We start from the raw sequence: 55,771 nt of genomic DNA on the forward strand, positions 1-55,771 counted from the left end.
CTCGTGATCGTGGTGGTGCATATAGGGCACCGTGATGGTACGGCCGGCCTGCCCGGCCATCCAGGCGGCGATGTAGTCGCGGTTCCTGAAGCGCACGCCGTGGCTGGTCAGCTTCCGCGGGCGGCCGTCGTCCTCGAGGGTGAGGGTCCACAGGTCGGCGGCGGGGATGTCCGTGACGGGGGTCGGATCGGACTGCCATGCCTCAAGCGGTGTACGGCCGGCCAGGGCCTGCGGACGGTGCTCGGTGTTCCACCAGTATGTCCACGCCAGCACCTCGGCGGTGAAGTCCTTAAACGACATGGCCGCGGACGTCTGCGGCCTGCGGCCCGCGTCTTTGCTGCGTCGGCCGGAGCGGGGCTTGGTGGAGGTGAGGGTGTAGCCCGGCAGAGCCGCGAACAGCATCCGGTCGACGGACCGGTTGAGGTTTTCCACCGTGCCCTTGAGGTGCGGGCTGTAGGCGGGCAGGTCCTTCACCGTCACGCCCATCGTGCCGAACGCGGTGATGACGGCGGTGGACAGGAAGTCCTTGCCCCTGTCCACCCTCACCTGCTCCGGTGTCCCTCCCGCGGGGCCATAGGGGTCATCACGTAGAACAGCTGAGCGCAGCGCGGCCAGCACGGAGGCACGTGAAGGGTAGGCAGGGGTGACGGCAGTGCCGGTGATGACTTTGGTGGCGGTGTCGATGAACCAGGTCACCCACGGGCGCACCAGGTCGCCGTCGGCATCGACCAGCAGCGGTGCCTGGACGTGATCGGCCTCCCACACGTGATTGCGCCAGGACGCCGCGCGTTTGCCGAAGACGTCATGCGCGCGTGCTGCTTCCGGCCCCGCGGCAAGACCGGCCCGCTCCCCCGCTGTGAGATCACGACGCACCGCGCGCAGGAACGTCGACAGCGAAGGCACCGGCTGAAGCAGAGGCACCGCGGCCGGCGGCGCGCCTGCGGGACCAGCCGCAGACTCAGGCACCGCCGCCGGCTGACCGCAACGGACGTCCCGGCCGGTCTCGGCCCGGGCCACCAACTGGCGGTGGACCGCGGAAGCGTTGCCGTGCCAATACGCCAACAGCACCCGGATCTCCCCCGTGATCTCGAACCGATCACTGCGGCGTCCTCCAGGCCGGATCGCTGTCTGACTGGACAGGGAGGCGTCAGCCAGCCACCGCCACACCGTCCGCTCCGACACGCCCAGGCACTCCCCGGCCAGGCGTACATGCTCCCGCGACAGCCGCCGCTCAGCACGCAGCGCCAGCAGACGACGGACCGCCGGCGCTCGCAACGCCGTCAAGGAGTCCTCCCCCAAAACATTGGCCGGATCGTCCGGCGGCGCCAGCGGCTGTCCGTCCACGTCGTCCCCTTCGTCTCTATTTCAGTCCGCCTTCATCACCTCACCGGAACAGGTGAAGGCCCACGTACACGGGCTCTCAAAAGGAGCCCGACCAGTCACGGGTACGGGCCAAGTCGCGCACAGGCTTGCTCGATCAAGTCCCGGTCCACGCGCCTGTCGGGACAGCGCTCTCGGGCCGCGTAGACGTGCGACGTGATCTTCGCCCACGTCCGGAAATTGCCGTGTGCCATCTGCTCGTCCGCCCGCGCAAGGTCGGCCGGGTCCGCCTCCGCCCACACCGGGTGGAACAGACTCAGCGTCTGCGGCACCCCAGCCGCATCCAGCCGACCGACCTGATGCCACGTCAGAACTCGCGAACGCAGCGCCGCCGCACGGGCAAGGGCCCGTTCGCTTCCCGCCCCGCACAGCACCAGCGCCGCCGCACAGCCCGGCGCGTCCCACAACTGCCGCAGATAGTCCAGCAACGGTGGCGTCAGACGCTGGGCGTCATCCAGAAACAGCACACCCGGCTCAGCCAGTGCCCGTATCAAAGCCTCGTTGGCCGGTCCCGCCCGGTGCGTCAGCGCCCCCGACGGCAGCCCAAGCGCCTCGCACAGCGCGGCCCGCAACTGCGGCAGACCAGGCCCCACCCCGACCACCGCCCGCCACACCGGCACCCGGCCGGGAAGAAGATGCAAAGCCTGCTCGACGGCGACCGTCTTCCCCAGGCCCGTATCCCCGTACACACAGCACATCCCCCGGGCCGCAACGGTATGCCCCACCGCCTCCACCACACTCGCCACCTGCCGCGTGGACACCAGCCGGGCCCCCGGCACGTACAACCGCACCCCGCCCCACACCCCCGTATCCGCGGCGCCCTGACCTCCCTCCGCTACAAACGCATCCGTGACTGGCCCGTCGACGACAGACGGCCCGCCCGCCCCGTCCGTGAAACCCAAATCCGCCAGCGCCCGGTCATACCCGCTCGGTTCCAACCCGGCCCCGGCCGGGCGGACCACCTCAAGCACCCGGCCCGCCCGCAGATCACGCTTGATCACCCGGTGCAGCGTCGCCAACGACGGCACACACTCCACACCCCACCGCGCAAGCACACCGGCTCCCCGCGCCTGAAGCATCCTGCGGCGCAGCTCCGCGACATTCCCGCCCGTCTCCGCAAGGACCTCCCACAAGGCGTCACTCAGCGAAAACCCGTCCTGCCGCGGCCGCGCCTCGACATGGCCCCGACGCCCATCGGCCAGCCACCGCCACACCGTCCGCTCCGACACCCCCGCCAACTCAGCCGCGATCCGCACATGCAACCGCGACAGCGTCCCCTCCTTGTCCACCGCAAGAAGCCGCCGCACCGCCACACCCCGCGCCAACGACGGACTCCCGGCCGGCACAACAGCAGCCGACCCCGCCTCAGCCTCACCCGCCGAAACCCCCTGAACCGTCATACAGCCCAGCCCACCCGACCCCGCCAACCCCTCACACAGGAACAGCGAAAGCCATGACAGCCGACAACGAACCTGCTAGCCACACCACAACAGCCATCTGATCACCCCATGACAGCAACCAAAACCCCGCCCCACACCCACAACCAGGACATACATGCCGCGATCCCGCTGACGCCCACCCGCTGCCACCACGCCACCCACTCACACCCCGAACGAGATGTGGGGCGCGCTGCTGGGCGCGTCCGGGTACGTGCCGCTGCCGCTGACCGGCGCCGACTACCTGGAACTGCTGCCCGTGCGCTTCCACCCCAGTAACCGGCCGCGGCATCCGCATCAACCACCGCACCTACGACCACGCCTGCCTCAATGAACACCGCGGCCGGCCCTCCCTCAGCGGCCCCGGCGGCAAGTGGGAGGTCCACCTCAACCCGCACGACGTGCGGCAGGTCTACTCTCGGCCCTGCTCGCCGGAGACCGGGAGCTCGGCGTCCCGGGCGCGGCGGACCGGCTGACCGACGGACAACTGCACGAAGTCCCGTGGATCCACCGCGACCACGTCCACGCCCCTATGGGCGAGACCGCCTGGCGTCACATCCGCGCCGCCCTCAACCGGCGTGGCCACCGCGAGGCACACGAGGCCGCCCTCGCCGACACCGCCGACCAGGTCCTGCGCCGCAGCCGCCCTCCTGCCCCACAGCCCGCAGCGGCTGCCACCCCGTCCCAGACGGCGGGCTCCCTGGAGGGGACATTGCCGGCTCAGCATCCCGCCCAGGACGCCGAGGGCAGTCTCGACGCCGTCGAAGCCAGCGCCCATGACGATGACGACAGCCAAGCCGGTGATGAAGACTCCCCGCCGCCGGCCGGATTCGCGCTGTACGACGCCCTCGAGGAAGCCGAACACTGGTGACCAGCCCCGACACCACGCCCCCCACTGAGGAGACGTCCGCAGGGGCAGTCACCACCTTCGACGCCTTCGCCCGGTTCGCCACCACCGCACCGCCCACGCCGCCGCAGCCGGGCCAGGCACCCCGCTCGCCGGAGAAACGCCTGGCCTACCACTCACAGTTCGTCACCGTGCGCACCCCGGCCATCGAAACCCTCTCGCGCAATGTGCGCACCCTGATGATCCTCGGCCGCCACCAGAGCGTCACCGCACGGCCGTCCCTGATCGTCACCGGCCCAGCCACGACGGGCAAGACGACCGCACTGCTCGAAGTGGGCCGCACCTGCCACCTGGCCCACACCCGCCGCGCCGCCCCGGGCGACGACAGCGTGCCCGTCGCCTACGTGCTGGTGCCGCCCGGCGCCACCGCCAAGACACTGGCCGGGGAGTTCGCCCGCTACCTCGGCATCCCTGTCACCACGCGCATGACCACCACGCAGATCACGACCGCCGTCTGCCACACCTACACCGCGGCCGGGGTCAAGCTCGTGCTGATCGACGAGATCCACCGGCTCAACCCGCGCACCTCCAGCGGCGCCGAGGCGGCCGACTGGCTCAAAGACCTCACCGAACGCGTGCCCGCGACGTTCGTCTACGCGGGCATCGACGTCACCGACAGCGCCGTATTCACCGGGGTGCGCGGCGCGCAGCTGGCCGGGCGTGCCTCCCTGATCGACTGCGGGGCTCTGCCCGCACGCGCCGGGTCGCGCGAACCGTTCCGGGAACTGATCGCCGCCCTCGAACAGGCCCTCGACCTGCACGCCCACCGGGCAGGCAGCCTGCCGAAGCTGGCCCCCTACCTGCACGAGCGGACCGCCGGACGGATCGGCAGCCTCTCCCGCCTCATCCGCCAAGCCGCCATCGAAGCCATCCTCGACAACAGCGAACGCATCACCAAGACACTGCTGGACAGCATCGCGCTCGACCACCTCGCCGAAGAGCACTACCGGCCCCGCAACCCCACCCGCCGCCGCACCCGCCCCAGCAGCCGGTGACCTTTCAGGCCGCAACCAGGCCATCACCCCCGGACCGGGCCGCCACCATGTGGCCATCCGTGCCCGGCCCGCTGCACGTACGGCCGCTGCCCGGCGAGGCCACCGCCTCCTACCTCACCTGCCTCGCCGCCGCCTACCGCCTCACCCCGGCCCAGCTCCTCGACGGTCTCGGAACCACCGTCACCGGCACCGAGCACGCCCCGCCCGCCGCCGAGATCCGCCTCAGCGCCGAAGCCGCCCGCCGCCTGGCCGGCTTCACACGCGTCCCCATCGCGCACCTCACCCGGGCCCTGCCCCACCTGCGCCCGCCCGCGCCCTCGTTGGCCAACACCGGTGCGCACGGCACGGCCACCGCCCGCTGGCACGCGGTCGAGACCGCCCTGCAGCCGTTGCCGGCGTGCACCGCCTGCACCATCCGCCGCAGCCCGCACGCAACAGCCCCCGCGTGGATCCACCCCTCGCCGGGCCTGCCCCGGATCATGATCTGCACCCGCCACCAGCAGGCCTCAAGCGACCCCCGGCATCCCGCGCCCCTCGACATCCGCCCCCTCCCCGAGCTCACCCGAACCCGCCCCGGCACCCGCCGCCCCCCGACACCGGTCTCCCTGAGCTGGGCATCGACGATCACGACACGCTGGTACGACCACCAACAGCACGCACACGAACGCTGGCACACACGCCTGCACCGGCTCACCGCCGCCAACCCCCGCATGTCGCCAGGCCCGGCCTCTCCCGCCCTGACCTGCCGCGAGCTGATCACCTACCCCGAAACCCTCACCCTCGCCGCGGCCCTGGACCGCCTGCCCCCGCACCCCCTGACACGCGCACAGCAGACCGCCTTCCTCCACCAACTCGCCGGCCGCCTCCAACTGCCCCGCCTCGCACCCGCCAACCACGACCTGCTCTGGCAACGCCTGCACGCCCACTGAACCAACCCACACCCCGACCCCGCCGAAATCAGCCGACAACTCCCCCTACCTATAGGCGCGCCAACCACCCTGCGCAAAAACACCACCACACTCAGCATCACTGCGCAGAACAAACAGCGAGGTCAACCCACACACCACCCCCGCCACGCCGCTCAATCCCACGTACACCTCCCCCACCGAGACGAACACACCGCTCAGTACAACTGAGCAACCACAGGTCACAACCAAGATCAATACGCAAGAGCACCAGCTACGCCACACCACCGGGCACTGCTGTTCACCCCGGCTGCGCCCGGCGGGCGCGTGCTATTGCAGACCCGCCGCATGGGAGGAACTTCTTACGGTCTGATTGTAACTTTCAGCGGGCGAATAACGTGGCGGGGAAGTGGTAGTTCGAAGCCGCTAATGCTAAGGTTGGCGGTGAAATTGCCAATGGGGGCGTCGCCAAATACTTCCAGATTTATTTCGGCATCAGCGCTTCCCCCGGCGGGTACGTCTACGGTCTGGCGCGCCCGGAATCCTGTTCCGGATATTTCGAGCACAATTTTTACTGCCGGACTTCCTGGGGGCACCGTCACGCTCACTGGAACCCCTACCGTCCGCCCTCGGCGAGCCACAAGCGGTCCGTGAAAGTCGACTTGAATTTCTCCGATCACAAACAGAAGCGGAATTTCAACGCGCTGCAAGCTGGCGCTTTTGACGACGTCAACGACGAGCGTAGCGGTTACCGCGTCGGCGGGGATAGTCGGTGGTGCGCTAAATTCCACCCTGCCCTCGACAAGGAGATTCCCGTGAATGGTCAAGGGGGTGTTAGGGCCAACCCTGCCAACCTCTTCAAATACGAGACCGCCGTCTTCATCGGGTCGGGACTTGAAGGCGATGATATCGACAAGGCGTATGAGCTGCCCACCGCCTGCAATGGAAGCCGATACTGTCCCAGCGAATGGCTTGACGACGAATCCTTGCTGCACGCTTTGGCCAGGTTGAGCTACGCGGTGCATCCTCAGGGGCTCTACATCCGACATCAGTCACCCATTTCACTGGAAGTCTGATCAAGGTAAAGAACACCTTGCGAGCCAGGGCCGACTGCCAGACTTGTGTGTCTAGACGCAGCCCAGCCTACGAATGGCGACGAACTTGCTCAAGGTCGCGGCTTCGTGTCTCCTTAATTCCAGTAGGACACGTTCGATTTGGTCATGCAACCGGAGTAGCTGCAGTGGCGCCGACACTGCCGGCGGTCAGCGAACCTGCACAATCGTCACTGGCCTGACCACCTTTTTTCGTCTTGCGGGCCGCAACCTACACCGACGCCGCACCGTGGACCAACGCCGACCAGGTCGGCGCCAAAACGATGACCACGAGGGACGAGCCGGCCGTGGCCTCCCACGCCGGCAAGCTGTACGTCATGTAGCGCCGCTGATCGCTGTGGCGGAGCGGTGGAGCGTCCAGCCGTCCAGGTCCTCGAAGCCCGTGCGAAGTCCGTGGGTGAGGTGAGGGGGTTGGCAGCAGGCGGGTGTTCCCTCCTCGGCGCGGCGGTAGGAGAGCCGGGCCACACCTCGTAAGGGGGCCCCTTTCCTCAGTAGTCAACCTGAGGAAAGGGGCCCCTTTGATGTCCAACGGCCGTCGGGCCACCGCGGCGAAGTCGGAGTCCTAGATCCAGCCCAGCACCGCGCTGGTGTTCTCATTGCCGTTCTGCAGAGCCCTTGGTACGCCTCCGTGTGGGAGGAGTCACGACGGTGTGCCGACGCATGGGCTGACGTCCGCACTGTGCGGTCACCCTCGGGGCCATCTCGTCCTCCGCGGCGCCGCTGTCTGCGTTCACTTGGCGCAGGTGTCGCGGGCAGGACGCGACCCTGGAGCGCCTCCGCGTCGACCGGCAACTCGAAGAGGCCCTCACCCACGGGCCCGATCCGCTCCACCTCGCCCAGGTGTTCGGGCTGGATGAGAAGACCGCAATGCGTTACGCAGACTCCGCGCGGGCCCTGCTGGAGCAAGCTGCCGAGCAGAAGCACCAGTGAAACCTGTTCGACCGGGACCCGAGATTGAAGCGAACATGGGCGGATGCCGTCGACCGAAGCAGCAGCCAGCGAACTACAGGACCGCGCCACTCTCTGGAGCGTGGGCGAGATCCCCGCAAGCGATGTCGTCAGCGCGGCCTGTGACGCGCTCGTCGTCGGCCTAGACAGCCCCGGACTTCGGGTGTAGCAGCCTGCACACGCGCCGAGGCGGACTACGACGTGCACGACTTGCTCCCCGAAGCGCTCGATGAGCTCGGCCTCATTCTTTATCCGGCCGCCAGCGAGGCCGGCCAAGAAGCCGCCGTGCGAGCGCTCGCACGACGCCTGCTGGCCGGCGAGCTGAAGCCTTGGGAGCTCACTTTCCGGATCAACCAGCGTTACGGGCATGAGCTGCCCCTAACAGCACGGCTCGCCGAACTCGATGACGAGTACACCTTCCTCGGATACGGCGGAGACAAAGCAGTAGCTCAGATCGATGCTGAGGTCACGGCCGAAGCCCGCCGCCTCGCCGCAGTCCACCCCCGCGTTCCCGCCGAACCCACGGACGTCCCCACCTGATGCACACGGACCGACCCCCGAGTTCCCACTGAACAAGCTTCGGTTTCCCTGAACCCACGGGGCTCGCCGGGTGTGAGTAGTTGAGGTACAGAAAGTGCCGCTGAGATTGATCTTGGTCGGGTTGGTCTACTTCGCGGGTGCGTCGAGCTGGCGGGGTACAGCGCCAGCGCGCAGTTCGCGCAGGTCCGGGATGTGGTTGTAGAGGGTGCCCGGGGAGACGTGCGTCACATGGCGTTGTCCAGACCGACGAGCACCTTCGCAATGAGCCACTCGCTTTGGGCGCGCTGCAGTGTGATGGCGTAGAAGCCGGTCGCGATCACGGTCGCGCTCCCGCCCGCGTTCGATGTCAGCGTCAGGTAGGCCCACACCTCTGCTGTGCCGGCGTCTGCACTGCGGATGACCATGTTGGTCAGGTTGTGTTTTCGCTGATCTGTTTGCGCTTGCGTTGCCTTTCGCACCAGGTCGAGAACCGCCGCGCGTCCGGTGAACGGGCCCTGCTCGACGTCACCGGCGATCGTGACCGTCATGGTGGAGTCCTCGGTCAGGAGGCTCTTCAATGCCACCAGATCTCCGTGATCCAGGGCGAAGGCGTAGCGTGCCAGCGTCTGCTGGACGGCGAGCTGCTCTGCGAGGGCGAGATCCATCGTCGGCATTGTGCCGAGGTAGCTGGTTCCCCAGCCGAAAGCCGCAGTTGTCGTCATGTCAAACCTCGCTCGTGCTCGGTTGCCGGGTGAAAGACGGGGCGCGGTCAGCGAAAGCAGCCGCATCTGAGCGGCAAGCGCGACCCGCGACCGACCGCCACACTGCGTCGACGACGGTGTGGTGCCTCCCGGTGCTGTATGCGGCGCCGTCGGGCACCAGATATGTGATCGTCTCGGCGATCTCCTGCGGCGAACCGAGCCGACCGAATGGGTCCGCTCGGTTCGCCGCAGCGAGCATCGCGGCGACCTGGTCGCGACGGGTCCCATGGTCTCGGGGGCGGCGTCCCGACGGCCGTTCAATGGCTTGAGGACGACCGCCGGACGCATCGGTGAGACGGCTCGTTGCTAAGCGACCGTGAGCACGATCTTGCCCCGGATGTGCCCCCGGCCGGCGCGCTCGTGCGCCGCTTGGGCATCCGCGAGCGCAAAGGTGCTGTCGATCGCGACGCGCAGCGTGCCCGCGGCGAGCAGGCGTAGCAGTTCGGTGAGCTGCGCGCCGCTCGAGCGGACCTGCGCGCTCGAGACCGTGACGCCCAGCTTTGCGGTCTCTTCTTCGTCGAAACCGCCAGGAAACACCGGGAACAGCGCGCCGCCGTGCTTGAGGGTAGGCAGGAAGCGCCTGGTGTCGGGACCCCCGACGGTGTCCAGGACGAGATCGACGTCACGGGCGGCTTCCTCGGGCCGGTCCTTGGTGTAGTCGATGAACTCGTCGGCGCCGAGCTCGCGCAGGAACGTCTCGTGAGCGCCGGAGGCCACGGCGATGACGCGGGCTCCCTTCCACTTGGCCAGCTGGAGTGCGAGGTGCCCCACGCCACCTGCAGCGCCGTTGATGAGCACCGTGGTCTTGCTGTCGAGTGCCGTCGGGCGGTGCTGGGCCTCTTGGAACGGTGAGGGGTGGTCGTGCCCGAGCTCGATCAGGAACTGCCATGCCGTCAACCCCGACATGGCCAGGCCGGCGGCCTGCACGTGGTCGATGGAGGCCGGCTTGAGTGCGAGGTCCGATGCCGGCGCGGTGACGTACTCGGCGTACGCGCCGGCTTGGAGAACGGTGGGGAAGCGCAGAAGGCCGACCACCTCGTCTCCGGCCGCGAAGCCGTTGACATCGGCTGCGACGTCTGCCACGACGCCTGAGACGTCGGTCCCTGGAATCAGAGGGAGATCGAACGTGGGCTTGACATCGGGAGGTACGTCAGGCATTCCCTCACGCGCGTACCAGTCAGGAGGATTGAGGCCGACCGCGTGCACGCGGACGAGCACCTCGCCCGGCCCCGGCTCGGGAACCGGCGCCTCCTCATGACGCAGCACCTCCGGGCCGCCGAAGCCGTGCAGCCGGATCGCCCTCATTGTGTGGGTGGGCATCTATCTCTCCTGTCCGCGCCGCGGGATAGACTTATCCGGATCAGCGATCCATATATCCGGACCACTGATCCGAATATATGGACCACTGATCCGGATAGTCAAGAGGGACATGATGAGGGCCGACGCCAGGAAGAACCACGACCACCTGCTCGTCGTTGCGGGCGCTGCCATCACCGAGCAGGGCGTCGACGTGTCCCTGCGCGACATCGCGCGCAGGGCCGATGTCGGACTCGCGACGCTGCTACGGCACTTCCCGACACGCGAGGCACTGCTCGATGCCCTGCTCCGCACGAGCTTCGACGAACTGACGGCAAAGGCAGGCGAACTCGAGACGTCGAGCTCGCCCGAAGACGCTCTCGTTTCATGGCTGCGCGACTGCGTCGCGTGGACAACCGAGTACCAAGGCGTCACCGAGCTGATGGCAGCGGCGATCGAGGACACCGAATCCGCACTCCACGCTTCGTGCGTCACCCTGCGCGCAGCCGGCACGCGACTCCTCACCCGCGCCCAGGCCGCGGGCAAGGCCCGAAGCGACATTGACGGCACCGATCTGTTCGCACTGGTAGCAGCACTGGCATGGCTCGGCGATCAACCCGCGCTCGCGCCACGCGCCGATCGTCTCTTCGAGGTCGTCGCGAGCGCGATTCTGACGAGTGTGGGGGGCAGCGATGCCGAGGGCGAACATCGCCCTCATACTCAGACCCGTGGCTGACATGGCCCCACGGTGTCGTTCGCGCTCTCCGCACTGCTCGTACGGTCGCTGCCTTCCGCACCTCGGCCCGTACCGCAGCCCGTGAGTCGCTACTGCGGCAGGCGCGGGCCGGCGCCTCCCCGCACGCACTCGCCGACGGGGACGGCTGGCTCGAAGTCCTGGCCCCCACCCGCACCCGGCCCCTGCACGCCCTGCTGTTCACCCCCGGGCCCACACCCCGGGCCGAGCGGTAGAGCCGCCGCGCATGGCCTTCTACGACATGAACCACCGAGAGCGCATCGTCTTCATCCGCGCCCTGGACGCCATCGTCGCGCTGATGAACCAGCCGCTGACCGACGCCTCCCGACGGGCCATCATCCGGCTACTGGCCGCCCTGTTCGACGCCGGCCCCGCGGGCACCGGCGACACCGCCAGCGAAACTCGAATGGGCCGCCGAAGCAGCCCGCGACCTCCGCCTCCCGGACCATGCCGCACCCGACCAGGCCCGGCAGTGGATCCACGCCGCACACGGGACCACGTGCGCACCACCGAAATGCTCGCCGAATGGCCCGCGAAACACCCGTGCTGGAAGCTCCACACCCTGGGCGTCCTGCCGCGCCGCCTGGTGCTGCTCACCAACGCCCAAGGCCTGAAAGTCAGTGCCCTGGCGACTCGGGCAGGCCTTCCGGCTCCCCGGGTGCGGAGCTGGCTCAGCGGCGCAGGCAGACCCGACGCCGACGCCCGCCACACCCTTGCCAAGGCCCTGGGCATCCATACCGGCTGGCTAGCACCCGAACGGGACGAGCACGTCGATCCTGTCTACCGCTTCCGTCACGGCGGCCCCTGCGACGCGGCCACCTCGTTCACCCTCGACTGGCTCGACCCGGACCCAATGGGAGCCGCGAGCACCGACCGGGGATGGTGGTGCGACGGATGCGGCCAGCCCTACCTCGCCGACACCACCGGCCGGCTCTACCCCGCCCCCCTGTTCGTCCGGGACGAACGCCACCCCTACCCGGCAGTCGACCCCACGACCGACCTCAGCCACCCCTGGCCCCACGCCCTCTGGGTCGCCGAACCCGACCCCCAGCGCACCGGAGGCTCCTACCGGCTTCCCCTCTCCTATGAGCACATCCCGTCCTAGTGACATCACAATCGAGGTTCACCTGGTACAAGCCGCCGTATCCGCCGACGCCCTCCGGGCAGCTGCGGCGCAGCAGCGGAATAAGGGCCTCGGCCATCGCCATGCAGCGCGGGTCTGTCCCGTACGAAGGCATAGAGGCCCGGCCGGTCACCTGGTCGCTGGTCGCCGGCTTGCCGTGCCATTCGGTGACAGCGCAATCGCCTGGCACATCTCTGGGGTTGCGGGGGGTCGGCACGTTTGCCGGGTCTCTTCGCCGCCGCTTCCTTCGCCTTCCTGACCGTGGACTTTCTCCCGCCTGCTTCCTTCGGCTGCCCGCCCCTGGCCTGCTGGGTTTTCCGGACGCTCTCTTCGAGGGCGGCCATGAGGTCGACGACCGGCCTGGCCGCAGCCTCCGGCTCCGGTGGCGGCTCCAGTTCGCGGCATTCCAGCTTCGCCGCGGCGATCTGCTCCAGCGCCTGCGGGTAGTGGTCCGTCATCTCCTGCTCCGGCACCTCGTCCATGCTGTCCATGAGGGCTTTGGCCCCCTGCAGCTCCTGGTCAGTGATCTGTACGTCAGCACTGGGGGCGAGTCCGGCGTGGGGGCGGATCTCGTATCGGGCCAGAGCATCGTGCGCATGGTCAGGGCGCCCTGGTGGATCCGGATCATCGCCAGGACTTCCTTGCCGCGCAAGGCCACCTTGATGAGCTCCAGTTGCTACCGAGGCCAGTTGGACAGAAAGCACAAGGCTCACGCGGACGCGGAGAAGAAGGTTGGCGACTTCTCGTGGACGGTGGCGCGCTCGTGGTCGCGTTGTCGGCCTGAGCCACCGGATTGGTCGGAATGCCGAGCATCGCTTCGGCCTCGGCGACGTTAAGCACGTCGTGCCGGACACCTTGCGTAACACCCCCGCCCCCACGCCGGAGACGGCTCCACCCCGTTCAGAGATCGGGTGGTGCCGGTGAACGCCCCCGACATGGGATCGGCGACCAGGACTGTGCGGATTGTCCTGGTCGCGGATCCCGGGCTGACCGCGGAGATCGCCAGGGAGCTGGCTTCCGATCTTCCCAACCGGCTCAGACTGCAGCTCGGTTCACAGACCGAGGGGCAGGTGCGCACGATCACCGCTCCCTTGGTCGCGGATGAAAAGGTCGAAGTGTCCGACATGGCGGAAGTCGTCAGCGCGCTGCTGCCTGACGAAGACTGGGACATCGCCGTCTGCATCAGCGACCTCCCTCGCCGCGCCCGCCTGCATCCGGTCAGTGTCGAGATCAACCCCGACCGCCGTGTCGCCCTGGTCTCGCTGCCCGCCCTCGGCACGCTGGGCCTTCGCCGGCGGGTGGCCCGTGCCATGGTCGGCGTCATCGGCAGCCTCGCCCCGGATGTCGAAGGCCCTGCTCAGCCCCCGGTGCTCGGCCGCCGTGCCACCGAAACCGAGAGAACGACGAAAGACTCCGGGCCCGGGGATCCGAACCGCTACGTCGTGCCCGGTCTGCGCGGCCACCTCCGCCTGGTGTCGGGCATGGTGCGGGCCAACCGCCCCTGGCGGCTGTTCACCACCCTCTCCAAGTCCCTGGCCGGCGTGTTCGCGACCGCAGCCTTCGGCATGATCAACGGTGTCTCGTGGGTGATCGCCGTCGGCCTGAGTTCCTGGCGCCAGGTATTGATCGGGGTCCTGTCGGTCTTCGCTCTGACCGCGTGGATCATCATCGATCACCAACTGTGGGAGCGCACCGGCGGGGGCCTGCCCAGCGCTCACGCCCCGCGCCACCCCTACAACCTCGTCACGGCCATCACCATCTCCCTGGGCGTGCTGTTCCTGTACGCGATGCTCTTCGTGACGCTGACCGCCGTCGCCGCCCTGCTGCTGGTCCCCTCCGTCCTCGGCGGGTTCCTGCAAGAGCCCGCTCAGGCACACGACTATGTGGCGCTGAGCTGGTTCATCACCTCCATCGCCATGGTCGGCGGCGCCTTCGGCTCCGGCCTGGAGGAGCAAGAGGCAGTGCGCAACGCCGCCTACGGGCGGCGCCACCGCGACCGCTGGAGACAGCTGAGGGAACAAGGCATCGCGGTGGAGAGGGACCACTAGAACGACGGACCCGGGCGAGCCTGGTTCCCTCGTGACCGTGGCCGGCAGGCGTTGCCGGTGTGGCGAAGGAGCGCCCCTGCCCTGATCCCCCGGTGCCGGTGACCATCAGGGCAGGGGCGCGCCGCCCGTGGCATTGAGGATCTCGGCCGTCTGGATGCCCTCACCGGGACGGCCCCACTACTGCTGGTGCATTACGCCTCTGGGGCGATGCGGATGTGATGCTGCTCGGCCGGGATCCGCGCGTCAGCGGCCTGGCGGCCCGGCCGCATCGCGGTGGCGTGAGCCGGACGGGGTGCAGTGCGCACGCTCCCCAGGTGATGCTGCGGCTCGCCGATGGTCAGGGGGTACTGGCGGACTGCACCGTGAGACCGGGGCTTTCGCAGCGTCAGCGGTCTCTGGCGGCGGTGGTCGGGGAGATCTGTGCGGCGCTGGGCTGGCGGTACTGGGTGCTCGGGCCGGTCGATCCGGTGTACCGGCGCAATGTGGCCTGGCTGGCCGGGTACCGGCATCCGCGGCACCACGGTGGACAGCAGCTGGCGGCAGCACTCCAGGAGACATTCGCCGAGCACACGCCGCTGTGGGAGGGCGTGCGGAAGATCGGGGATCCGTTGGTGGTGCGCTGTTCCATGCCTTGTGGGCGGGGCAGTTGTCGGCGGATCTGGGCACGCCGAAGGCTCAGCCCGCGCTACGAACGCCATCCCCGAAACTACCTGGCCCTTCTCGGTCTTGCGGCGGCCCTGTGCTGCTACAAGCGACTTCTCCGCCCCACCACATAGGACACCGTCTAAGACGCCGGAAACCATCACCAACACCACACACCGCCGTCATCAACGAACCCCGAACAACCTCCACGCCCACCACCACCGCCCTCAGCACCCAGAACGCACCCGCCACCTGCTCAAAGAATCTTCAACACCCCAGCCCAAGCCACTACCACCACACCAACGGCCAGCGCCCCTCCCTCAATGGGCCCCTGCTGCTCAGCAGGCCAGCGGGTGCCGGCGCCCCTGGGCGGGCGGGTCCGCGGACCCCCGGCCACCGGGTCTCCGCCCCCCGCCCCTGATCAGGCGGTCGGTGCGCCCCGGACAGGGAGGAAGTCCTCGGGACGTGTCGAGCGCCGCCAGACGTAGACGGCCAACGCCATCACGAGGATCAGCCCCATCAGCACGAGCAATTCGATCCCCTGGCCGCTCCACCGGAAGGACTTGTCCGCCTCGGCCGTCACGATGAGCACCTTGCGGATGCCGGCGATCAGCCCGACGACCAGGAACGGTTCGGCGTCCAGCGTTCGGTTCCTGATGGTGAGACGGACGGTGTGCAGCAGCTCGGCCACGATGAACAGCACCAGGCTGTTGTCCAGCGCGGACAGCACGACCGTCTCCTCGCGGTACGGCCCCTCGATCGCGTCCACGACATCGTCGACGACCCCGGCGGTCAGCAGTCCGGCGAGCACGACCAGGAGCACCGCGACGACGAGATGGATGCCGTCCTCAACCGTCTGCAGAAGGCTCTGCACACGGCGTCCCTCGAATCTGCGGGGAAGGGGCGGCACATACAGCAATCTAGGGCCGCACCGCCGGGAGGGGGCCGCCATGATCCGCCGGTCGGGTGGCCGCCGTGCCGCTCGGCGGGCTTTTCAGGCCGCCGTAGCGCCGCTCAGGACCCTCCACACCCGCGTCGCCACATGCAGGTTGAGCCTGCTGTCCACGTCCGAGAGGTCCAAGCCGCCGATCTTGCGGATCCGCTGGAGCCGGTAGCGCAGTGTGCTGCGGTGGATGGCGAGCACCGAGGCGGTCGTGTCGTAGTTCCCGCCGCACTCGAAGTACTGGGACAGGGTTTCGACCAGGTCGGTGTGGTGCTGTGCGTCGTAGTCCAGGAGCGGCCCGAGCCATTCGCGGGCGAAGGCCTCGACCTCCTCGGAGTCGTTGCGCGGCCCGAGCAGCCGGTACAGGCCCAGGTCGTCGAAGAAGGTCATGCCGGACGACCTGCGGGACTGCCGCCGTATCTCCAGGGCCCTCAGCGCCTCCTGGTAGGAGCGGGGGACGCGGGCGGGCGAGTCGCACCGTCCGCCCACGCCGATTGCTCCGGCCGTCGTCCCGGTCTCCCGCGCCAGCACGTCGTAGAGCGCGGTGCCCCGGGGTTTGCCCTGGCTGATCAGCACCACCGCGTCCGAGCGGCGGACCAGCAGTGAGCGCATCCCCACCGCGAAGGCGGAGCGGTCGACGGTCTGGACGAAGGAATCATCCGTCTTCCTGCCGGGCCACTGCACCGCGAGCACGTACTGGGGGCCGTGGAGGTCGTGGCCGACCGCCTCAGAGCGGACGTAGGCGCTCACCTCGTCCGTACCGGCCAGGAGGTCGTCGACGAGATCGCGCCGCAGGCGCAGCTCCACCTCGGCGAGGCTCCGCAGATGCACCAGCTCCAGGGCGAGTGAGGCCGCGGCGTGCTGCAGGGCGAACACGGTGCGCTCGTCGGCGCGGCCGTCCGGGTCGACGAGGGCCAGCACGCCCAGCACCTCACCGCCGGGCTTGACCAGCGTGATCAGTCGGCGCCGGACCCGCACGGGCATGGGGCGGCGGGCCGCGTTCTGCAGCATCTCCTCGCGGCGCACGGCATCGGATTTGGGATACGGGTCGGGACGCCCAGGCCCCGCCCAGGCCCTGAGGTTCCCGAAGCGGTCCTCGATGACCGCGGGGAGGCCGGTGACCTCGTGCAGGACCCGGACGATTCCCGCCTGCCCACCCTGGTCGGCAGCCACCCGGTCGAGGGACTCGTGCACGTTTTGCTGGTATTCCAGTTCGGACAGTGACGAGTCCAGCCTCAGGTGTGTGGCCTCCAGTTCGTCGCGCCGGCGCTCCAGTTCGACGGCGGCCTCGTCCTCCCGGCGGTGCGCGGCCGCGCTTGACAGCGCCGCGGCGGTCTGCTGCACGAGCACCGCCAGCAGATCCTGCGCGTCCCGACTCGGCCTGGTGGCGCAGCGCACCACGAGGTAGCCGAAGAAGCCGCTCAGGCAGCGCAGCGCGTACGCCCGGCTCCACACCCGCGGCGAGAGGGCCACGGGCCCGTCGCGGCCCCCCAGCTCCCGCACCTGACGGTCGAGGTCGGTTTCGGACCCGCTCGAGTCGTCCTCCGCCGGGACGCGGGTCAGCCGGCCGTCCACCACGAGATACCCGGCCTCGCCGGTGCACGCGTCGAATCCGTTCACCCCGGCCAGGGCCAGGTGCAGGATCGCGGCTTCCTCCGTAGCGGCGAACATGGCTCGGGAGAGCGCGTACAGGTCCTGTGGGTCCGAGGCGTCCCCCTCCTGGGGGACCCGCCGGGCCCCGCCCCTCCGTGTCTCCGGTGTCCGGGGCCCGTCCTCCCCGGACACCGGCGCGGCGTCTGCCGGGCGCCGGCCGGCGCGGTCGTCGCCTTCCCGGGGGCCGGGGTGGTCGCCCTCCCCGCGGTGGTGGGAGGGCGAGTTCCGGGCCATGTGTGTTGGAGTCACTCCGCCTCCTCGGTCTGAGGGGATGACCGGCTGCGCCGCGAGTACCTCCGTGCGGCGGGTCAACCCGGTCCGCGCCCTGACCGGCCCCGTGCCCCCGGGTGGACCCCCGCTCCAAAATTTTGATCCGGCAGGGGCAGGCGGGCGGTGTCCGGTCTCGTCAGTCTGGTGTTGTGAGGCCGGGTTGCCGGATTTACGCCCCACCTGCCCATGCACCTGATGCGCAGGCCCGAAGGCCCCGCCGTCCCGGCACTGCCTGCCACCCCCGCGGTCCGGCAGAGAAGGAGGGCTACGGCGATGAACGACCAGGCCACCAGGCCCGTCGCCTCGTACACAACGTACGCCGAGGCCGAACGCGCTGTCGACTACCTCTCCGACCTGGGATTTCCCGTTCACAAAGTGGCGATCGTCGGCCATGACGTACGTCTGGTCGAGCAGGTCGTCGGCCGCATGGACTACGGCCGGGCCGCGCTCCACGGGGCAGCGGCCGGAGCGGTCCCGGGCGCTCTCATCGGCTGGATCTTCGGACTCCTGGACTGGCTGGACCCCGTCGTCGCCGGCCTGCTGCTCGCGCTCTACGGACTGATCTTCGGAGCCCTGATCGGCGCCCTGCTCGGTCTCTTGATGTACGCGCTGCAGGGAGGCCGCCGGGACTTCGCCTCGGTCAGCGCCATGCAGCCCAGCCGGTACGAGGTCGTGGCGGAGGAGGACGTCGCCGACGAGGCGGCACGGCTGATCGCCGGCCTGCGGGGCGCGAGAGGTCACGAGGCCACCACATGACACATCTCCGGCACCGGCCGGACACCGGCCGGTGCCGTGCCGGATCGAGAAGGAGTCCCTCATGGGCAAGGCAGTCGGTATCGACCTGGGCACCACCAACTCGGTGATCGCCGTGTGGGAAGGCGGGGAACCCTCGGTCCTCCCCAATGCCGAAGGCTCCCGCACCACGCCGTCCGTCGTCGCGTTCACCGACACGGGCGAGCGCCTCGTGGGACAGCTGGCCCGCCGCCAGGCGATCCTCAACCCCAAGGGCACCATCTACTCGGCCAAGCGGTTCATCGGCCGCCACTACGACGAGATCTCCGACGAGGCGAAGGCGGTCGGGTTCGACGTGGTACCCGACGAGCACGGGAACGCGCGCTTCAAGGTGCGGGACAAGCTGTACGCCCCCGAGGAGATCAGCGCACTGGTGCTGCGCAAGCTCGCCGACGACGCGGGAAAGCAGCTGGGCGAGCGGGTCACGGAGGCGGTCATCACCGTGCCGGCCTACTTCAACGACGCCCAGCGCACAGCCACCAAGGACGCCGGGCGGATCGCGGGGCTCGAGGTCCTGCGGATCATCAACGAGCCGACGGCGGCCGCCCTCGCGTACGGCATGGACAAGAAGGCGCACGAGACGGTACTCGTCTTCGACCTCGGGGGAGGCACCTTCGACGTGAGCATCCTCGACGTGGGCGACGGGGTCGTCGAGGTGCGCTCCACCGCGGGTGACAGCCACCTCGGGGGCGACGACTTCGACCGCCGCCTCGTGGACCACCTCGCGGACGCCTTCCAGAAGGACAACAGCATCGACCTGCGGCAGGATTCGCAGGCGCTGCAACGGCTCTTCGAGGCTGCGGAGAAGGCGAAGACCGAGCTGAGCTCGGTGACCCAGACGCAGGTGAACCTGCCGTTCATCACCGCGGATGCCTCCGGTCCCAAACACCTCACCATGTCGGTCATGCGGTCCACGTTCGAGCAGATGACCTCGGATCTGGTGGAGCGCTGCCTCGGGCCGGTGCAGCAGGCCATGGGCGACGCGAAGATCAGCGAGAGCGATGTCGACGAGGTCATCCTGGTCGGCGGATCCACCCGGATCCCGGCCGTCCAGGCCCTGGTCCGCCGGCTGACCGGCGGCAAGGAGCCCAACATGAGCGTTAACCCCGATGAGGTCGTGGCGACGGGCGCCGCGATCCAGGCCGGGGTGCTCAAGGGCGAGGTCAAGGACGTGCTGCTGCTCGATGTCATTCCGCTCTCGCTGGGTGTCGAGACCCGCGGCGGCGTGATGACGAAGATCATCGAGCGGAACACGACGATCCCGGTACGCCGTACTGAGACCTTCTCCACGGCCGAGGACAACCAGCCGGCCGTCGATGTGGTCGTCCTCCAGGGCGAACGCGAGCGGGCCGCCGACAACCGGGTGCTGGGCCGCTTCCAGCTCACCGACATCCGCCCGGCCCCCCGGGGCGAACCGCAGATCGAGGTCATCTTCGACATCGACGCCAACGGCATCCTGAACGTCACCGCGCGGGACAAGGACACCGGCAAGGAGCAGGGCATCACGATCAGCGAGAGCTCCAACCTCGACCGCAGCGAGGTGGAGCGGATGGTCGAGGAGGCCGAACGCAACCGGGGCGAGGACCAGGCGCTCCGCGAGGCGGTCGACGCACGCAACGAGCTCGACGCCACCGCCTACCAGGTCGAGAAGCGGCTGGCCGAACTCGGCGACGCCGCTCCGGCCCACGAGAAGGCGCGTGCGGAGATGCTCGTGGGCGAGGCCCGCCAGGCCGTCAAGGACGAGGCCGGGGTGGACAAGGCCAGGCCCCTGGTCTCGGAACTGCAGCAGGTCATGGCGGGGCTCATGGCACACCGGGCGGGCGGTCCCGCGGGCGGGGAGCCCGGAGCCGAGGACACCGGTCCCGGCGGAGCCGCCGAGGGCGGGGACGACGTCATCGACGCCGAGTTCGACAAGGGCTGAGGGCCGCCATGTCCACCCATCCGCAGGAACCCGACCCGGTGCCGGAGGGCGCCGCCCGGCCTCCTCAGGAGGACCTGCCTCCTCAGCAGGAGCGGTCTCCCCGGGAGGATCTGCCACGGCCCGGTCCGGGCGGCCCGGGGACTGCCTCGGATGAGGCCCCGGACGCGGCGACCGGCACCGGCGCGGCTACGGACGAGCATGCCGCGGCCCTGGACGAGCTCCGGGACCGCTGGCGCCGCGCCCTGGCCGAGCTCGACAACCTGCGCAAGCGCCACGCCAAGGAACTGGAGCGCGAACGGGCCGCCGAACGTGCCCGTACGGCCGCGGCGCTGCTGCCGGTCATCGACAATCTCGAACTGGCGCTGGCCCATGCCCAGGCCGACCCGGGCGCGATCCTGGAGGGCGTCAAGGCGGTGCGCGACCAGGCCGTGGACGCCCTGGAACGGCTCGGCTTCCCCCGGTACACCGAGACCGGCGTGCCGTTCGACCCGACGCGGCACGAGGTGGTCGGCGTGGTCGAGGACACCGACGCGGAGCCGGGCACGGTGGTGCAGGTCCTGCGCCCCGGTTACGGCGACGCCGACCGCCAGATCAGGCCCGCCGCCGTCACCGTCGCCAAGCGGGAGTGACCGCCATGGCACGGGACTTCTACGAGGTGCTCGGGGTGTCGCGGGGGGCGAGCTCCGACGATATCCAGCAGGCGTACCGCAAACTGGCCCGCCGGTACCACCCCGACGTGAACAAGAGCCCCGAGGCCGAGGAACGCTTCAAGGAGCTCAACGAGGCCTACAGCGTGCTGTCCGACCCCAAGTCCCGGTCCCGCTACGACCGCTTCGGCGAGGACTTCCGCAAGATCCCGGAGGACTACGAGGAGCGGGTCGCCGCGGGCGCGGGCGCAGGAGGCTTCCGGGGCCGGACCACCGCCGGCGAAGGCGGCCCCCGGGTCCGCTACGTGCGCGGCTTCGGCGAGGACGTGGAAGGCGGCATCGACTTCGAGGACCTGTTCGGGTCGGTCTTCGGCGCCGGCGGTGCCCGGGGCCCCGTACCGGGCGCCGACCAGGAGGCCGAGCTGCCGCTCACGGTCGAGGAGGCCTACCGCGGAGGACGCCGCAGGGTCACCCTCGGCGGCCCCTCCTGGCAGCGCAGCTACGAAGTGAACGTCCCGCCCGGGGTGACCGACGGCCAGCGCATCCGGCTGGCCGGTCAGGGCGGCGGCGGCAGCGGCGCCGCCCCGGCGGGCGACCTGTATCTGCGGGTGAGGATCCAGCCGCATCCGCAGTTCCGGCTGGAGGGCCGGAACGTCCACGTCCAGCTTCCCGTCACCCCATGGGAGGCCGCGCTGGGGGCGACCGTCCCCGTGCCCACCCCCAGCGGCACGGCCAAGGTCACCGTCCCCGAAGGGTCCTCCAGCGGCCGGCGCCTGCGGCTGCGCGGCGAGGGCATGCCGAACCCGCGCGGCACGAACGGCGACCTCTACGCCGAACTGCGCATCGTGGTGCCGCCCAAGCTCAGCGACCGGGAACGCGAGCTGTTCGAGCAGCTCGCGGCCACCTCCTCGTTCGACCCCCGGAGGACATGATGAGCGACCGTGGCGTGAGAACGGCCGTGGACGCCCCCGGCCCGGCAGTCGCCCAGTACGCGCTGGTCCCCGTGCCCAGGCTGTCCCTGGAGTCCGTGGCCCGCCGCTCCCAACTGCATCCCGATCTGATCCGCCGGTTCGTGGCTCTCGGACTGCTCGACGCCGAGCGGGACGCCACCGGAGAGCTGATGTTCGCCCGTACCGCGCCGGCGACCCTCGCCCGCATCCAGCGGCTGCGCGCCGGACTCTGCCTCAACTACACATCCATCGGCCTGGTGCTGGACCTGCTCGACCGCATCAGCCGGCTCGAAGCCGCACTGCGGCGCAGCGGCACGAGGAGTGATCAACCACCATGGACATGAACCGCCTGACCCAGAAGTCCCAGGAAGCTCTTCAGGACGCCCAGACCAAGGCCGTGCGACTGGGACAGAGCGAAGTCGACGGCGAACACCTGCTGCTGGCCCTGCTCGACCAGGAGGGCGGCCTGGTACCGCGGCTGATCAACCAGGTGGGCACGGACCCCGCGGCCCTGCGCAGCATGCTGGAGGCCGAGGTCGGCCGCAAGCCGAAGGTCACCGGGCCCGGCGCCGCTCCCGGCCAGGTCTTCGTCACACAGCGCCTCGCCCGGCTGCTGGACACGGCCGAGCAGGAGGCCAAGCGGCTCAAGGACGAGTACGTTTCGGTGGAGCACCTCCTCCTCGCGCTCGCCGAGGAGGGTTCCGCCACCGCCGCGGGGCGCGCGCTGAAGGAGCACGGGGTCACCAAGGAGGCGTTCCTCTCCGCCCTCACCCAGGTGCGCGGCAATCAGCGCGTCACCTCCGCCAATCCGGAGGTGGCCTACGAGGCCCTGGAGAAGTACGGCCGTGACCTGGTCGCCGAGGCCAGGGACGGCAAGCTGGACCCGGTCATCGGGCGGGACGCCGAGATCCGCCGCGTCACCCAGATCCTCAGCCGTAAGTCGAAGAACAACCCGGTGCTCATCGGCGACCCCGGCGTCGGCAAGACCGCCATCGTCGAGGGACTGGCGCAGCGCATCGTGCGGGGGGATGTTCCCGAGGGGCTCCGCGACAAGACCGTCTTCGCCCTGGACATGGGCTCCCTGGTCGCGGGCGCCAAGTACCGCGGCGAGTTCGAGGAACGCCTCAAGGCCGTGCTCAGCGAGGTCAAGGCCGCCTCCGGGCGCATCCTGCTGTTCGTCGACGAGTTGCACACCGTGGTGGGCGCGGGCGCCGCCGAGGGCGCCATGGACGCCGGCAACATGCTCAAGCCGATGCTCGCCCGCGGTGAACTGCACATGATCGGCGCCACCACCCTCGACGAGTACCGCAAGCACATCGAGAAGGATGCCGCGCTCGAGCGCCGCTTCCAGATGGTGCTGGTGGATGAGCCGAGCGTGGAGGACAGCATCTCCATCCTCCGCGGCCTGCGCGAACGCCTCGAAGTCTTCCACGGCGTCAAGATCCAGGACACCGCCCTGGTCGCCGCGGCCACCCTGAGCCACCGTTACATCACCGACCGGTTCCTGCCGGACAAGGCCATCGACCTCGTCGACGAGGCCTGCGCCCGGCTCCGTACCGAGATCGACTCCATGCCCGCGGAGCTGGACGAGATCACCCGCAGGGTCACCCGGCTGGAGATCGAGGAAGCGGCGCTGGCCAAGGAGACCGACCCCGCCAGCCAGGCCCGGCTCGAGGAGCTGCGGAAGGAACTGGCCGACCTCCGTGCCGAGGCCGACGCCCAGCATGCCCAGTGGGAGGCCGAACGGCAGGCCATCCGCCGCGTGCAGGAGCTGCGCCAGGCGCTGGAGCAGGTCCGCCGCGATGCGGAAAGCGCGGAGCGCGCCTACGACCTCAATCGGGCCGCGGAGCTCCGCTACGGCAAGCTGCAGGAGCTGGAGCGCCGGCTCGCCGCCGAGGAGGAGAAGCTGGCCGACAAGCAGGGTGAGCACCGGCTGCTGCACGAGGTCGTCACCGAGGAGGAGATCGCCGAGATCGTCGCCGCCTGGACGGGCATCCCCGTCGCCCGCCTCCAGGAGGGCGAGCGGGAGAAGCTGCTGCGACTCGACGAGATCCTGCGCGAGCGCGTCATCGGCCAGGACGAGGCCGTGAAGCTCGTCGCCGACGCCATCATCCGGGCCCGCTCCGGGATCCGCGACCCCCGCCGTCCCATCGGGTCGTTCATCTTCCTGGGCCCCACCGGCGTCGGCAAGACCGAGCTGGCCAAGACGCTGGCCGCCGCCCTCTTCGACTCCGAAGAGAGCATCGTGCGCCTGGACATGAGCGAGTACCAGGAGCGGCACACCGTCAGCCGGCTCGTCGGCGCGCCCCCGGGATACGTCGGCTACGAAGAGGGCGGCCAGCTGACCGAGGCGGTGCGGCGCAAGCCGTACTCGGTTGTGCTGCTCGACGAGATCGAGAAGGCGCACCCCGACGTCTTCAACACGCTGCTCCAGGTGCTCGACGACGGGCGGATCACCGATGCCCAGGGACGCACGGTCGACTTCCGCAACACCGTGATCATCATGACGTCCAACATCGGTTCCGAGCACCTCCTCGAAGGGGCCACCGCCGAAGGCGAGATCAAGCCGGACGCCCGCGCCCGGGTGATGGGGGAACTGCGGGCGCACTTCCGGCCCGAGTTCCTCAACCGTGTCGACGACATCGTGCTCTTCAAGCCCCTGGGCGAACCCCAGATCGAGCGGATCGTCGAGCTGCAGTTCGACGAGCTGCGCCGCCGGCTGTCGGAGCGCCGGATCACCGTCGAACTCACCCCCTCCGCCCGTGAGCTCATCGCACAGGAGGGCTTCGACCCCGTCTACGGAGCACGGCCGCTGCGCCGCTTCATCTCCCACGAGGTCGAGACGCTGGTCGGTCGAGCCCTGTTGCGCGGTGACGTACGGGACGGGGCCACGGTCACCGTCGACGCCCGGAACGGCGAACTGGTGGTCACCTACGACCAGCCGGAGGAGGCAGAGATGCGGAGGGCCGCATGAAGACTCTGCGGAGCACGACCGTCAAGTGCGTCGCCTGCGGGCGCGCCAACCGGATACCCGCGGCCGCGGAGGGCCGCCCCAAATGCGGCAACTGCCAGTCGCCGCTGCCGTGGATCGTCGACGCGGGCGACGACGACTTCACCGAGATCGCCGAGAAGGCCGCGCCCTTCGTCCTCGTCGACCTGTGGGCGGAGTGGTGCGCACCCTGCCGGATGGTCAGCCCCGCGCTCGAACAGGTCGCCAGGGAACTCGCCGGAAAGGTCAAACTCGTCAAGGTCGACATCGACAAGAACCCGCGGCTCATGCGCCGGTTCGGGGCGCAGGCGGTACCGACGCTGCTGCTCCTCGACAAGGGAGAGGTGATCGCCCGGCGCACGGGGGCCGCCCCCGCGCCCGCGCTGCGTTCGTGGGTCGAGCAGTCCATGCCGGCAGGATGGCCGGCCGGTGAGGGGTGATCCTCCATGGTCACCGGGGTCGATCCGCATCTGTCGCTGACCCGCCCGGTCGGCCCTCGCACCCCGGAAGGCTGCGTGGAGTGCCTGCGCACGGGCTCCCCCTGGGTGCATCTGAGGCTCTGCCTGACCTGTGGGCACGTCGGCTGCTGCGACTCCTCGCCGAACCGGCACGCGCGCCGCCACGCCGGCACCGTGGGCCACCCGATCGTGCGGTCCATGGAGCCGGGCGAGGACTGGCGCTGGTGTTTCGTCCACGAGGCGCTGGTCTGATGTCCGGGCAGGGCAGGACCACCGGACACCGGCGCCCGAGCCCCCGGACCCGAAGGACCGCGCCGCCGACGAGCCCGCCGCCGAGGAGGCCGCTGACGAAACCGCGGACGAGGCCGTCCCCTTCGAGACACCGGACCTCTACGGCGCCTACCCGCGGCTGACGGCCGAACAGATCGCGTGGCTGGCCGATGACGGTGACCGGTACGCCGTCGACTCGGGCCAGGTGCTGATCCGGGAAGGTGAGCGGTGCGAGGAGTTCTTCGTCATCCTCAGCGGCTCCATAGCGATCGTCGAGCACTACGGCACACCCGAGGAGCAGGTCCTGCGGGTGCACGGTCCGGGGCGTTTCCTCGGCGAACTGGGGCTGCTCCACGGCCAAGTCGCCTTCTACACCGCTGTCGGCCGCGACCCCGGCGAGGTCCTGGCCGTCCCCGTCGACCGGCTGCGCGCCCTGGTCGCCCAGGACCCCGTCCTCGGCGACCTCGTCCTGCGCGCCTACATCGGCCGCCGGGCGCTGCTCGTGGGGCTGGGCGCGGGATTCCGCATCCTCGGCTCACGCTACTCGCCCGACACTCGGCGGCTGCGCGAGTTCGCCGCGCGCAACCGGCTGCCGCACCGCTGGATCGACCTGGAGACCGACGAGGAGGCCGAGGCCCTGCTCCGCCGCTTCTGCGTCGCCCCCGAGGAGACCCCCATCGTCATCTGGCAGGAGCAGCAGTTGCTGCGCAACCCCAGCAACGCCGAACTGGCCCGGCTCATCGGCCTGCCGGCCCCGCCCTTCGAAGGCAGCCGCAGCGACCTGCTCATCATCGGCTCCGGCCCCGCCGGACTGGCAGCCGGCGTCCACGGGGCCTCCGAGGGGCTGCACACCACCCTCGTGGAGGCGGTCGCCACGGGCGGCCAGGCCGGCACCTCCTCCCGCATCGACAACTGCTTCGGCTTCCCTTCCGGGATCTCCGGCGCCGAACTCGCCGAGCGCGCCGTCCTTCAGGTGCACAAGTTCAGTGCCCGGCTCAGCGTCCCGGCGGAAGCAATCGCACTGAAGTCCCATGAGGACCACTATGCCGTCGCCTTCGCCGACGGCAGCGTCGCCACGGGCCGTACCGTCGTCCTGGCGACCGGGGCCCGGTACCGCAGACTCGACGTTCCCGGAATCGACCGCCTGGAGGGGACGAGCGTCTACTACGCGGCGACCGCGTACGAGGCCCAGCAGTGCCGTGCGGATCCCGTCGCGGTGGTCGGCGGCGGCAACTCCGCGGGCCAGGCGGTGCTCTTCCTCGCACACCACGTGCCCCGCGTGCACCTGGTGGTCCGGGGAGGTGATCTCGGCGCCCACATGTCGCGCTATCTGGTGGACCAGATCGAGCGCCACCCGCGCGTCGAGGTGCGGCTGCACACCGAGGTGGAGGAGGCCGTCGGGGACCGGGTCCTGGAGGCGCTCGTCGTGCGGGACAACCGCACCGGGCAGCGCTACGAACTCGACGCCCGGGCCCTGTTCAGCTTCATCGGGGCCGAGCCCTGCACCGGCTGGCTCGCCGGCTCCCTCGCCCTGGACGCCCGCGGCTTCGTCCTCATCGGGGCCGAGGCGCAGGCCGACACGGCCCCCGCCGTCTGGGAGAGCCGCGGCCGGAACTGCCTGCTCCTGGAGACCAGCCTGCCGGGCGTCTTCGCGGCGGGCGACGTCCGCAGCGGCTCGGTGAAACGCGTGGCCTCCGCGGTGGGCGAGGGGGCGATGGCCGTCCAACTCGTCCACGAACACCTCGGCCACACGGCCACCGCCGGTACGGGATAAGCCTCGGTACGCGGTGAGGGTTCGGGGCTTGACTCGGAGTGCCCCGCGCGATGGGCGAGGGTCCGGGGCGGAGCCGGGAACGGGGTGGTCCCCGGCGCGATGAACGCAGGCCCGGGTGGAGCCCGAGGTGAGCGGCGGGCCCCCGTAATGCGCCCGCATGTTCTCGGGGTCGGCATCCCCGCGCGGCCGACTGCGCTCGGAGGGCTAGTGGCGGCAGGGGCTTTCGTCCCCTCAGGAGCAGGTGCACCGCCCGCGCCCTTGTCAGGGTGGAGAGACCATCGCATCGGAGTGCGTCCACTGAAACGGCGCCGCACATGGCCGGGACTCCGTCCCCCGAGCCGCCGAGCAACACGGGGTGAATCGCATGACAATTGTGGCAGGCTCCGAACCGGGTACGGTCACCACGCGCGTGCCCGCCAGGCTCGACCGGCTGCCGTGGTCCCGCTTCCACTGGCGCATCGTGATAGGCCTCGGGACGGTGTGGATCCTGGACGGTCTCGAAGTGACCATCGTCGGGGCCGTCGCCTCCAGGATGACCGAGCCGGGCAGTGGAATCGCCCTCACCAGCGCCGACATCGGGACCGCCGCCGCGATCTACGTGGCGGGGGCCTGCTTCGGCGCCCTCCTCTTCGGCCGTCTCACGGACCGGTTCGGGCGCAAGAAGCTGTTCATGGTCACCCTGGGCATCTACGTTCTCGCCACCGTCGCGACCGCGTTCTCCATGGACGCCTGGTACTTCTTCCTCGCGCGCTTCGTCACCGGCATGGGCATCGGCGGCGAGTACGCGGCCATCAACTCGGCCATCGACGAACTGATTCCCGCCCGCAACCGCGGCCAGGTGGACCTGGCCATCAACGGCAGTTACTGGGTGGGTGCCGCGATCGGCAGCCTGGCCGCACTGGCCTTCCTCAGCACGACGCTCTTCGAGGCCGATCTCGGCTGGCGGCTGGCATTCGCCATCGGCGGCGTCCTCGGCTTCGCGATCATGCTGGTGCGCCGGTCCGTCCCCGAGAGTCCACGCTGGCTTTTCATCCACGGGCGCGAGGAGGAGGCGGAACGCATCGTCGACCGCATCGAGGCCGAAGTCCGGCAGGAGACGAGCCAGGAGCTGCCCGAACCGGGCGAGGCCATCACCATCCGGCAGCGTGAGGTCATCCCCTTCACCGAGATCGCCAGGGTGGCGCTGCAGCGTTATCCGCGCCGGGCGGTGCTCGGGCTGGCGCTCTTCGTCGGCCAGGCCTTCCTGTACAACGCGATCGTCTTCGATCTTGGGACGATCCTGAACGGCTTCTTCGGGATCGGCTCGGGCAATGTCCCGTACTTCATGGCTATCTTCGCGATCGCGAACTTCCTCGGTCCGCTTCTTCTGGGCCGGCTCTTCGACACCGTCGGCCGGAAGCCGATGATCACGGCCACCTACGTCGGTTCGGCGATCGTCGCCGCCCTCCTCGCCGCGCTGCTGATCAGCGGCTCCCTGACAGCCTGGTGGTTCTTCCTGCTGGTTTCCGTGACGTTCTTCATCGCCTCGGCGGGAGCGAGTTCGGCCTACCTGACGGTCAGCGAGGTCTTCCCCATGGAGACCCGCGCACTGTCCATCTCGCTCTTCTTCGCCGTCGGCACGGCCGTCGGCGGAATCACCGGGCCCATGCTGTTCGGGCAGTTCATCCACAGCGGCAACGCCGACCTGGTGGCCCTGGGCTTCCTCATCGGGGCCGGCGCCATGCTGCTCGGCGGGCTCGCCGAGATCGTCTTCGGCGTCCGCGCCGAGCAGCAGTCGCTGGAGAACATCGCCAGGCCCCTCACCGCGGAGGAGGCGGAGGCAGACTGGCGCAACGAGCCCTCACCGCAGGCGGTGCGTGACCGCGCCCGGCCCCCGGAGGTCCGCCGAGCCGCACGCGAGCGGGAGCAGCGGATCGCCGACCGCAATGCCCGGCGCAGGGAACACGAACGCGCCGGTGCGCGCAGGTACCGGCCCGGCCCCGGCTCCGGCAGCTCATTCCCCTCGCCGGGCATGGCCGGCACCACAACCACCGCGAGCAGGTACGCGGCCGCGGCCGACGAGTCCCTCGACGACGAGATCGAGCAGATGTCCCACGCCCTCGCCACGCGCGGCCCGACCCGCCGCCACGACCTCGAACGGGCCGTCGGCGGGCGCACCTGGGGACCCACCCGCTTCGAGAGGGCCCTGCGGCAAGCGGTACGCGAGTCGCGCGCGAAGAGCCTGCCCGACGACGCCTTCGCTCCGCCCGGCCGGTCCGCCGAACCGGGCGGAGACCGCAGGCCGTCCGACAACGACCGACACCAGAGAGGTGATGGATGATGACCACTCCCGTACGACGGCACCGGAGCCCGGGACCGATGGAGCGCCCGCTCGGTTGGGCCCGCAACCCCCTGGCCGAGTTCGACGAGCTGATCAACCAGATGGGCGGGTTGCTGGAGTCCACAGTCGAAGCGGCGCCAGGGGCGGGCATGGCCGCGTGGACGCCGTCCGCGGACGTGACGGAGACCGACGACGCCTACCACGTCGAGGTGGAACTCCCCGGGGTCAAGAGCAAGGACATCGATGTCGAGGTCAGCGGTCAGGACCTGGTCGTCACCGGCGAGATCAAGGACCGCGAGCGCAAGGGCGTCCTGCGCCGGAGCACCCGCCGTACGGGCCGCTTCGAGTACCGGGTCCTGCTTCCGTCCGAGGTGAACACCGAGGGCGTCAAGGCCGACATGTCCGAGGGCGTCCTCACGATCACCGTCCCCAAGGCGGAGGTTGCGAAGCCCCGTCACGTCGAGATCACCGAGCGCAGCGGCGACTGAAGCCCCTGCACTCCCCCTCGTGGCGACCCCGAGCCGGACAACAGGGGCCGCCACTGACGGAGGAAGGAATGCGAGATGGTTGAGACAGGGTTCCCCCCGTTCAACACCATGGTGGACAAGGCCAACCGTCTCCTGAAGGAGATCGAGGAAGCCTTCGGATGGCCGAAGGAACGCCGAAACCAGTCGTACGCCGCCCTGCGCGCCGTCCTGCACGCCCTGCGGGACCGCTTGCCGGTCGACGAGGCCGTGCAGTTCGGTGCACAACTCCCGACCCTGGTGCGCGGTGTCTACTACGACGGCTGGAAGCCTTCGCAGACGCCCGTGAAGCTGGGCACCGAGGAGTTCCTCAAGCGCGTCCGGGATGACTTCCCCTACGCGATCGAGGGCGGCACCGACCATCTGGTGCACACGGTCCTGCAGACTCTCAAGAACCACGTCAGCCCGGGTGAGTGGGAGGACGTCAAGTCCAGCATCCCCAGATCACTGGCCGGAGTCCTGCCGTAGGAGTCCTACCTGCCGCAGCGGGCCGAAACGCCGACCGGCGCCCGGCCGCACAGCAAGCCCGGCACCCGACGCGAGGCCGGTGTGAGGAACGCCCGCCCGGCAGCGGACCGGGGCGGCGTTCCTCACACCAAGTGCTGAGTCCAATGCTGAGCAGCGGCGGTGCCGGCAGCCTCGCATGTCGCCGGTCACCGGTGGCCTCGCTCAGAGCAGAAGATCGAAAACGGACCGGACCTGCTCCCAGTGGTGACTCTGCGGGTTCTTGAGGTCCGGATGGACGATCTTGAACGTCTGAGCGAGGGCCAGGCTGAGTCCACCGATGATCTCCGGGAACGCCGCCTCGGTCTCCTCGTCGGGCTGGCGGTCCAGAGCCGGACGGGTGGCGAGCCGATCGAGAATGGGCTTGAGCTCGATCTCGTGGTCGATCTTCCGGAAGCGGTGGATGCTCTCCTGCAGTCCCTTGGTGAGGGGCAGGTCCCAGGGCCGGACGACATCCCGGCCATTGGCTTTCGCGGACGCCTGGGCGATGAGCAGCAGGTCGTAGAGCTTGGCTTCGACGAAGTCGCTGTAGCGCTTGAGGTCGTTCTTGTCGACGTCCAGGCCCGCCGCCACGCGGAAGAACCTCTCGAACCTGGACACGGCCATCACGGTCATAGCTGCAACCTCCGGAATTCGACGCCGCGGGCAGTCGCCGACGCCCCTGTCTCACCCTTCAGCCTGGCCCAGGAGAGACCGGGGCACATGCGCACACCGGGACCAATGACACCCGGCCCTCTCCTGCCACCAGGCCGGTGCACCGGCGCCCGACGTCAGGTCCTCCGCTCCGCCGCCGACCTCCGCCCCCGCCTGCGCAGGGCCCGCAGCAGCCGCAACGGAAACAGACCGACGAGCGGGGCACGACGGCCCAGGTCTTCCAGGTCCTCCCGGTCGAAAGCGCGCGCGTAGCGCCGGGCGTCCTCCTCGCACGAATACCGCTTGGCGCCTCCCGTGCCGCAGCCCCGCACGCAGCGCCAGCGCATCGTCTCCCCCTCGCCGTAGAAGCGGAAGCGATGCCCGAGAACCCGGCAGCGCAGCACCACACCTCCTCCTGACCGATCCCCCGGACGCCCCCGCGCACGGAGAACAACAGGGTCGCCGCCCGCGACCGACGGGCCGTACGGGGCCCATTCTTCGCCCAGCCGCCCCCGCATGCGACCCAGCGAACGATCAAGGCCCCCATCCGGCCGGCACATGCCGGCCAGCGACACTCACCCCAGCCACCACCTCCCCGGTCCACTGACAGCCCAGCACGACCAACATGCCCCGCAGCTGACAGAATCAGGGCGCTAACCTCCCACCGGAACCGAGGGGAGCAGTGGCCCTAGGAAGAAGGGGAGCCGACGCATCGTCATGGACGGGGTGCTACCGGTGGCGGCTCCGCCGGAGGCCGACCTACAACCAGGCACTGTGCTGGTCCCCCTGCACCTACGCAGTTGAGCGAGTTCGACACGGTGCTGGACGCGGTGCGAATGCCCCGCCTGTCCGCAGGCCGACCGCGTCGAAGGTCGCAGACGGTCAACGCCGAAAAGGCGTATCCCTCCCGGGCCATCCGGACCGGCCTACGACGGCGCGGCATCCGAGCGGTCATCCCTGAACCGGCCGACCAGATCGCCAACCGACAGCGTCGAGGATCGGCCGGCGGCCTTCGATCCAGAGCGGTACAAGTCCCACAACGTAGTTGAACGCTGCTTCAGCAGGCTCAAGCAGTCCCGGACCGTCGCCGCCCGCACAAGTTGGCCGCCCCCTAGTCCCACCCCGCCCAGAGCGACAGCCTCTTCGTCATCGAGGTTCACCTGGTACGAGCCGCCGTATCCGCCGGCGCCCTCCGGGCAGCTGCGGCGCAGCAGCGGAGTGAGGGCCTCGGCCATCGCCCTGCACCGCGGGTGCGTCGCGTACGAAGGCATAGAGGCAGCGTAGAGGCGCGGCCGGTCGCCTGGTGGCTGGTCGCTGGCTTGCCGTGCCATTCGGTGACAGCGAACGGGCCGAGGCACCCGGGCGGGCCTAGCATCGAACTTGTGAGCGAGCACGTTCCGGAGACCGAGGAGGCCCCGCCCTGGCGTAGCGACATGGGCGTCCCCGAGCCCGAGGTCACCTGCTACCCGCCGGGCCAGGCACCGGGCCTGGCGGTCTACGTCCAGGGCCGGTGGCGTTACGCCATCGTCCGGATGCGTCATACCTGGGCGGATGGTCGGGTGGCGTACCACGTCAGCATCCGGCTGCCCTGGCCATCGGAGTGCTCGTACGCGCGGGCGTACTGGTCGGACCAGCCAGGGTCCAGCTTGTACATCCGCCGGGGGACCGGCGGAGAGCCTCGGCAAGGAAACCCATCGACGGGATCTGATCAGGAGTACGCCGCCGGATTCCGCGACCGATGAGGCGGCACGGGCGCTTCCCTGCCCGCACGTCGCCAGAAACTTCCATGCGGTACTGCTCCCCGCGGGGTTCGAGCCGTCTCCTATCCGTCCTCGCGTTCCTTGCTCTCCAGCAGAACCTCATACGGGCCCCACTCGCACACCACCCTGCGAGACTCCTTCGGTGAGCTCCATACGCCGCCCGCTGGGTACCGGCCCCCGCCCTGTCGACCCCGCCGCCGAAGACCCGCGGCCACGCGGAACCACCCCCGCCTGGCTTTGTAGGTGGGAACGGACACCACTTGTAGGTGAGTTTGGGCAGCACTTGTTGATCAGAGGGCTGCGAAATGTTGATGAGAACTGACACCACTGCGGCTTGACGGTCGCGGGTTCGTGGTTAGTCGGGGAGTGCTGCTGTGAGGTCCACCTCGATGAGCTGTCCGGTGAAGCCGAGTTGGGCGATACCCAGGAGGGTGCTGGCCGTGGTGAAGGCTGCCCCGATGGGCGAGTGGATGAGGCGGTTCCAGGCCGCGGACAGAACTGCGGTGTCGTCGCTGAGCACGTAGATCACCGAGCGGACGACGTGCTGCGGTTGGGCACCGACCGCGGTCAGAGCGGTGAGGGCATTGGATGCGACCTGGTCGATCTGCGCGTCTAGGTCACCGGGGCCGACCAGGGCGCCGGTGTGGTCGAGTGGGCACTGGCCGGCCAGGAAAGCCGTTCGGCCGGATTCCACGACGGTGATGTGGTGGTAGCCGGGGGGTTCGTGGAGCTGGCCGGGGTTGATGCGGGTGATCTTCGTGGTCATGCCGCTGAGTCTGCTGCGTCGGCCCACTGGGATGCATCGGGATTTTGCCGCGTCCTGCCGGTGTGTCGTCAGCTGGCGGCGTCCTGTGCCGCAGCCCGGGCTTGGGTGATGGCGAGGCGGTAGGAGTCGGTGCCGGTCTGGATCAGGTTGCCGCCGAAGGTGAGCCGGTCGACGATGGCCGCGCAGAGCCGGGGATCGGTGAAGGTCTTGGTCCAACCGCTAAAACTCTCGTTCGAGGCGATGGCGACGCTGTTCTTCTCCTCACGCTCCGTCAGAAACCTGGAACAGCAGCTCAGCGCCCCTGCGGTCCAGCTCCATGTAGCCCAGCTCATCGATGCACAAAAGATCGACACGGCCGTAGCGGGGCGTAGCGGCGGGCCGCCAGGCCGTGGTCGAGGTCGATGCCGATGTCGTCGCAGAACCGGGTGAGGATGTCCGCGACGTCGCCGCTGCGGCTGGAGACGGCGATCAGGGCGCGCTGGGACAGGCCGTAGGCGACGCGGCCGCGGCGGCCGGGTCGGTGTCTTCTCCGAACTAACAGGCCTGCCCTGGATCGCAGAGTCCGCTGCGGTCCATCAGGCAGCCGCAGGCGGTACTGCCCTTGGGCTGCGGCGGAACGAAGCGCGCAACGGCCTGCGTCACAGTGGTGGTCATGGCATGGCCCGGCCAAACAAAACGGACAAAAAGTTGGGGTTGTAGGCAGGCTCCACTGGCTCGGGGGGGGATCGTTGCGCCGCTGTTCCTGACGGGCGTGATGGGCGAGGCCGGCGATGATGACGTCGTCCCTAGCTAGGGGCGCAACATCCAATGCGCCGCGGCCCTGGGATGCGGGGCGGCCGGGAGTGGGCGACGCTGGAGGCACAGGCCCGTGGATCCTGAATGGCCGTCTCCCGGTCAGGGCCTGCCCTCGCTCCCCCCTCCCGTGAGGAGTTGAGCCGATGCGCGACGACTTCCGTTTGGCGATCCGCGGAGCCCCGACGTACAGCCGGGGCGAACCGGTGTCCCTCACCTTCGAGCTGGAGAACGTGGGCGACAGGGACTACAGGCTGCTCGTCTGGAACACCCCGCTCGAAGGTGAAGTCTTCAACTTCTTGGAGGTACACCACGCGAGCCGCGCCGTTCCCTACGACGGGCGGCTCGTCGGCCGCACGGACCCCGATCCGGCCTCCTACCGCACCATCCGGGTCGGCGAGACCATCTCCGAAGAGCTCGACATCTCGGAGTCGTATGCGCTGGACGAGCCCGGCGCGTACGACGTCACCCTGCTGGTGCGGTTCGCCGACGCCATCCCCGTCGTCGGGACGGAGGCCCTCACCGCCCGCCCACGGCAGGAACACCAGGGTTTCACCCTCGGCCCGGTCAGCACACGGTTCGAACTCCTCCCGGACGGCAGCGCACGGCCCACGGCGGGCGAGCGGGCGCGCAGCGAGCAGCCGAAGGACGGCACGCGGCTGCTCACGATTGCCCCGGATACGGAACGGCCGTCGGCCCTGCTGCGGGACATCCCCCTTCCCCCGGGGTTCGCCGAGGTCTTCGCCGCGAACGACAACGCGCGCGCCTGGCTGGACGCGGCCATCGCCGAGCTGGCGAGCTGGAGCGGTCGGACGGACAACACCCTGTATACGGAGTGGTTCGGGGCGGACAGCGTCTCCCGCTACAAGACCGTGCGGGACCGCATGTCCGGTACACGCGCCTGGATGAACAGGGGGATCACCTACGATCTGAGCCCGCCGCGCTGCGGGGCCAACACCACCGCTTACACTCACCTCGGATCGGACACCGTCTTCATCTGTCCGTCCTTTTACACGCTCCCGGCGACGGGCACCGATTCGCGGTTCGGCACCATCGTCCACGAGTGGAGCCATGCGGCTACGAACGTCGACACCGACGACATCGTCTACGGCCTTCCGGCTTCGCGGGACCTCGCGATCAGCAACCCGGACAAGGCGGCGAAGAACGCCGATAACTACAGCTCCTTCGTCGAAACGCTCAGCCTCCGCATGCTGACCGCGCCCGTATTCTGGCCCAACGGCAAGGTGTACGTGTTCGCGGGCGGCGAGTACTACCGCATCGACCCCGGCACCCGGCGGGTCGACCCCGGGTACCCGCTGCCCATCAACCCGCATTGGCCGGGCCTCTGGGGCGACCGGGTCGACGCTGGTGTGGTGTGGCCCAACGGAAAGGCGTACTTCTTCCGCGACGCCCAGTACATGCGGTACGACATCGCGACCGACAAGGTCGACGCGGGCTACCCGCTGCCCATCGCGCCGCACTGGCCCGGCCTGTGGGGCGACCGGATCGACGCGGCGATCGTCTGGAACAACGGAAAGGCGTACTTCTTCCGCGACGCCCAGTACATGCGGTACGACATCGCGACCGACAAGGTCGACGCGGGCTACCCGCTGCCCATCGCGCCGCACTGGCCCGGCCTGTGGGGCGACGGGATCCAGGGCGCCGTGATGTGGAACGACGGCAAGGCGTACCTGATGCGCGGCTGGCAGTACGTCGGCTACGACGTCGCGGCGGACCGGGTCGCCCCCGCCTATCCACGGGCGATCGGGGAGAACTGGCCCGGCCTGTGGGGCGACGGCGGCATCGACGCGGCGATCATGTACAACAACGGCAACGCCTACTTCATGCGCGGAACCCACTACAGGGCCTACGACATCGCGCAGGACCGGGTCGTCAACCCCGACTACCCACTGACCATCGCCGAGCACTGGCCGGGACTGTGGGACACCGTCAACTCGGGTATCCCGTGGCCCAACGGGAAGGTGTACTTCTTCCGCGGCAGCCAGTACATGCGCTGGGATATCGCGGCCAACCGGGTGGACCCCGGCTACCCCAAACCCATCGCTGGCAACTGGCCCGGCCTGTGGGGCGACCGGATCGATGCGGCCGTCCTGTGGCCCAACGGCAAGGCGTACTTCTTCCGTGGCAGCCAGTACATGCGGTACGACATCGCAGCCGACCGGGTGGACCCCGGATATCCGCTGCCGATCAACCCGCACTGGCCCGGCCTGTGGGGCGATGGGGTCGACGCCGGGATCGTGTGGAACAACGGCAAGGCGTACTTCTTCAAGGGCTCTCAGTACATGCGGTACGACATTGCCGCCGACCGGGTCGACGACGGCTACGCGCTGCCGATCGGGTCGAACTGGCCGAGCCTGCCCGGCCGCACCGGCTAGTAGGGCTTGGTCAGGTCGGGGTAAGTGTTGGTATGTCCTGGTGGCAGGTAGGGCAGGCGCCGGTCCAGGTCGCGAGCAGGATCTGCAGCTCGCGGACGACTTGGTAGAGGCTCAGGCCGGCGCCGTTGCTTTGGGGGCTCGGGCCAGTCGTTGCAGGGTGCAGAAGGCGTGGGCGACCGAGACGAGGGTGACGTGGTGATGCCAGCCGGTCCAGGTCCGGCCCTCAAAGTTGGTCAGGCCCAGGGCCTGCTTCATCTCCCGGTAGTCGTGCTCGATACGCCAGCGGAGCTTGGCCAGGCGGACCAGTGTGGTCAGCGGGGTGTCAGCGGGCAGGTCGGACAGCCAGTACTGGACGGGCTCGGGTTCACCGGCGGGCCACTCGGCCAGCAGCCAGCACGCGGGCAGTTCCCGACCTTCGGTCGCCTGCCGGATCTCGCGTCCGGCGGGCCGGATCCGCATGCGCCGGATCCCACGGGCTGGAGGTCACGAAGTGCGCGAGGGCCTGACGGTTCCCGTCCTCCCCGAGCCGGGCAGCCACCGGCTCGACCGACTTGCGCTGTCCGTCGGTGAGCAGACCCCGCAGGTAGACCTGCCCCCACCGACGCTGATCGTTCCGCGCGAACGGCTCGAACACCTCCGCCGCGAACACCTCCAACTCACCACGCAGAGCAGCTATCTCGTCCGGCGTCACACCCACCTAACGCCACACCGGCCCCGAAGGACACGCACTGCCGCAACCAACCTGACCAAGCCCTACTGGGCCCTGTCGTTCGGATCAGCCCGGCCGTGAGGTGCGGCGCCTCTCGACCGCCCTGACCCCGCGACGCCGGGATGATCCAGCCGAGAGGGCTAGCCCAGATACCGGGCCACCGCCTCCTCGATCCCCGCCGCGTCCGCACCCTCCGCCGCCCAGGCCACGTATCCGTCGGGCCGTACCAGGACGGTCGTCCGGCGGTCGCCCGCCCAGCGCTCCACGGTCAGCCACCCCTCACGGACAGCGGGGCCTTTGTACGGCCCGGGCGTGATCAGCACGAACCGGCCGCCGCGCAGCGCCTCGTAGAGCCGGCCGTCCTTCAGGGCGACGTCGGGGACGCGGGTGCCGGTGAGGCGGTGGGCGCCGCGGGGGGCGGGGTAGGCGTAGCCGATCCCGGTGATCTGACCCAGGGCCTTGCGCTGGACGGGCGGGGCCATGTCGACGAACGCGCAGACAAGGGCGCGGGCGGCACGCAGCAGCGGATTCCGCGCGCGGGCCAGCCGGATCAGTCCGCCACTGCTGCGCAGCACCGCCCTGCCGACCGGATAGCGCTCGGCCTCGTAGCTGTCGAGGAGCCCTTCGGGCGCCCGGCGCTGGACGACCGCGGCGAGCTTCCAGCTCAGGTTGGCGGCGTCCTGGAGGCCGGTGTTCATGCCCTGCCCGCTGGCCGGGGAGTGGATGTGCGCGGCGTCCCCGGCGAGGAAGACCCGCCCGACCCGGTAGTGCGGTGCCTGGCGCTCGTCACTGTGGAAACGGGAGAGCCAGCGGGCGTCGTGCATGCCGTAGTCGGCGCCCAGGGCACGGCGGGTGATCTCCTTGACCTCGTCGAGGTCGAGCGGGGCGTCGTCGGAGACCTCGTTGCGGCGGTTCCAGCCCATGACCCGGTACCAGCCGTCGCCGAAGGAGGCGATCATCGCGAAGGCGTCGCCGCGGCTGTTGACGGTGAGGACGCCCTCGGGCTTCTCGGCCAGCCGGACATCGGCCAGGATCAGCGACTTGATGACGGAGACACCGGGGAAGTCCAGGCCGATCGCCTCCCGCACGGCGCTCCGGTGACCGTCGGCGCCGACGACATAGGCCGCCCGGCGGGTGACGACCGCCCCGTCCGCGCCGCGAACGTCGAGGTCGACCCCCTCGTCGTCCTGCCGCAGCCCCACGACCTCGCTCTCGTACGCGAACTCGACCCCAGCCTCCCGGGCCCGCCGCTCCAGGAGCCGCTCGACCTCGTACTGCGGGGTGATGAGCAGGAACGGGAAACGCGAGGGCAGCGTGCTCAGATCGAAGGAGAGGCGACGGAAGAGCCGCAGGCCGGTGATGGTGTCGCCGGTGGTGAGGAGTTCGTCGGCGAGACCGCGGGCGTCGAGTTGCTCCAGGGTGCGGGCGTGCACCCCGAAGGCGCGGGAGAGGTTGCTGATCTTGCGCGGCCGCTTCTCGACGAGGGTCACGGTGACGCCGGCTGTGGCGAGGTCACCGGCGAGGAGGAGACCGGTGGGGCCGGAGCCGACGACGATCACGGTGCGGTGGGTGGCGGTGCCGTTCATGGTGGCCTCCTGTTGCCAACGCTTGCTTGCCATCGCCTATTGCCAACAAATGTTGGCCAACGCTCGTTGACGAAGATAGCGAGACTCCAAGGAGGACGTCAACAGTCGTTGGCAAACAACTGTTGGCGAACACTTGTTGACCTACGCCCGTTGGCCTACGCTTGTTGGCATGAACGGCAGCGACAGCACCTCCACGGTTCCCGGCTCCGGCGCCCCCCGCCGCTCCGACGCCACTCGCGGCGCGATCCTCGCGGCGGCCCGCGAGCGCTTCGCGACCGACGGCTACGAGCGAGCCACCATCCGCGCCATCGCCAAGGACGCGAACATCGATCCGTCGATGGTGATGCGGTACTACCGCAACAAGGAGGGCCTCTTCGCCGCGGCCGTCGCCATCGACCTGCGGCTGCCGGACGTGAGCGGGGCGGACCGCCGGCAGGACGCGGGGCGGATCCTCGTCGAGCACTTCCTCGACATGTGGGACAACAACGAGGTCCTCACCGCCCTGCTGCGGGTCGGCGTGACCAACCAGGCCGGGGCGGAGCGCATGCAGGGCATCCTGCGGGACCAGCTGCTGCCGGTCGCCCGGCAGGTGTGCCCCGACCCCGAGCAGGTCCCGGCACGGGCGGCACTCATGGCGTCGCAGCTGCTGGGGCTGGCGCTCACGCGGTACGTGCTGCGGATGCCGCCGGCGGTGGGGCTGGCGCGGGCGGAGATCGTGGCATGGCTGGCACCGACGATCCAGCGGTACCTGACCGCGCCGAGTTCCTGAGGCTTGCCGAGCACTCGTATCCGCAGGGGCCACGGGACCGGTAGGGCGCTGGAAGGCCGCCCCGTACATGAGACCCGCCGGGCGCCGAGAAATCCGGGCCCAGGAGGCCAGCCGAGCGCCGAGAACCCGCCGAGCCCCTGACACGCCTAGGCCGTGTCCGGCGGATCTTGTGACTGCCCCAAGCCTTGGTTCGTTGGCGCTCATGGGGCGCGGAGATCTCACAAATGAAGAATGGGCCCGGCTGAAGCCGCATCTACCGAAGTCCGGTCAGCGCGGGGGCTGTTGGGAGAGCCATCGCAGGGTGATCAACGGGATTCTGTTCCGGCAGCGCACCGGGGTACCGTGGCGGGATCTGCCTGCGCGTTTCGGTCGGTGGAAGACCGTGTACGAGCGGCATCGGCGCTGGTCAGCGGATGGCACATGGGACAAGCGAGCCTGGTTCTGTCTGGCTCGGAACGTGTAGCCGAGGAAGGTGAACGTCGTGTGCTCAAAGGAGCCGCGTCGTCTGCCACCCTTGCAGTACACGATCCGGGTCTTGGCCGGGTGCAGGTGCAGTCCGACCTGGGCCATCCTGTCCATGAGCGCGGCCAGTACCTGCCGGGCCTGGCGCTCGGTGACGCAGTGGAGGACCGCGTCGTCCGCATACCGCTCGAACCAGATGTTCGGGAATTCCCGCGCCATCCAGGTATCGAACGCATAGTGCAGGAACAGGTTCGCCAGCACGGGAGAAACCGGTGCCCCTTGCGGGGTTCCGCACTCCCGTTCCAGCAGTGATCCGTCGGGCATGGCAAGCGGAGCGTGGAGCCACCGCCGCACATATAATTTCACCCAAACGGCGTCGGTGTGAGCTTCCACCGCCTTGACCAGCAGGTCCCAGGGCACGCTGTCGAAGAACTTGGTGATGTCGAACTCCACCACCCAGTCCCGCTTCCAGCAGCGCTCCCGACACCTTTCCACCGCGTCCAAGGCGGACCGTCCGGGCCGGTATCCATAGCTGTCGGGGTGGAAAATTGGTTCCACCCTTCGCATCAGATGCCGGGCCACCACGGTCTGGGCCACGCGGTCGGCGACAGCGGGAATGCCGAGCATTCTCGTGCCGCCGCCATTCGGCTTGGGGATCTCCACCGCGCGCACCGGAGGCGGTAAGTACGAGCCTGAAGACATTCGGTTCCAGACCTTGTATAGGTTGCTCTTCAGGTCCTTCTCGAAGTTCTCGATGCTCTGCCCATCCACTCCAGGTGCGCCCTTGTTTGCCCTGACTTCCTCCCACGCCTCCTTGACTTCCCACTTCGAGATATCAAACGGTTTGATCTGAGACTTCAACTGTCCCATCGCATTCCTCCCGGACATAATCCGGTTGATGTGATCAACACAGTCACGAACGACCCGGCCCCTTCGCTCCACCCCCCATTACAGAGGCTTCGTCACTACTACGAGCCGGTCCGCCAGCAGGTCCCGCGTCGGTACTCGACCCCTCGCGGTGTCCGCCGCTTGGGGCACTCCCTCTCCCCCGCGCCGTGGCGGGGCGTGTCGGGACCTGCCTTCTCCTGTTCCATGCGAAAGCAGCAGACTGGACTCGCGTCGCCTACATGCCGGACACCACCTGGCCAATAAACGGGCACCCGCCAGGCTCATCCCGGGATTCAGGTCACACCCCGGTTTCGATGCCGCCTTTATCTTTTTCGACACGTCAGCAGCGATTCACTTGCGTTCGCCTTTCCAGTCCCCACCTGACGCCTCTTACGGCGCCTTTTCCTCATCGCTAACCACGACGGTCTTCAGCCAACGCAGCATGAGGCGGTTTGGAGCCTCCCCCCGCAGGGCGACTCCGAAGGGCCAGGCCTTCATCTCTCGCACAGCACCATTTCCAGAAGCTGTCCTACTACCAACTCCCTTTCATGTTCAGGACACAAGACCTGCAAGATCCACCTTGCCGGTGAGGGCGGACGCCGCCCACTCGCCTTGCTGATCACCCCGGGGCAGTGAGGCGACGCTCCGCAGCTCATCCCGGTCATGGAGCGTGTCCGTGTCGCCCGCCGGGATGGCGGGCGACCGCGGACTCCGCCTGGCCACCTCGGCGGAGACAAGGCTTACTCATCCCGTCGCAACCGCCGCTACCTGCGGCGACGCCAGATCAAGCACACGATCCCCGAACCGGAAGAACCAGCGGGCCAACCGACAGCACAAAGGCAGCAGGGGCGGTCGGCCCGCTGGCTTCGACATGACGATCTACAAACGCAGGAACGAGGTGGAGCGGACGATCAATGCCCTCAAGAGCTTCCGGGCTGTGGCGACGAGGTTCGACAAACGCGCCTACGTCTTCTACGGCACCGTCACCGTTGCCTCGATCCGACTTTGGCTCCGGTCGCGACCCACGGGAGAGACCTAGTAGTACCCCTTCGCCCCGTCAAGCAGCTCCCTCACGATGGCCGCATGTCCCGTGTGCCGTCCGGTCTCCTCGACGAGATGGATGAGCACCCAGCGGAGGTCGGCGTTGCCGGAGCGGCAGTCGGGGTGGCGGCCGACGTCATCCAAAGAGGCCGCGGCCACGATCTCGTTGCTTCGAGCGCACCGGGCCTCATACGACGCACACGCGCGGCCGGGAGTGCGCCCCATCGCTTCGAGGGAACCGGATGCGCACCACCGGCCGTCGTTCAGGCCCGGGTGTAGCCGCCGTCGGCGAGGAGTTCGGCGCCGGTGACGAACGACGAGGCGTCCGAAGCCAGGAAGAGGGCGGCCTCGGCGATTTCCTCGGCGTCGGCCAGCCGCCCCAGTGGCACGACGGCCTCGGCGAACTGGTCGACGTCCGGCCCCGCGGCGCCCAGCAGGCCAGGGGTCCGCGTGGGTCCCGGGCTGAGCACGTTGACCCGGAATCGGCGCTCCCGTGACTGCCGGGCCCAGTTGTGCACGAGGTTGCTCACCGCCGCCTTCGAGGCGCTGTAGACCTCGAGTTGCTCATTGGGCCGCACGCTGTTACTCGAGCCGACGACCAGGATGGAGGCGTTCTCCGCCAGCAGCGGAAGCGCCTTCTGAACGGTGAATAGTGGGCCCTTGACGTTGACGGCGAGCGTCAGGTCGACGTTCGCCTCGGTGTGGGCGCCGAGCGCGGCGTCCGCGACGATTCCCGCGTTGGCCACCAGCACATCGATGCGTCCGGCCTCCTCGCGGACTCGCGCGTAAAGCGCGTCCAGGTCGGCCAGGACCGAGACGTCGGATCGTACGCCGGTGGCCGCAGGGCCCATCTCCTTGACTGCCGCTTCGAGGCGGTCGATGTCCCGGCCGGTCACGAAGACCCGTGCGCCTTCCCGGACGAAGCGGTGGGCGATGGCCAGCCCGATCCCGCTGGTCCCTCCGGTGATCACGGCCACCTTCTCCTGCAGCACGCCTGGCATGTCGAACCCCTTCAGTTGTGGAATGGATCGTCCATAACGTAGTCAGTAATGGACGATCGAGTCAAGAATGGATAGGCTGAGACCATGCCGAGACCACGCGCATTCGACGAACGCCAAGTCCTGGAGCGGGCCCGGGAACAGTTCTGGGCGACCGGCTATGCAGGAACCCGGATGGACGACATCGCCCAGGCGACCGGCCTGGGCAAGGGCAGCCTGTACGGCGCATTCGGCGACAAGGGCAAGCTGTTCCACCGTGTGTTCGGCGACTGGTGCACCGCAGTCGTTGAGGTGGCCGAAGGGCGGCTGGCAGGTGGCCCGGACGCAGAGGCCATGGCCCGGCTGTCGGGATACGTGCACCTAATGGCGGAGAACACCGCCTCCGACACCGAGCGCCGCGGGTGCCTGTTGGCCAAGGGCGTGGCGGAACTGGCCCAGCACGATCCGACGGTCGCCGGACGGTCGGCCGAGACCATGACGGCACTGCTGACCCTGCTGCGGACGGAGATCAGTGCCGCCCAGCGCCACGGCGACATCGATAGCGCTGCGGATCCGGAGCGGTTGGCGGCACTGCTGCTGACGGTGGTCCGCGGTATCGAGGCGGTAGGCAAGGCCGGCCTGGACTCGGAGACGCTGCGGAACATTGCAGACACCGCACTGGCGGTCCTGCCCATGCCCAAGGGGCAGAAACGCCTCGCAACCGGGCGCAGTCCGGCCCGCGAGAACTAACTTGGTGCCATCACGGCCACATGATCCGCCGGACAGTGCCTAGGCTGGCATACCTGTCTGCCTGTACAACCTCACTCGGGGCCCGCAGGCTGGCCGACGAGGCCCTCCATCTGGCTGCGGCCTTCCAGCACGCTGGCTTTCCGCAGGTCATCGGCACGCTCTGGCCGGTCGAAGACGGAGTGGCGCAGTCGCTCTGCGGCCAGGTCTACGAAGAGCTGCCCGGTCTTGACCCGACGATGGCGGCAGTCGCCCTATATAAGGCGACGCGGGCAATGAGTGAGCAATACCCTCAACGCCCAAGTCTCTGGGCCTCATTCGTGCACCTCGGTCCATGAGTTCGGACCGGCTCGTCGTCGGCCAACTGCCGGTCACGCAAATGCGGCACCACCCGGGCAGCGCAGGTGACGAACCGCTGACAGGCACCGACAGGTCCAGGAGCTCGACCGCGTGCTCGAGCCGCTTGTCCACCGGCGCCACCGTCGCCCCCGACTCCCGCCGGAACGCCTTACGTGAACGGCCAGGGGCCCCCGCCTGGGATATCCACAAGGCTTCTGGCCAACAAGCACGAAGAGTGAGACAGGGCAGCAGACACAAGAAGGTGGCCACGGGTCATCCCGTGGCCACAGCGGTCGGTGTTCTGTCAGGACGCGCCGTCAGCGTTGTCGGGCCGGTAGTACCCAGCGATCTCCTCCACCGTGAACAGCTCTCTGCCGTCCAGGACTTTGCCGGCGGGGAAGTCGGCGCGACGACGCCTGTGCTGACGCATGAGGTCCGCGCTGACCTCAATGCCCTCGGCGGCCAGGCGCCGGGATATCTCCGCCAGCGGCAACCGCTCCTCCCTCTCCTCCGGCTCGGCTCCGCTCTGCTCGGCGGGCCCGGCTTCCAACTCCGCAGCGCCGTCGCCCTTCAGCAGCTGACGGTTTCACCTTCCCCTTCACGCGGGCTGTCACCTTCCTCAGTGTGAGCATCCTGACCTGGGGAAGTGCTCTCCACGGCCCCGTTCTCCGGGCTCTCCGGCTTCGTGAGGAGGGGACGTGAGACCTGGAGCAGAGACGGCAGCCGCTGAGGGCTGCGCGCTGGCGGCGTGCCGTACAGGTCCTTGGTGCTGTAGCCACGCTCGGCACGCAGCTCGAGGCTGTGCTCGCGGAAGTCCTCCGGCTCCGCGTACGGCACCTGCATCCACACGCGCCGGTTACCCTCGATGATCATCATGCGGCCGGCCTTGTCGACGGACTCGGGCACCGGGCTTGACGATCATCTTCCACTGGTTGGCGTTGAATTGCCCATGAGGATGAGGCGGAACATGTTGCGAAGTCCACGACTGCCGACAGCCGCTTCCCGCAGGTCCTGGAACACGCCGATGATCGTCACATTGACGTGGCGGCCCATACGCATGATGGAGGCGATGTCACCCCAGATCGGGTCGCTGGCCGGGTCGCCCTTCTCCTTGCTCTCGTTCCACCATTCCTTCGACGCGTCGCCGAACTCATTGCCCTCCTCCAGGATGAGGGTCAGCCGGTCGAAGTCCTTCCTCGGGTCCTGCTTCTTGACGTAGTTCCGGGCCTCAACTTCCCTGGCCGTCCACGAAATCGCGGACCGCATGTCTCCGATGTTGCCGGGGTCGGTGTGGAGGTGAGCGCCCTCAACCCTTCGAAGCAGTTGATACTCGCCATCTTCACGTCGATGCCGACCACGGTTGCCCGCTGCCTCACGAGTTGCGTAATAACCATCTACAGGAAAGAGGACTTACCACGGCCGGAGCCCACCGACAAGGCCCACATCGCGGTTTCACCAGTCATTTCCTTAATAACAGGCCTATTCCGTTCATCCATCCCGAGCACGATTTGCCCTGGTGCGCACTTGGCAATCGCGTTCTGCACCTCGTCGCTGAAGAAGTCGGCCTTCTCCGGGGGTTCCGGCTTCGGCTTCGGCTTCTGCGGCACGAAGACGACGTTGAAGGGGTACTTCGCGTGGTGACGGTGGGCGATCCGGCGAGGTCGGCCCGCCCACCTTGGGCCCACGTTCGTTGCCTCCTGCCGGATGTGCCGCAGTTCCTCGACTTCGGCCCGAGGTCCCTTATCTCTGACCCCGGCCCGCAAGGCAGCCGGTCGACGGCGTTGCCTGATCGGTCTTCTTCGGTGGCAGGCTCTTCTCCCAAGGCGAGGTTCTTGAGCACCGTCGAGCGGTGACGCGGCGAAGCGCCGGTTTCCGCCCGGGGTTCCAGGCTCTCAGGCGCCGGGTTTGCGGACGATGCCGGTGAAGCCCACAACGAACAGCGTGATGAATGCCCAACTGAAGGCCTGCAGGATCAGACTCACCACGAAGATCCACTGCGCTGGGAGGGTGTTGGTCAGTTCGCAGCGGCCGACCGCGGCTGATCCAAGCAGAGGAACAGTGCGATCGAAAGCACTCCCGATGGTCTCCACCACACCGCAACGGCCCCCGCCCCGAGCCTTCGGATGGGCCACCAGCCCGAAGAGGTCCGCGAAAAGCATGACGATGCAGGAGAGCCCCAGCACCGCGAGGAGGAACCACAGGGCGCGACCGGGACGATAGCCGTAGCGAACCGTCGCGCCAGCAATCCAATGCCACGCCTTGGCTCCCCGCCAATGAGCTACGTGGCCGAGAGTTGCGCCGAAGGCCTTCTGCTGGGCGATGAGCACCGTCTTGGCCCGCTCTTCGTCCCCCGATCCCCTGCTGACCTCTGCCATCTGCCGGTACGGCTGAGGAGTGTAACGGGGCATGCACTTCTGCAGCACCTGCAGCCACGTCTCAGACTCAAGCCATTGAGGGTATGCGCTGTAGATAAACCCGTCGATCAGCAACCGCGGCCTGTCAGTCTCCGACAGGGCGAACACCTCATGCCAAAACGTCTCGTCCCACAAGAAGAGCTGGCCGTCCACCTTGCTATCACACAGATCAAGGATTAGACGCCCCGGATCACCATTGGCCATAGAACCACTCACCGACAACCCACTGGTGATGTGCGCGCGCAGCCGCACGACACCGTCCTCGTCGTCGCCGCTGGCCGTCAGGTCGATCAGCAAGGTTTCGCTGCCGACGTACATACGGTCGGCGTACAGGGCGGCGCCGGTTTCATTGGCCAGCGAGGCTCCCATGAAGTTCAGCTGGCCGGCGATGTGCGCTTCCGGCAGCCGTACCGCGCCCTTGTCCCCGGAGCCGGTGGCCCTCAAGTCGGCCAGCGAAGCGCTGCTGCCGACGTACATACGGTCGGCGACCAGGGCGGGGCCGGTTTCATTGATCAGCGTGGCGTCGCCGTCCAAGAGGAGCTGGCCGGTGATGTGCGCGCCCATCAGCCGTACCGCGCCGTCGTCCCCGGAGCCGCTGGCCCTCAGGTCGGCCAGCGAGGCACTGCCGCTGACCTGCAGACCGTCGGCGACCAAGGCGGAGCCGGTTTCATTGGCCAGCGAGGCTCCGCGCAGTTCGAGCTGCCCGGTGATGTGCGCGTCCGGCAGCCGTACCGCGCCGTTGTCCCCGTAGCCGGTGGCCCTCAGGTCGGTCATCCAGGTGTTGCTGCCGACCTGCAGACCGTCGGCGGCAAAGGCGGGGCCGGTTTCGTTGGTCAGCGTGGCGCCGGTCAAATCGAGACCGCCGGTGATGTGTGAGCCCAGCAGCCGCACCGCGCCGTTCTCGTCGTGGCCGGTGGCCGTGAGATCGGCCAAGTCGAGGGAGTGGCTGAGGTGCAGGCGGTCAGCGTGCAGGGCGGGCAGCACGGACCCGCGGAGCGACAGGGAGGACAGCTGGGCGCGGTCCAGGTCAACTCGTTCGTCGAATAGGCAATTCTCCAGCTGGAGTGGGACGGTGCTGCGCACGTCGGTCAGGTCGAGGTGACCAGTGATGCGCGCACCAACCAGACGGATCCCCCGAGGATCGAGTGGCGCCCCGATGCGCCCCAGCAGAAGGTCGCGGATGTGAGTCGCCGACACTGGCCTGAGGCGTTTGCGTAGTCGGATGGGCCCTGCGTGCGGGTCAGATCAAGGATGGAGCCCGCTTCTGCTGCTTGGATCAGCTTTTCACGCACACTGCCACGTTAAGCCGCCCCCACCAGCAGCGGCCCAGGCAGGACGAGGAGCGCTCCTCCATTTAGGTGGAAGACAACAGCAGTCTGGCGGTGCCGTCGCAAACCCAGCGCCTGAAGGCCTGGAGCACCGGACCGCGGAACCCGGACCTTCGGCGCTTCATCGCTCGACGGTGTTCAGGAACCTCGCCTTGGAGAAGAGCCTGCCACCGGAGGAGACCGATCAGGCAACGCCGTCGACCGGCTGCCTTGCGGGCCGGGGTCAGAGACAGCTCCGGGCCACATGCCGCGCGGCCTGCTGATGGGAAGAGGCGACGAAGTCGCCCGGCGCCGGGTACCCATGCAGGGCCTGAAAGGGGGACAGACATGCCGGTGCGGGGAGGCGTCCAAGCTTGTGCTGTCGACCTCCAGGCCCCCCGGACCGATCGTGCAACGCCGTGCCGGAACTGCAGCACGGCGGGCCTCCCCTCGTGCTGCACTTCCGGCACATACGCCTCGAGGCGGGCCGACTGCTGCTCAGTGTGCCGCTTCCCCCGACGGTGCAGCACCCTTGCGCTGCACCATGCTGCACCCGCTGATCTGCTGGCTTCCCGTGCGGCGCTGCATGTGCGCTGTGCGGCATCCATGCGCACTCCACCCCCTCCGTACGGCTAGCCATTGAGCACGTGACCAAGCCGGGCCGCTGCTGCACCCCATCGTCTGCGCAGCGCTGGGATCTTCGACGGGATGCTGCACCGCCGACGGTGACGCGGTGTGCGGGGCCCGGAATGGGATGCAAAGCCTGGGCAGCGTCGCGGACTCGCGTCAAGGAGCACCGCGCTGCCCTTGGAGTACGCAGAGGCCGGGGCGTTACTGCACCTGCCATGGGTATCCATCTGGCCGCCAACGGTGTCTAGGAGATGCTCTTCAATACGGCGAGGCGTTGCGTCCGGCGGCGCTCTGCCTCCGCCTCCGCGATCTTGTGGGCCTGACCGCGGTTGACCTTGCAGCCGTGACCAGCGAGCCAGTCGATGAGCATCGGGGTGTGCGTACTGTCGAGCACTTCGATGGCGTACCGGACCGCCGCGGCCTTCGTCTTCAGCGCGGCGAGCCTCTCAAGGTGCACGCTCATCTCTTCACCCTCTTCATCGCCCCGGTCAGCCGTGGTCACCGGTTCCTCCCCTGACTCCTCGGCCAGAGAAGTCGTCTCCAGCTGCTGCCCCTCTGACGCCGAATCGCCGGAGTCAGCCCCCGGCCCCGTTGAAGCGACCTCATCGCTCGAGGACGCAGACGTTTCCAAGATCGTCTCGGTCGCCTCATCCTGCTGTTCCGGTTCCCTGCCCCCGCCACATCGGCCTGGTCGGGAAGGGAGGGAGCCCCGCCGCCAAGGCCGGGGTCACAATCGGGCTTCTCCTCTTCTCCGGTGTCTTGGGGAGGGTGGGTTATTCGCTGCTGTCGGCAGCGGCGTTTCGGTCCTGGCGCGGAGGCTTACGCCGGCGCCAGGCCTTGACCACGGCGTGGCCATGGCGCCGGTGGCCAGCACCAGCACACCAGCGACGTATTCGGGCCAGGCATCGCTCATGAGGTGAGTCAACATGGCAGTTCAGGGCGCATGTGAGGTGCGCCGACTCCTTCACAGTGGGGCCGGGAGAGCGCGGTGCGCTCCCGGTCGGGCAAGCAGGCCGCGTCCCTGTCGCGACCCGGGCCACCGGACCGAGCCCCGCCGCCCCACGCTTGGGTGCGGGCCGGAACGGGCAACGCTGCCCGGTGCCGCCGAACATTCTTAGGCCACGGGCGCCTGCCTTACTGCCGGTTACGGAGAAGCGAAGGGTGGCGACCATGGCGAATAGTCAGCTTGTCCTGAAATGCTGAATAAGAGGTTCTTTTGATTCACCCGGCACACAGATGGAATTGACCCCTCACCACACACTCCGGGTACTCCCGCTCACCGGTCCAATGTCCGTGCGTGGCCTGCCAGCTCCAACTGCGGCGGCAGCAGCCGTTGCGCTGCAGCTCCCCTCCTTGACAGGGCTTCGGCGGAGTCGGGTTGCGTCCGATTTGCGCTCAAGCGAGGCCCACTTCGACAAGATCAAGACGGTTCGCGCAACCGCCATGCCATGGGAGGCGGCGGCGTCCCGCCACGATGCGCAACCGCCGCCCACCCTCCGCACCAGCCCTTGCTCCACTTATCGACATTCGATAGATTTCCATCGCGACTCGATGGAAGGATGAGCCATGGGAAAGCTGACAGTGGGTGCACTGCGCGCCGTGCTCGGGGTGGTGCTCGCCGGCACCGTGTTCGTGCAGGCATTGATGGTGTGGGCGTTGGCCACCGACCCGGAGGACGGGTCGCTCCCGCTGACACCGCTGCGCGTGATCACGATCCTGGGCATGGTGTCGGTCCAGGTCGCCCTGGTCTGCGTATGGCGGCTGGTGACGATGGTGCGACGCGGAACCGTGTTCTCCCACGCCGCCTTCCGGTACGTGGACGTCGTGATCGGCGCGATCGTGGCGGCTGCCCTCGTGTGGTTCGCGGTCACGGCCATCAATGCGCCGGGCCAGCGGGACGACCCGGGGGTCACCGTCATCATGGGCGGGGTTGGCGTGGCCATCCTGGGGGTCGCGCTCATCGTGCTCGTGCTGCGGATGCTGCTCGCCCAGGCTGTCGCGCGTGACGTCGAAGCGGCGCATATGCAGGCCGAGTTGAACGAGGTGATCTGATGCCGATCGCCGTCGACATCGACGTGATGCTGGCCAGGCGGAAGATGTCCGTGGGCGAGCTCGCGGACCGCGTAGGGATCACGCCCGCCAACCTGGCGGTACTCAAGAACGGCCGCGCCAAGGCGGTGCGCTTTGCGACGCTCGCCGCGCTCTGCGAGGTGCTCAGGTGCCAGCCGGGCGACCTGCTGCGCTGGGAAGCCGAGGACGCCGCGGGCGGATGACGTGCCCCAGGGCGGCCGCCCGACCTCGCGATCCGCGCGGCGTACGGCACGCTCCTACCCACCGCTCAGGCCGACGCCGTCCTCCTCCACCACGGCATCGGCCTCAGCACCACCAAGACGGCGGAGACCACCGGCACCGAACCCGCCGCCATCGCCACCCTGCTGCACGCATTCGACCGGCACCTCCAACACCCGACAATGACCACGCTGGCTCTGTTCACGCCTACCAGCAGCAGTTGTTCACCGGTTTGAGCAGTCTCCGCGGTCGGCTGCGATTCGAACAGTGCCGGAGTCTGGGCAGCGCCGAGGCAGCCGATTACGGCTGAGGGTCCTGGGTGCCAAGGCACTTCACACCGTGGCGGCCGGCTGCCCAGACACCGTCGTCGAGTACCAGCCCGCTGACTGACCCCATGCGCCCCTTCCGCCTCGCCCGGCACGGGGCCTTTGCAGCGCCGCCCCGTTCCTCGCGACTCCCGGGCCCGGGCTTCACCGCGCTCGTGCCGCGCGAGGGGCTGCGGCCCCTGCGCGACCCGGACGCGGCGAGCCGAACGACGACGGCGTGGGCCGTCCGATGCGGGACGTGGCCGCAGGGGGCTTACGTGGATTCGGCTCGTCCTACCGGGTCGGGACCGGTCGTCAGTGCCTCGCACGTGGTCTGCCAGGTGGGGGCGCCGGGGTGGAGCTGGGTGTGGAGGTAGGCCGCGGTGAGCCGGGCGAGGGCGGCGACTCGCTCGGGGTTCTCGTCGGTGGTCTCGGCGGCGTCGTATCCGGCGATCCCGCCGAGTCCGTGCTCCGCGTCGAACAGCGTGAGCAGGGTCTTGGGGCCGGGGGCGAGGGTGTAGGGGTCGGTGTGCCAGTCCGGTCCCATGTCCGTGAAGTGCCGGGAGTCGTCCTTGTCGCCGGCGACGACCAGCGCGGGTGTGGTCATGCTGGAGAAGTCGACGGCCCCGATGATCGGCCACTGCTCGGCCATGGGCCCGTTGAGGACTTCGCCGCCCCTGCCGGGCGCGGCGAGTAATACGCCCGCCTTGATTCGGGGTTCGAGGAGGTGCACCACGTTCCCGGTGTCGGGGTCGGTGAGCCCGGCGCCGAGCAGGAGGGCGGCGGTGAAGCCGCCGAGCGAGTGTCCGGCGAGTGCGACCTTGGTGTGGTCGATCCGTCCGGCGAGCTGCGGCACGGTGCGCTCAAGCACGTCGAGCCGGTCGAGGATGTGGCTCATGTCCTCGGCGCGGGAGCGCCAGAAGTCAGGTGCGCCGGGGGCGTCGGCGACCAGGTGGCTCAGTGTCCTGGAGGTGAGGTGGGTGGGCTGGACGACGGCAAATCCGTGCGCAGCCCAGAAGTTGGCGAGCGGCGCGTAGCCGTTGAGCGAGGAAAGGTTGTTCGAGGGGCCGTGGCCGTGGGAGAGGAGGATGAGGGGGAGGCTGGTTCCGGTCGCCGGTGCGGAGACGCGCACCTGGAGGTCCACGGGACGTCCGGGCACGGAGAGGACTACGGGGCTGAAGGACAGGACCGGGACGGGCGTGCCCAAGGCGTCGGCGCTGGTGGCAGTGGATGTGCTCACGATGTGGGTTCCCTTTCGGTGGCACCCTGCCGCCCCGGTCTCCTGCGACCGGCGACGGACAAGGCGGTCAGGAGCGTCCCGTTTCGGCTAACCTGAACGGAACGCCGCTCCACTTGGTATCCGGAGCGATGCTCCGTTTTGTCAATCGGTGTGGAAGGAGTACGTAATGCCCGCCGAGAGCCCTGCAGGGGAGTCGCCGTCCCGAGGCAAGCGGGCCGACGCCCAGCGCAACCGGCAGACGGTGCTCACCGCCGCCGCCGAGGTGTTCCTCACCTCCGGCGTCGACGCGCCGATCCGCCAGATCGCGGCCCAGGCGGGCGTCGGGATGGCCACGATCTACCGCCACTTCCCGACCCGGGCAGATCTCGTCACCGCCGTCTACCGCCACCAGATCGAGGCATGCGCCGAGGCCGGCCCGAACCTGCTGGCCAGTGCCGACTCCCCGCTCGACGCACTGCGCCAGTGGATCGGCCTCTTCGTCGACTTCCTCGTCACCAAGCACGGACTCGCCGACGCCCTGCAGTCCGACAACGACCGCTTCTCCGCGCTGCACGCCTACTTCCTCGACCGCCTGCTGCCCGTCTGCGCCCAACTGCTCGACGCCGCGGTCGAGGCCGGCGACATCAGGCCCGGCACGCAGCCCTACGAGCTGATGCGCGGCATCGGCAACCTCTGCATCGGACGCGACAACGACCCCCGCTACGACCCCCGACGCCTGATAGCTCTCCTCCTCCAGGGACTCCAGCGACCTCACGCGTCCTGATGCCGACGAGCGACATCGCGACCTGGCCCCTCCCCGACTTCCACGCGATTCTGAACGGCCGCCTCTCAACAGCCGGAGGCACCGGCAGGCAACAGTGCCCCTGAGCTGGTGCTGTCACTTCTCATGAACATCGAACACAGCATCATCAGGACGCTGTTCAACGTCGTGAACATCCGCTGTCGTAACTCGTGAACAAAAGCCAACCACGCTGCACGCCTGCTGGAACGACTTAACCTCCAGATACGCCACCTGCGAGCCCAGAACCTGACCTCCATCCTTGGTCGTCGACACCCCGCGAGCGCGACGTTATCGGCGGGCCCGTACAAGGTCTGGCCGGTGGCACGCCGCCCTCCCCCTACGGGCTGGCCGCCCCGTGCTCACTGCGGCTGCACGTGGGGACCGAGAATGACGCCGCGTCCCGCGTAGAAGCGATCGAGGTCCGCCCAGGGAACGTGAGCGAACTGCTGGGAGCGGCCGGGGAATCCGGACGGGTTATGAATGACCAGCGCCTGGGGTGTGGTGCCGACGGCGAGGACCAGGTGCCCGCCACGGCGCGGCGGGGCAGCGTCGAGGACGCGGATGGAGGGGTGTACGGACAGCAGGAGCAGCCGTCCCTCGAGGAGATGCTCGGAGAGTGCAGCCACGGGGAGGTCGGGGCCAGATTCGGCGTGCAGGTCCCAGCGCTGCTGGGCGTAGGCAGCGAAGGGGGCGTAGATCAGGCCGTCGACCCGGTCGGAGTGGCGGATGTAGGCGCCGGCATCCACGCACTCCTGCGCGAGGGAGACCGCGGGCGGTGCCTGGCCGCGCCAGTGGTCGAGGGCCATGCGCAGGCAGGCCATGCCGCACAGCCGCCAGGACCAGAACTCATACTCCTCCGGGCTGGCCGCCCCGGACTTGGGCCACAGAGGGTCATCGCTCGCACGCGTAGTGCCCGCGATGATCGCGGGCACCAGCTCGGGCGATTCCCACTGCGCGTAGTACGGCACCGGGTGAATGATCGACTGCGTCATGGGCCCCAAGTCTGCCCGGTTTCAGGGCACGTACCAGGGCTTGGTGAACGCCATGGCCAGCACGTGTTGGATCAGGTCCGGGTAGGCGATGCCGGCCGCGGCCGCCATGGCGGCCAGGTTCCCCCGTTGGGAGAGGCCGGGCAAGGTGTTGCTCTCCAGCATGGCGGTACGGCCGCTGGAGGTGACCATGAAGTCCACCCGGGAGAGGCCGTGGGCGCCGATCATGCGGTGCGCGCGCAGCGCGTCCTGTCGGAGGCGGCGGGTGATGTCCTCTGGGAGGATCGAGGGGCAGTGCTCGGTGCGCTGGGCGGGGTCGTGCTTGGCGGTGTAGTCATAGAACTCCCCGTGGGTCTGCACATCCAGCACCGGCAGGGTAGTGAGCTTGCCGTCGATCTCCAGCAGGCCGACGGTGCACGGGCGGCCGGTCACGTACTCCTCGACCATGTACTGCTCGTAGGGGTGCTCGCGGGCGGCTTGGAGCAGCTCGATCATCTTCACCTGACTGTGGACGACGGCGGCATCCAGGCTGCCGCCGCCCGAGCTGGGCTTGAAGAACACCGGCCACCCCAGGGTGAGGTGCACCGCTAAGGCCATCGCCGCGGGCGACAGTGCCGGGTTGAGGACCAGCCACCGCGGGGTGTCCAAGCCCTCGGATGTCGCCAGCCGCTTGAACGTCGGCTTGTGCATGCCCACCGCGGAGGCCAGCACACCGGACCCGGTGTAGGGGATGCCGACCGTTTCCAGCAGTCCCTGGATCTTTCCGTCCTCTCCCCCCAGGCCGTGCAGGCCCAGCAGTGCGACGTCGATCCGGTCCGGCAGCGTGTGCGGATCGGTCTCAACAAGGTCGATCAGCTCGCAGTCCCGGCCCGCATCGGCCAGGGCCTTCGCCGCCGCCTCCCTCGGCGGCGATCGAAGCCGTGGTGAACGCCGACGGCGAAAAGGTCAACACCTACACCTACAGCCCGCGCGGCGTCACCAACGCCAACGAGACGGTCTCCCAGCCCTACCGCTTCGCGAGCGGCTACCAGGACCCGACCGGGCTCTACCACTACCAGGCCCGCTTCTACGACCCGAACCTCGGCCGCTTCACCCAGCCCGACCCGTCCG

54 protein-coding genes and 9 pseudogenes (1 of these 63 cut by a window edge) are annotated in these 55,771 nt (G+C 68.9%); 36 read left to right on the forward strand and 27 right to left on the reverse strand.

The features are described 5' to 3' along the window. The coding region (locus ACTWQE_RS15535; protein ID WP_443329523.1) for a hypothetical protein at positions 1-1,344 on the reverse strand (1,344 nt) is incomplete at its 3' end. A gap of 95 nt (positions 1,345-1,439) precedes the next feature. Continuing rightward, positions 1,440-2,687, reverse strand: coding sequence for an AAA family ATPase (locus ACTWQE_RS15540; protein WP_443329524.1), 1,248 nt, complete (start codon positions 2,685-2,687; stop codon positions 1,440-1,442). A 502-nt stretch (positions 2,688-3,189) separates the two neighbouring features. Between ACTWQE_RS15540 and ACTWQE_RS15545 the strand changes: the two genes are divergently transcribed. The 6 genes from ACTWQE_RS15545 to ACTWQE_RS15570 all read left to right on the forward strand — a co-directional run bounded on the left by ACTWQE_RS15545 (position 3,190) and on the right by ACTWQE_RS15570 (position 8,223). Beyond that, positions 3,190-3,687 carry a hypothetical protein gene (locus tag ACTWQE_RS15545; protein ID WP_443329525.1) on the forward strand — a complete coding sequence of 166 codons (498 nt, stop codon included), beginning with the start codon at positions 3,190-3,192 and terminating at the stop codon, positions 3,685-3,687. After that, a complete protein-coding gene (locus ACTWQE_RS15550; protein ID WP_443329526.1) occupies positions 3,684-4,718 on the forward strand; it encodes a TniB family NTP-binding protein in 1,035 nt (344 codons plus the stop codon). Before ACTWQE_RS15545 ends, ACTWQE_RS15550 begins: the two co-directional genes overlap by 4 nt. A gap of 59 nt (positions 4,719-4,777) precedes the next feature. Beyond that, positions 4,778-5,647, forward strand: coding sequence for a TniQ family protein (locus ACTWQE_RS15555; RefSeq protein WP_443329527.1), 870 nt, complete (start codon positions 4,778-4,780; stop codon positions 5,645-5,647). Positions 5,648-6,273: 626 nt separating this feature from the next. Then, on the forward strand, positions 6,274-6,699 hold the full coding sequence (locus tag ACTWQE_RS15560) for a hypothetical protein (protein WP_443329528.1): 426 nt from the start codon (positions 6,274-6,276) through the stop codon (positions 6,697-6,699). A 233-nt stretch (positions 6,700-6,932) separates the two neighbouring features. Further along, positions 6,933-7,058, forward strand: coding sequence for a hypothetical protein (locus tag ACTWQE_RS15565; RefSeq protein WP_443329529.1), 126 nt, complete (start codon positions 6,933-6,935; stop codon positions 7,056-7,058). Between the two features lie 826 nt (positions 7,059-7,884). Then, complete coding sequence (locus tag ACTWQE_RS15570; protein WP_443329530.1) at positions 7,885-8,223, forward strand: hypothetical protein; 339 nt, start codon at positions 7,885-7,887, stop codon at positions 8,221-8,223. Between the two features lie 224 nt (positions 8,224-8,447). Here the strand turns inward: ACTWQE_RS15570 and ACTWQE_RS15575 are convergent, their stop codons facing one another. Continuing rightward, positions 8,448-8,867 (reverse strand): nuclear transport factor 2 family protein, encoded by a 420-nt coding sequence (locus ACTWQE_RS15575; protein ID WP_443329531.1) that lies wholly within the window; start codon positions 8,865-8,867, stop codon positions 8,448-8,450. A 402-nt stretch (positions 8,868-9,269) separates the two neighbouring features. After that, the gene (locus tag ACTWQE_RS15580) at positions 9,270-10,283 is read right to left on the reverse strand and encodes an NADP-dependent oxidoreductase (RefSeq protein ID WP_443329532.1); all 1,014 of its coding nucleotides are present in this window, start codon (positions 10,281-10,283) and stop codon (positions 9,270-9,272) included. Between the two features lie 112 nt (positions 10,284-10,395). Between ACTWQE_RS15580 and ACTWQE_RS15585 the strand changes: the two genes are divergently transcribed. Then, positions 10,396-10,995: a TetR/AcrR family transcriptional regulator gene (locus ACTWQE_RS15585; RefSeq protein ID WP_443329533.1), complete on the forward strand. Its 600-nt coding sequence runs from the start codon at positions 10,396-10,398 to the stop codon at positions 10,993-10,995. 244 nt (positions 10,996-11,239) lie between these two features. Further along, positions 11,240-12,118 carry a helix-turn-helix domain-containing protein gene (locus tag ACTWQE_RS15590; protein ID WP_443329534.1) on the forward strand — a complete coding sequence of 293 codons (879 nt, stop codon included), beginning with the start codon at positions 11,240-11,242 and terminating at the stop codon, positions 12,116-12,118. 5 nt (positions 12,119-12,123) lie between these two features. Here the strand turns inward: ACTWQE_RS15590 and ACTWQE_RS15595 are convergent, their stop codons facing one another. Further along, complete coding sequence (locus ACTWQE_RS15595; protein ID WP_443329535.1) at positions 12,124-12,627, reverse strand: hypothetical protein; 504 nt, start codon at positions 12,625-12,627, stop codon at positions 12,124-12,126. Between the two features lie 429 nt (positions 12,628-13,056). Between ACTWQE_RS15595 and ACTWQE_RS15600 the strand changes: the two genes are divergently transcribed. From ACTWQE_RS15600 to ACTWQE_RS15610, 3 genes and pseudogenes are all read left to right on the forward strand, one after another. Next, positions 13,057-14,184: a hypothetical protein gene (locus ACTWQE_RS15600; RefSeq protein WP_443329536.1), complete on the forward strand. Its 1,128-nt coding sequence runs from the start codon at positions 13,057-13,059 to the stop codon at positions 14,182-14,184. Between the two features lie 218 nt (positions 14,185-14,402). Beyond that, positions 14,403-14,747, forward strand: a pseudogene (locus ACTWQE_RS15605) (TnsA-like heteromeric transposase endonuclease subunit); the annotation flags it as partial. A gap of 105 nt (positions 14,748-14,852) precedes the next feature. Then, positions 14,853-14,960 (forward strand): annotated as a pseudogene (locus ACTWQE_RS15610) (IS5/IS1182 family transposase); the annotation flags it as partial. A 287-nt stretch (positions 14,961-15,247) separates the two neighbouring features. Here the strand turns inward: ACTWQE_RS15610 and ACTWQE_RS15615 are convergent. Then, on the reverse strand, positions 15,248-15,700 hold the full coding sequence (locus tag ACTWQE_RS15615; protein WP_443329537.1) for a phosphate-starvation-inducible PsiE family protein: 453 nt from the start codon (positions 15,698-15,700) through the stop codon (positions 15,248-15,250). 120 nt (positions 15,701-15,820) lie between these two features. Then, positions 15,821-17,671, reverse strand: a complete 1,851-nt coding sequence (locus ACTWQE_RS15620) for a PucR family transcriptional regulator (protein ID WP_443329538.1) — start codon at positions 17,669-17,671, stop codon at positions 15,821-15,823. 294 nt (positions 17,672-17,965) lie between these two features. On the opposite strand from ACTWQE_RS15620, the gene ACTWQE_RS15625 reads away from it, so the two are divergent. The 12 genes from ACTWQE_RS15625 to ACTWQE_RS15680 all read left to right on the forward strand — a co-directional run bounded on the left by ACTWQE_RS15625 (position 17,966) and on the right by ACTWQE_RS15680 (position 30,805). After that, positions 17,966-18,448, forward strand: a complete 483-nt coding sequence (locus ACTWQE_RS15625; protein WP_443329539.1) for a general stress protein — start codon at positions 17,966-17,968, stop codon at positions 18,446-18,448. 61 nt (positions 18,449-18,509) lie between these two features. After that, positions 18,510-20,405, forward strand: coding sequence for a molecular chaperone DnaK (dnaK, locus tag ACTWQE_RS15630; protein WP_443329540.1), 1,896 nt, complete (start codon positions 18,510-18,512; stop codon positions 20,403-20,405). Between the two features lie 8 nt (positions 20,406-20,413). Next, complete coding sequence (locus ACTWQE_RS15635; RefSeq protein ID WP_443329541.1) at positions 20,414-21,034, forward strand: nucleotide exchange factor GrpE; 621 nt, start codon at positions 20,414-20,416, stop codon at positions 21,032-21,034. A gap of 5 nt (positions 21,035-21,039) precedes the next feature. Beyond that, complete coding sequence (locus tag ACTWQE_RS15640) at positions 21,040-21,984, forward strand: DnaJ C-terminal domain-containing protein (RefSeq protein WP_443329542.1); 945 nt, start codon at positions 21,040-21,042, stop codon at positions 21,982-21,984. Further along, positions 21,984-22,346 carry a chaperone modulator CbpM gene (locus ACTWQE_RS15645; RefSeq protein WP_443329543.1) on the forward strand — a complete coding sequence of 121 codons (363 nt, stop codon included), beginning with the start codon at positions 21,984-21,986 and terminating at the stop codon, positions 22,344-22,346. Before ACTWQE_RS15640 ends, ACTWQE_RS15645 begins: the two co-directional genes overlap by 1 nt. Continuing rightward, positions 22,337-24,976 (forward strand): ATP-dependent chaperone ClpB, encoded by a 2,640-nt coding sequence (gene clpB, locus ACTWQE_RS15650; RefSeq protein ID WP_443329544.1) that lies wholly within the window; start codon positions 22,337-22,339, stop codon positions 24,974-24,976. Before ACTWQE_RS15645 ends, clpB begins: the two co-directional genes overlap by 10 nt. Continuing rightward, entirely contained in the window at positions 24,973-25,431 is a 459-nt protein-coding gene (trxA, locus tag ACTWQE_RS15655; RefSeq protein ID WP_443329545.1) for a thioredoxin, read from the forward strand. Before clpB ends, trxA begins: the two co-directional genes overlap by 4 nt. A gap of 6 nt (positions 25,432-25,437) precedes the next feature. Continuing rightward, positions 25,438-25,701, forward strand: coding sequence for a UBP-type zinc finger domain-containing protein (locus tag ACTWQE_RS15660; RefSeq protein WP_443329546.1), 264 nt, complete (start codon positions 25,438-25,440; stop codon positions 25,699-25,701). 157 nt (positions 25,702-25,858) lie between these two features. Beyond that, positions 25,859-27,493, forward strand: a complete 1,635-nt coding sequence (locus ACTWQE_RS15665) for an FAD-dependent oxidoreductase (protein ID WP_443329582.1) — start codon at positions 25,859-25,861, stop codon at positions 27,491-27,493. A 364-nt stretch (positions 27,494-27,857) separates the two neighbouring features. Further along, a complete protein-coding gene (locus ACTWQE_RS15670) occupies positions 27,858-29,813 on the forward strand; it encodes an MFS transporter (protein ID WP_443329547.1) in 1,956 nt (651 codons plus the stop codon). Then, positions 29,813-30,301, forward strand: a complete 489-nt coding sequence (locus ACTWQE_RS15675; protein WP_443329548.1) for an Hsp20/alpha crystallin family protein — start codon at positions 29,813-29,815, stop codon at positions 30,299-30,301. Before ACTWQE_RS15670 ends, ACTWQE_RS15675 begins: the two co-directional genes overlap by 1 nt. Before the next feature lie 75 nt (positions 30,302-30,376). Next, complete coding sequence (locus ACTWQE_RS15680; RefSeq protein WP_443329549.1) at positions 30,377-30,805, forward strand: DUF2267 domain-containing protein; 429 nt, start codon at positions 30,377-30,379, stop codon at positions 30,803-30,805. A 201-nt stretch (positions 30,806-31,006) separates the two neighbouring features. On the opposite strand, the gene ACTWQE_RS15685 is transcribed toward ACTWQE_RS15680, so the two are convergent. Together ACTWQE_RS15685 and ACTWQE_RS15690 are read right to left on the reverse strand one after the other, a co-directional pair. Continuing rightward, positions 31,007-31,456 (reverse strand): DUF1931 family protein, encoded by a 450-nt coding sequence (locus ACTWQE_RS15685; RefSeq protein WP_443329550.1) that lies wholly within the window; start codon positions 31,454-31,456, stop codon positions 31,007-31,009. 155 nt (positions 31,457-31,611) lie between these two features. Then, positions 31,612-31,881, reverse strand: coding sequence for a hypothetical protein (locus ACTWQE_RS15690; protein WP_443329551.1), 270 nt, complete (start codon positions 31,879-31,881; stop codon positions 31,612-31,614). Between the two features lie 285 nt (positions 31,882-32,166). Between ACTWQE_RS15690 and ACTWQE_RS15695 the strand changes: the two are divergent. Both ACTWQE_RS15695 and ACTWQE_RS15700 read left to right on the forward strand, forming a co-directional pair. Beyond that, a pseudogene (locus tag ACTWQE_RS15695) lies at positions 32,167-32,569 on the forward strand (IS5/IS1182 family transposase); the annotation flags it as partial. Between the two features lie 287 nt (positions 32,570-32,856). Beyond that, complete coding sequence (locus ACTWQE_RS15700) at positions 32,857-33,216, forward strand: hypothetical protein (RefSeq protein ID WP_443329552.1); 360 nt, start codon at positions 32,857-32,859, stop codon at positions 33,214-33,216. 373 nt (positions 33,217-33,589) lie between these two features. Here the strand turns inward: ACTWQE_RS15700 and ACTWQE_RS15705 are convergent, their stop codons facing one another. Together ACTWQE_RS15705 and ACTWQE_RS15710 are read right to left on the reverse strand one after the other, a co-directional pair. Then, positions 33,590-34,000 (reverse strand): RidA family protein, encoded by a 411-nt coding sequence (locus ACTWQE_RS15705; protein ID WP_443329553.1) that lies wholly within the window; start codon positions 33,998-34,000, stop codon positions 33,590-33,592. A gap of 68 nt (positions 34,001-34,068) precedes the next feature. Next, positions 34,069-34,363 (reverse strand): annotated as a pseudogene (locus ACTWQE_RS15710) (ATP-binding protein); the annotation flags it as partial. A 575-nt stretch (positions 34,364-34,938) separates the two neighbouring features. On the opposite strand from ACTWQE_RS15710, the gene ACTWQE_RS15715 reads away from it, so the two are divergent. Then, positions 34,939-37,188 (forward strand): hemopexin repeat-containing protein, encoded by a 2,250-nt coding sequence (locus tag ACTWQE_RS15715; RefSeq protein WP_443329554.1) that lies wholly within the window; start codon positions 34,939-34,941, stop codon positions 37,186-37,188. Positions 37,189-37,299: 111 nt separating this feature from the next. Here ACTWQE_RS15715 and ACTWQE_RS15720 read toward each other — a convergent pair. Together ACTWQE_RS15720 and ACTWQE_RS15725 are read right to left on the reverse strand one after the other, a co-directional pair. Beyond that, positions 37,300-37,647 (reverse strand): annotated as a pseudogene (locus ACTWQE_RS15720) (transposase); the annotation flags it as partial. Beyond that, positions 37,553-37,771 (reverse strand): transposase, encoded by a 219-nt coding sequence (locus ACTWQE_RS15725; protein WP_443329583.1) that lies wholly within the window; start codon positions 37,769-37,771, stop codon positions 37,553-37,555. The gene ACTWQE_RS15725 and the pseudogene ACTWQE_RS15720, both read right to left, overlap by 95 nt. Between ACTWQE_RS15725 and ACTWQE_RS15730 the strand changes: the two genes are divergently transcribed. Beyond that, a complete protein-coding gene (locus ACTWQE_RS15730; RefSeq protein WP_443329587.1) occupies positions 37,679-37,978 on the forward strand; it encodes a hypothetical protein in 300 nt (99 codons plus the stop codon). The genes ACTWQE_RS15725 and ACTWQE_RS15730 overlap by 93 nt on opposite strands. A gap of 59 nt (positions 37,979-38,037) precedes the next feature. Here the strand turns inward: ACTWQE_RS15730 and ACTWQE_RS15735 are convergent, their stop codons facing one another. Continuing rightward, entirely contained in the window at positions 38,038-39,483 is a 1,446-nt protein-coding gene (locus ACTWQE_RS15735; RefSeq protein ID WP_443329555.1) for an FAD-dependent monooxygenase, read from the reverse strand. A 169-nt stretch (positions 39,484-39,652) separates the two neighbouring features. On the opposite strand from ACTWQE_RS15735, the gene ACTWQE_RS15740 reads away from it, so the two are divergent. Both ACTWQE_RS15740 and ACTWQE_RS15745 read left to right on the forward strand, forming a co-directional pair. Beyond that, positions 39,653-40,252, forward strand: coding sequence for a TetR/AcrR family transcriptional regulator (locus tag ACTWQE_RS15740; RefSeq protein ID WP_443329556.1), 600 nt, complete (start codon positions 39,653-39,655; stop codon positions 40,250-40,252). 202 nt (positions 40,253-40,454) lie between these two features. Further along, a pseudogene (locus tag ACTWQE_RS15745) lies at positions 40,455-40,682 on the forward strand (transposase); the annotation flags it as partial. Between the two features lie 47 nt (positions 40,683-40,729). Here ACTWQE_RS15745 and ltrA read toward each other — a convergent pair. Beyond that, positions 40,730-41,602: pseudogene (gene ltrA, locus ACTWQE_RS15750) on the reverse strand (group II intron reverse transcriptase/maturase); the annotation flags it as partial. A 555-nt stretch (positions 41,603-42,157) separates the two neighbouring features. Here ltrA and ACTWQE_RS15755 point away from each other — a divergent pair. Next, positions 42,158-42,641 (forward strand): annotated as a pseudogene (locus ACTWQE_RS15755) (IS5 family transposase); the annotation flags it as partial. On the opposite strand, the pseudogene ACTWQE_RS15760 reads toward ACTWQE_RS15755, so the two are convergent. Beyond that, positions 42,638-42,874: pseudogene (locus tag ACTWQE_RS15760) on the reverse strand (mycothiol transferase); the annotation flags it as partial. The pseudogenes ACTWQE_RS15755 and ACTWQE_RS15760 sit on opposite strands and share 4 nt — an antisense overlap. Before the next feature lie 32 nt (positions 42,875-42,906). Then, positions 42,907-43,644 carry an SDR family NAD(P)-dependent oxidoreductase gene (locus ACTWQE_RS15765; RefSeq protein ID WP_443329557.1) on the reverse strand — a complete coding sequence of 246 codons (738 nt, stop codon included), beginning with the start codon at positions 43,642-43,644 and terminating at the stop codon, positions 42,907-42,909. A gap of 84 nt (positions 43,645-43,728) precedes the next feature. On the opposite strand from ACTWQE_RS15765, the gene ACTWQE_RS15770 reads away from it, so the two are divergent. Both ACTWQE_RS15770 and ACTWQE_RS15775 read left to right on the forward strand, forming a co-directional pair. Further along, positions 43,729-44,370 (forward strand): TetR/AcrR family transcriptional regulator, encoded by a 642-nt coding sequence (locus tag ACTWQE_RS15770; protein WP_443329558.1) that lies wholly within the window; start codon positions 43,729-43,731, stop codon positions 44,368-44,370. 20 nt (positions 44,371-44,390) lie between these two features. After that, a complete protein-coding gene (locus ACTWQE_RS15775; protein WP_443329559.1) occupies positions 44,391-44,705 on the forward strand; it encodes a CHAT domain-containing protein in 315 nt (104 codons plus the stop codon). A gap of 305 nt (positions 44,706-45,010) precedes the next feature. On the opposite strand, the gene ACTWQE_RS15780 is transcribed toward ACTWQE_RS15775, so the two are convergent. The 6 genes from ACTWQE_RS15780 to ACTWQE_RS15805 form a co-directional block, all read right to left on the reverse strand. Continuing rightward, entirely contained in the window at positions 45,011-45,256 is a 246-nt protein-coding gene (locus ACTWQE_RS15780; protein ID WP_443329560.1) for a hypothetical protein, read from the reverse strand. A 20-nt stretch (positions 45,257-45,276) separates the two neighbouring features. After that, positions 45,277-45,612: a hypothetical protein gene (locus tag ACTWQE_RS15785; RefSeq protein WP_443329561.1), complete on the reverse strand. Its 336-nt coding sequence runs from the start codon at positions 45,610-45,612 to the stop codon at positions 45,277-45,279. 12 nt (positions 45,613-45,624) lie between these two features. After that, positions 45,625-45,972 (reverse strand): hypothetical protein, encoded by a 348-nt coding sequence (locus ACTWQE_RS15790; protein ID WP_443329562.1) that lies wholly within the window; start codon positions 45,970-45,972, stop codon positions 45,625-45,627. 128 nt (positions 45,973-46,100) lie between these two features. Continuing rightward, positions 46,101-46,313: a hypothetical protein gene (locus ACTWQE_RS15795; RefSeq protein ID WP_443329563.1), complete on the reverse strand. Its 213-nt coding sequence runs from the start codon at positions 46,311-46,313 to the stop codon at positions 46,101-46,103. A gap of 285 nt (positions 46,314-46,598) precedes the next feature. Beyond that, complete coding sequence (locus ACTWQE_RS15800) at positions 46,599-48,317, reverse strand: hypothetical protein (RefSeq protein ID WP_443329564.1); 1,719 nt, start codon at positions 48,315-48,317, stop codon at positions 46,599-46,601. Between the two features lie 984 nt (positions 48,318-49,301). After that, complete coding sequence (locus tag ACTWQE_RS15805; protein WP_443329565.1) at positions 49,302-49,520, reverse strand: hypothetical protein; 219 nt, start codon at positions 49,518-49,520, stop codon at positions 49,302-49,304. A gap of 1,103 nt (positions 49,521-50,623) precedes the next feature. Between ACTWQE_RS15805 and ACTWQE_RS15810 the strand changes: the two genes are divergently transcribed. Together ACTWQE_RS15810 and ACTWQE_RS15815 are read left to right on the forward strand one after the other, a co-directional pair. Further along, on the forward strand, positions 50,624-51,109 hold the full coding sequence (locus ACTWQE_RS15810; protein WP_443329566.1) for a DUF2975 domain-containing protein: 486 nt from the start codon (positions 50,624-50,626) through the stop codon (positions 51,107-51,109). Continuing rightward, positions 51,109-51,330, forward strand: coding sequence for a helix-turn-helix domain-containing protein (locus tag ACTWQE_RS15815; protein WP_013872065.1), 222 nt, complete (start codon positions 51,109-51,111; stop codon positions 51,328-51,330). The genes ACTWQE_RS15810 and ACTWQE_RS15815 overlap by 1 nt, the downstream gene beginning before the upstream one ends. A 595-nt stretch (positions 51,331-51,925) precedes the next feature. Here ACTWQE_RS15815 and ACTWQE_RS15820 read toward each other — a convergent pair. After that, positions 51,926-52,891 carry an alpha/beta hydrolase family protein gene (locus ACTWQE_RS15820; RefSeq protein WP_443329567.1) on the reverse strand — a complete coding sequence of 322 codons (966 nt, stop codon included), beginning with the start codon at positions 52,889-52,891 and terminating at the stop codon, positions 51,926-51,928. A gap of 166 nt (positions 52,892-53,057) precedes the next feature. Here ACTWQE_RS15820 and ACTWQE_RS15825 point away from each other — a divergent pair, with 166 nt between their 5' ends. Continuing rightward, the gene (locus tag ACTWQE_RS15825) at positions 53,058-53,654 is read left to right on the forward strand and encodes a TetR/AcrR family transcriptional regulator (RefSeq protein WP_443329568.1); all 597 of its coding nucleotides are present in this window, start codon (positions 53,058-53,060) and stop codon (positions 53,652-53,654) included. 114 nt (positions 53,655-53,768) lie between these two features. Here ACTWQE_RS15825 and ACTWQE_RS15830 read toward each other — a convergent pair whose 3' ends face one another. From ACTWQE_RS15830 to ACTWQE_RS15840, 3 genes are all read right to left on the reverse strand, one after another. Next, positions 53,769-53,945 carry a hypothetical protein gene (locus tag ACTWQE_RS15830; protein ID WP_443329569.1) on the reverse strand — a complete coding sequence of 59 codons (177 nt, stop codon included), beginning with the start codon at positions 53,943-53,945 and terminating at the stop codon, positions 53,769-53,771. Between the two features lie 86 nt (positions 53,946-54,031). Then, positions 54,032-54,664 (reverse strand): C39 family peptidase, encoded by a 633-nt coding sequence (locus ACTWQE_RS15835; RefSeq protein WP_443329570.1) that lies wholly within the window; start codon positions 54,662-54,664, stop codon positions 54,032-54,034. 21 nt (positions 54,665-54,685) lie between these two features. Beyond that, positions 54,686-55,543 carry a D-alanine--D-alanine ligase family protein gene (locus ACTWQE_RS15840; protein WP_443329584.1) on the reverse strand — a complete coding sequence of 286 codons (858 nt, stop codon included), beginning with the start codon at positions 55,541-55,543 and terminating at the stop codon, positions 54,686-54,688. A 38-nt stretch (positions 55,544-55,581) separates the two neighbouring features. On the opposite strand from ACTWQE_RS15840, the gene ACTWQE_RS15845 reads away from it, so the two are divergent. Next, positions 55,582-55,771: the 5' end (the start) of an RHS repeat-associated core domain-containing protein gene (locus tag ACTWQE_RS15845; RefSeq protein ID WP_443329571.1), read on the forward strand. The gene runs 341 nt beyond the window's last position; 190 of the gene's 531 nt are visible here — the first part of the coding sequence; the start codon lies at positions 55,582-55,584; the stop codon falls past the right edge of the window.

The organism is Streptomyces sp. 8N706, assembly GCF_052245415.1.
Classification (GTDB): domain Bacteria; phylum Actinomycetota; class Actinomycetes; order Streptomycetales; family Streptomycetaceae; genus Streptomyces.

What these genes read in the sequence shown, in the direction of transcription:
- ACTWQE_RS15575 (WP_443329531.1), bottom strand. Translation starts at nt 8,867, where the DNA reads ATGGATCTCGCCCTCGCAGAGCAGCTCGCCGTCCAGCAGACGCTGGCA.
- ACTWQE_RS15580 (WP_443329532.1), bottom strand. Translation starts at nt 10,283, where the DNA reads ATGCCCACCCACACAATGAGGGCGATCCGGCTGCACGGCTTCGGCGGC.
- ACTWQE_RS15585 (WP_443329533.1), top strand. Translation starts at nt 10,396, where the DNA reads ATGAGGGCCGACGCCAGGAAGAACCACGACCACCTGCTCGTCGTTGCG.
- ACTWQE_RS15590 (WP_443329534.1), top strand. Translation starts at nt 11,240, where the DNA reads ATGGCCTTCTACGACATGAACCACCGAGAGCGCATCGTCTTCATCCGC.
- ACTWQE_RS15595 (WP_443329535.1), bottom strand. Translation starts at nt 12,627, where the DNA reads ATGGACAGCATGGACGAGGTGCCGGAGCAGGAGATGACGGACCACTAC.
- ACTWQE_RS15625 (WP_443329539.1), top strand. Translation starts at nt 17,966, where the DNA reads ATGAACGACCAGGCCACCAGGCCCGTCGCCTCGTACACAACGTACGCC.
- dnaK (WP_443329540.1), top strand. Translation starts at nt 18,510, where the DNA reads ATGGGCAAGGCAGTCGGTATCGACCTGGGCACCACCAACTCGGTGATC.
- ACTWQE_RS15635 (WP_443329541.1), top strand. Translation starts at nt 20,414, where the DNA reads ATGTCCACCCATCCGCAGGAACCCGACCCGGTGCCGGAGGGCGCCGCC.
- ACTWQE_RS15640 (WP_443329542.1), top strand. Translation starts at nt 21,040, where the DNA reads ATGGCACGGGACTTCTACGAGGTGCTCGGGGTGTCGCGGGGGGCGAGC.
- ACTWQE_RS15645 (WP_443329543.1), top strand. Translation starts at nt 21,984, where the DNA reads ATGAGCGACCGTGGCGTGAGAACGGCCGTGGACGCCCCCGGCCCGGCA.
- clpB (WP_443329544.1), top strand. Translation starts at nt 22,337, where the DNA reads ATGGACATGAACCGCCTGACCCAGAAGTCCCAGGAAGCTCTTCAGGAC.
- trxA (WP_443329545.1), top strand. Translation starts at nt 24,973, where the DNA reads ATGAAGACTCTGCGGAGCACGACCGTCAAGTGCGTCGCCTGCGGGCGC.
- ACTWQE_RS15660 (WP_443329546.1), top strand. Translation starts at nt 25,438, where the DNA reads ATGGTCACCGGGGTCGATCCGCATCTGTCGCTGACCCGCCCGGTCGGC.
- ACTWQE_RS15670 (WP_443329547.1), top strand. Translation starts at nt 27,858, where the DNA reads ATGACAATTGTGGCAGGCTCCGAACCGGGTACGGTCACCACGCGCGTG.
- ACTWQE_RS15675 (WP_443329548.1), top strand. Translation starts at nt 29,813, where the DNA reads ATGACCACTCCCGTACGACGGCACCGGAGCCCGGGACCGATGGAGCGC.
- ACTWQE_RS15680 (WP_443329549.1), top strand. Translation starts at nt 30,377, where the DNA reads ATGGTTGAGACAGGGTTCCCCCCGTTCAACACCATGGTGGACAAGGCC.
- ACTWQE_RS15685 (WP_443329550.1), bottom strand. Translation starts at nt 31,456, where the DNA reads ATGACCGTGATGGCCGTGTCCAGGTTCGAGAGGTTCTTCCGCGTGGCG.
- ACTWQE_RS15705 (WP_443329553.1), bottom strand. Translation starts at nt 34,000, where the DNA reads ATGACCACGAAGATCACCCGCATCAACCCCGGCCAGCTCCACGAACCC.
- ACTWQE_RS15715 (WP_443329554.1), top strand. Translation starts at nt 34,939, where the DNA reads ATGCGCGACGACTTCCGTTTGGCGATCCGCGGAGCCCCGACGTACAGC.
- ACTWQE_RS15735 (WP_443329555.1), bottom strand. Translation starts at nt 39,483, where the DNA reads ATGAACGGCACCGCCACCCACCGCACCGTGATCGTCGTCGGCTCCGGC.
- ACTWQE_RS15740 (WP_443329556.1), top strand. Translation starts at nt 39,653, where the DNA reads ATGAACGGCAGCGACAGCACCTCCACGGTTCCCGGCTCCGGCGCCCCC.
- ACTWQE_RS15765 (WP_443329557.1), bottom strand. Translation starts at nt 43,644, where the DNA reads ATGCCAGGCGTGCTGCAGGAGAAGGTGGCCGTGATCACCGGAGGGACC.
- ACTWQE_RS15770 (WP_443329558.1), top strand. Translation starts at nt 43,729, where the DNA reads ATGCCGAGACCACGCGCATTCGACGAACGCCAAGTCCTGGAGCGGGCC.
- ACTWQE_RS15775 (WP_443329559.1), top strand. Translation starts at nt 44,391, where the DNA reads ATGATCCGCCGGACAGTGCCTAGGCTGGCATACCTGTCTGCCTGTACA.
- ACTWQE_RS15790 (WP_443329562.1), bottom strand. Translation starts at nt 45,972, where the DNA reads ATGCGGTCCGCGATTTCGTGGACGGCCAGGGAAGTTGAGGCCCGGAAC.
- ACTWQE_RS15805 (WP_443329565.1), bottom strand. Translation starts at nt 49,520, where the DNA reads ATGAGCGTGCACCTTGAGAGGCTCGCCGCGCTGAAGACGAAGGCCGCG.
- ACTWQE_RS15810 (WP_443329566.1), top strand. Translation starts at nt 50,624, where the DNA reads ATGGGAAAGCTGACAGTGGGTGCACTGCGCGCCGTGCTCGGGGTGGTG.
- ACTWQE_RS15815 (WP_013872065.1), top strand. Translation starts at nt 51,109, where the DNA reads ATGCCGATCGCCGTCGACATCGACGTGATGCTGGCCAGGCGGAAGATG.
- ACTWQE_RS15825 (WP_443329568.1), top strand. Translation starts at nt 53,058, where the DNA reads ATGCCCGCCGAGAGCCCTGCAGGGGAGTCGCCGTCCCGAGGCAAGCGG.
- ACTWQE_RS15835 (WP_443329570.1), bottom strand. Translation starts at nt 54,664, where the DNA reads ATGACGCAGTCGATCATTCACCCGGTGCCGTACTACGCGCAGTGGGAA.